The following is a 56,344-nucleotide window of genomic DNA, read 5'->3' as shown; positions in this document are numbered from 1 at the left end:
CTGGGGACGGCACTGGGGAGAACTCGCCTCGCCCTGTGCACGGCGTGTGCAGAACTTTCTGTTCTCCACAGCGACGCCCGGTTGTCCACCGCCGCCACCCACAGGCCCCGTGGACAAAATTCCCGCTCTGAGCAGGGCAAACGTGGTTATCCACGGTATCCACAGCCCCTACTACTACGTCCGACTAGAGAGAGAGCGGAATTCGTTTCGAAGCGGGTCCTGTGCACAACTCGCTCTCCGGTGCCCGACCGCCCCTCGTCACGACTTGACCCCGAGAGGCACCTACTGTCAGTGCGGTGCGTCAGACTGGTTCCCGGTGTCCTCCCCGACGCAGGGACCGTCGACACCGAGACAGACGACGAGGGCCAGGCAGAGCGAGAAGCGCCGGCAACAGCAGGAGGCGGCAACAGTGAAGATCCGGGTGGAACGCGACGTACTCGCGGAGGCAGTGGCCTGGGCGGCACGCAGCCTCCCGGCCCGTCCGCCGGCGCCTGTCCTCGCCGGCCTGCTCCTGAAGGCCGAGGAGGGCCAGCTGAGCCTGTCCGGCTTCGACTACGAGGTCTCCGCCCGGGTGGGCGTCGAGGCCGAGGTGGAGGAGGAGGGCACGGTCCTGGTCTCCGGCCGCCTGCTCGCGGACATCTGCCGCGCGCTCCCCAACCGGCCGGTGGAGATCTCCACGGACGGTGTCCGGGCGACGGTGGTCTGCGGCTCCTCGCGGTTCACCCTCCACACCCTGCCTGTGGAGGAGTACCCGGCCCTGCCGCAGATGCCGAACGCGACGGGCACGGTCCCCGGTGAGGTCTTCGCCTCCGCGGCCGCCCAGGTCGCCATCGCGGCCGGCCGCGACGACACGCTGCCGGTCCTCACCGGCGTCCGCATCGAGATCGAGGGCGACACGGTCACGCTGGCGTCCACCGACCGCTACCGCTTCGCGGTCCGCGAGTTCCTGTGGAAGCCGGAGAACCCGGACGCCTCTGCGGTCGCCCTGGTGCCCGCCAAGACGCTCCTGGACACCGCCAAGGCGCTCACCAGCGGCGACCAGGTCACCCTGGCACTGTCCGGCTCGGGCTCGGGCGAGGGCCTGATCGGCTTCGAGGGCGCCGGCCGCCGGACCACGACCCGCCTGCTGGAGGGCGACCTCCCGAAGTACCGCACGCTGTTCCCGACGGAGTTCAACAGCGTCGCCGTCATCGAGACCGCCCCCTTCGTGGAGGCCGTCAAGCGCGTGGCCCTGGTCGCCGAGCGGAACACCCCGGTGCGGCTCAGCTTCGAGCAGGGCGTGCTGATTCTGGAGGCCGGTTCCAGCGACGACGCACAGGCTGTGGAAAGGGTCGACGCCCAGCTCGAGGGCGACGACATCTCGATCGCCTTCAACCCGACCTTCCTGCTGGACGGCCTGAGCGCGATCGACTCCCCGGTCGCCCAGCTGTCCTTCACGACGTCCACCAAGCCCGCGCTGCTCAGCGGCAAGCCGGCGCTGGACGCCGAGGCGGACGAGGCCTACAAGTACCTGATCATGCCGGTGCGCCTCAGCGGCTGATCCCGCCCGGCGCCCGGCGAGCGGCCGGGATCCGTCGGTGGTTGTCCACAGGCTGAGGACAAAGCCGCAGGTGAGGGCGTACGAGTGAGCGCGTATGCCCACAGATGTGCGCGAGCGTCCGGGTTTAGGCTCGGACGCGGGTACCAGAGTGACCCGCGGTACGTATGTGCCGGCACGCCACGTCGCAGAACCTAAGGAACACAACTGATGGAGCTCGGTCTCGTCGGCCTCGGCAAGATGGGCGGCAACATGCGCGAGCGGATCCGCCGCGCCGGCCACACCGTCTACGGATACGACCGCAACCCGGACCTCGCCGATGTCCACAGCCTGGAAGAGCTTGTGGGCAAGCTCAGCGGACCGCGCGTGGTCTGGGTGATGGTCCCGGCGGGCGAGGCCACCCAGTCCACCGTCGACCGGCTCGCCGAGCTGCTGGAGCCGGGCGACGTCGTCGTGGACGGCGGCAACTCCCGCTGGACCGACGACGAGAAGCACGCCGAGGAGCTGGCGGCCAAGGGCATCGGCTTCGTGGACTGCGGTGTCTCCGGCGGCGTCTGGGGCCTGGAGAACGGCTACGCGCTGATGTACGGCGGCGACGCGGAGAACGTCGCCAAGGTGCAGCCGGTCTTCGACGCCCTGAAGCCGGAGGGCGACTTCGGCGCCGTGCACGCCGGCAAGGTCGGCGCGGGCCACTTCGCCAAGATGGTCCACAACGGCATCGAGTACGCGATGATGCAGGCCTACGCCGAGGGCTGGGAGCTGCTCGAGAAGGTCGACTCCGTGACCGACGTCCGGGAGGTCTTCCGCTCGTGGCAGGAGGGCACGGTCATCCGCTCCTGGCTGCTCGACCTCGCGGTCAACGCGCTCGACGAGGACGAGCACCTGGACGGGCTCCGGGGTTATGCACAGGACTCCGGTGAGGGACGCTGGACTGTGGAAGCCGCCATCGACCACGCGGTGCCGCTGCCGGCGATCACCGCGTCGCTGTTCGCGCGGTTCGCCTCCCGCCAGGAGGACTCGCCCCAGATGAAGATGATCGCGGCGCTGCGGAACCAGTTCGGCGGCCACGCGGTCGAGAAGAAGTAAGCACCACCGAAGGCCTGGGAGGTCGGCGAAACGACCATGCACGTCACGCATCTGTCGCTGGCCGACTTCCGCTCCTATCCCCGGGTGGAGGTCCCGCTCGACCCGGGGGTGACGGCCTTCGTCGGGCCGAACGGGCAGGGCAAGACCAATCTCGTCGAGGCGGTCGGCTATCTGGCCACCCTCGGCAGCCACCGGGTCTCCTCCGACGCGCCCCTGGTCCGCATGGGCGCCGAGCGTGCCGTCATCCGGGCGCAGGTGCGGCAGGGCGAGCGGCAGCAACTGGTCGAGCTCGAGCTGAACCCGGGGCGCGCCAACCGGGCCCGTATCAACCGGTCCACGCAGGTCAGACCGCGTGACGTGCTGGGGATCGTCCGGACGGTCCTGTTCGCCCCGGAGGATCTGGCGCTGGTGAAGGGCGATCCCGGGGAGCGGCGGCGGTTCCTCGACGAGCTGATCACGGCCCGTTCCCCGCGGATGGCCGGGGTGCGCTCCGACTACGACCGGGTGCTCAAGCAGCGCAACACGCTGCTGAAGTCGGCCGCGCTGGCCCGCCGGCACGGCGGCCGCGGCATGGACATGTCCACCCTGGACGTGTGGGACCAGCATCTCGCGCGCGCGGGCGCCGAGTTGCTCGCGCAGCGCCTGGATCTGATCGCCACGCTGCGGCCGCTGGCCGACAAGGCCTACGAGCAGCTCGCCCCCGGCGGCGGGCCGGTCGGGCTGGAGTACAAGCCGTCCGCGCCCGGTGACGCGCACACGCGCGAGGACCTGTTCGAGCAGGTGATGGCCGCGCTCGCCGAGGCGCGCAAGCAGGAGATCGAGCGCGGTGTCACCCTGGTCGGCCCGCACCGCGACGACCTGCTGCTCAAGCTCGGCCAGCTGCCCGCCAAGGGCTACGCCTCGCACGGCGAGTCCTGGTCCTACGCGCTGGCGCTGCGCCTGGCCTCGTACGACCTGCTCAGGGCGGAGGGCAACGAGCCGGTGCTGGTGCTCGACGACGTGTTCGCCGAGCTGGACTCCCGTCGCCGGGAGCGTCTCGCCGAGCTGGTCGCGCCCGGCGAGCAGGTCCTGGTGACCGCCGCGGTCGACGACGACGTACCGCATGTGCTGTCCGGGACGCGGTTCTCCGTGTCCGAGGGGGCGGTGGAGCGCGTATGAGCGAGCAGGAGCCGCAGAAGGGCCCCGAGCCGTCCGGTGTCGACCTCGCGCGCGTGGCGCTGCGCGCCGCGAAGGACGCCGCACGCGCGCGTGGGGACGCGGCGCAGCAGAAGAAGCAGGCGCGCAGGGGCGGCGGGCTGCGCTCCGGCGCGCGGGCCGACGGCCGTGACCCGATGGCGCTCGGCTCCGCGATCAACCGGCTGATCACCGAGCGCGGCTGGGAGGCCCCGGCCGCGGTGGGCGGGGTGATGGGGCGCTGGCCGCAGATCGTCGGCGAGGACGTGGCCAAGCACTGCGAGCCGGAGAAGTACGACGAGGACGAGCGCGTGCTGATCGTGCGCTGCGACTCGACGGCCTGGGCGACGAACCTCCGGCTGCTCGCCCCGACCCTGGTCGCGCGCCTCAACGAGGACCTCGGCCACGGCACGGTGCACCTCATCAAGGTCCTGGGACCGAGTGCTCCCGCCCGTCGGTACGGCCCTCTGCGCGCCCCCGGCAGCACCGGACCCGGCGACACTTACAGGTGACTTACATCACGTCTGCGCGGCCCGGGTAAGCGGGCGCGAACCGCTCGGCATGCCGCCGCGCGCGGTCGCGGATCCCGACCTGACTGCGAAGTAGCAAAGGGTTGACGGCCGGAAGCGCTGAGTGCCGCCGTGAGCCCCTTGGAGCCCCCATCCGTATATCGGGAGTCGGACAAGACCCGTCGAGGGCGGCACATGCGGACTCAGGTACCGGCAAACCCCCATCAGTGTCAGTGCTACCGGTAGACTGGAAGCAATCCCGCCCCCATCGTGGGGACCGTCCGGGAAAAGCTGAGCAACGCTGATCAAGGCTTACCAACGCAACATGCCGCAGCCGCTCCGGCAACCCGCCGACGAGCCTGGCTCGTGCTGTGCCAGAAAGGGCGCTTCGTGGCCGATTCCGGCAACCCCAACGAGAACATCCCGTCCACCGACGAAGGCGTGACCAGCGAGGCGATCACCTCCAACGGCGAGGTCACCGCCTCGTACGACGCCAGTGCCATCACCGTCCTCGAGGGTCTGGACGCGGTCCGCAAGCGACCCGGCATGTACATCGGCTCGACCGGTGAGCGAGGACTGCACCACCTCGTGTACGAGGTCGTCGACAACTCGGTCGACGAGGCGCTGGCCGGCCACGCGGACACCATCGACGTGACGATCCTCGCCGACGGCGGCGTCCGGGTCGTCGACAACGGCCGTGGTATCCCGGTGGGCATCGTCGCCTCCGAGGGCAAGCCGGCCCTCGAAGTCGTGCTGACCGTGCTGCACGCGGGCGGCAAGTTCGGCGGCGGGGGCTACGCCGTCTCCGGCGGTCTGCACGGCGTGGGTGTCTCCGTCGTGAACGCGCTGTCCTCGAAGGTCGCCGTCGAGGTCAAGACCGACGGCCACCGCTGGACGCAGGACTACAAGATGGGCGTCCCCACGGCGCCGCTCGCCCAGCACGAGGCCACCGAGGAGACGGGCACCTCGGTCACCTTCTGGGCCGACGCGGACATCTTCGAGACCACCGAGTACTCCTTCGAGACGCTCTCGCGGCGCTTCCAGGAGATGGCGTTCCTCAACAAGGGCCTCACCATCAGGCTCACCGACGAGCGCGAGTCCGCGAAGGCCACCTCCGGGGCGGACGAGGCGGGCGCCGACGAGACCGCCGAGGTCAAGACGGTCACGTACCACTACGAGGGCGGCATCGTCGACTTCGTGAAGTACCTCAACTCCCGCAAGGGGGAGGCGGTCCACCCCACCGTCATCGACCTGGAGGCCGAGGACCGGGACCGGGCGCTGTCCCTCGAGGTCGCCATGCAGTGGAATGGCGGCTACACGGAGGGCGTGTACTCGTTCGCCAACATCATCCACACCCACGAGGGCGGTACGCACGAAGAGGGCTTCCGGGCCGCGCTGACCTCGCTGATCAACAAGTACGCGCGCGACAAGAAGCTGCTGCGCGAGAAGGACGACAACCTCACCGGTGACGACATCCGCGAGGGTCTGACCGCGATCATCTCGGTCAAGCTGAGCGAGCCCCAGTTCGAGGGCCAGACGAAGACCAAGCTGGGCAACACCGAGGCCAAGACCTTCGTCCAGAAGGTCGTCTACGAGCACCTCGCCGACTGGCTGGACCGCAACCCCAACGAGGCCGCGGACATCATCCGCAAGGGCATCGCGGCGGCCACCGCGCGCGTGGCGGCCCGCAAGGCGCGCGACCTGACGCGCCGCAAGGGCCTGCTGGAGTCGGCGTCCCTGCCGGGCAAGCTCTCCGACTGCCAGTCGAACGACCCCACCAAGTGCGAGATCTTCATCGTCGAGGGTGACTCCGCCGGCGGTTCGGCCAAGTCCGGCCGCAACCCGCAGTACCAGGCGATCCTCCCGATCCGCGGCAAGATCCTCAACGTCGAGAAGGCGCGCATCGACCGCATCCTGCAGAACCAGGAGATCCAGGCGATGATCTCCGCGTTCGGCACGGGTGTGCACGAGGACTTCGACATCGAGAAGCTCCGCTATCACAAGATCATCCTGATGGCGGACGCCGACGTCGACGGCCAGCACATCAACACCCTGCTGCTGACCTTCCTGTTCCGCTTCATGCGGCCGCTGGTCGAGGCCGGGCACGTGTACCTGTCCCGTCCGCCGCTCTACAAGATCAAGTGGGGCAAGGACGACTTCGAGTACGCGTACTCCGACCGCGAGCGTGACGCCCTGATCGAGATGGGCCGCAACGCCGGCAAGCGGATCAGGGAGGACTCGGTCCAGCGCTTCAAGGGCCTCGGCGAGATGAACGCCGAGGAACTGCGCATCACGACCATGGACCAGGAGCACCGCGTCCTCGGCCAGGTCACGCTCGACGACGCCGCCCAGGCCGACGACCTGTTCTCGGTCCTCATGGGCGAGGACGTCGAGGCCCGCCGCGCGTTCATCCAGCGCAACGCCAAGGACGTCCGGTTCCTCGACATCTGAGTCGGTCTCAGCTGACCGCCACAGGAAGGATCTTCACCAGCAATGACCGACGAGAACACTCCCGTCACGCCTGACGAGGGACAGACGCTGCGTGTCGAGCCCGTGGGGCTCGAGACGGAGATGCAGCGCTCCTACCTCGACTACGCGATGTCCGTCATCGTCTCGCGTGCGCTGCCGGACGTCCGCGACGGCCTCAAGCCCGTCCACCGCCGCGTCCTGTACGCCATGTACGACGGCGGCTACCGCCCCGAGCGCGGCTTCTACAAGTGCGCCCGCGTCGTCGGCGACGTGATGGGCAACTACCACCCGCACGGCGACTCCTCCATCTACGACGCCCTGGTGCGCCTCGCCCAGCCCTGGTCGATGCGCATGCCGCTCGTCGACTCCAACGGCAACTTCGGCTCCCCGGGCAACGACCCGGCCGCGGCCATGCGGTACACCGAGTGCAAGATGGCGCCGCTGTCGATGGAGATGGTCCGCGACATCGACGAGGAGACCGTCGACTTCACGGACAACTACGACGGCCGCTCCCAGGAGCCGACCGTCCTGCCGGCCCGCTTCCCGAACCTGCTGATCAACGGCTCGGCCGGTATCGCGGTCGGCATGGCGACCAACATCCCGCCGCACAACCTGCGCGAGGTCGCCGCCGGTGCCCAGTGGTACCTGGAGAACCCGGAGGCCTCGCACGAGGAGCTCCTGGACGCGCTCATCGAGCGCATCAAGGGCCCGGACTTCCCGACCGGCGCGCTCGTCGTCGGCCGCCGCGGCATCGAGGAGGCGTACCGCACCGGCCGCGGCTCGATCACCATGCGCGCGGTCGTCGAGGTCGAGGAGATCCAGAACCGCCAGTGCCTGGTGGTGACGGAACTGCCGTACCAGGTCAACCCGGACAACCTCGCCCAGAAGATCGCCGACCTCGTCAAGGACGGCAAGATCGGCGGCATCGCGGACGTCCGCGACGAGACGTCCTCGCGCACGGGCCAGCGCCTGGTCATCGTGCTGAAGCGGGACGCGGTCGCCAAGGTCGTGCTGAACAACCTCTACAAGCACACCGACCTGCAGACGAACTTCGGCGCCAACATGCTGGCGCTGGTCGACGGCGTGCCGCGCACGCTGTCGCTGGACGCGTTCATCCGCCACTGGGTGGCGCACCAGATCGAGGTCATCGTCCGCCGTACGCGCTTCCGGCTGCGCAAGGCCGAGGAGCGGGCGCACATCCTGCGCGGCCTGCTGAAGGCCCTGGACGCCATCGACGAGGTCATCGCCCTGATCCGGCGCAGCGACACCGTCGAGATCGCGCGCGGGGGCCTGATGAGCCTCCTGGAGATCGACGAGATCCAGGCCAACGCCATCCTCGAGATGCAGCTGCGCCGGCTCGCCGCCCTGGAGCGCCAGAAGATCGTCCAGGAGCACGACGAACTCCAGGCGAAGATCACCGAGTACAACGAGATCCTGGCCTCCCCGGTCCGCCAGCGCGGCATCGTCAGCGCGGAACTGGCCGCGATCGTCGAGAAGTACGGCGACGACCGCAAGACCAAGCTGATCCCGTACGAGGGCGACATGTCCATCGAGGACCTGATCGCCGAGGAGGACATCGTCGTCACGGTCACCCGGGGCGGCTACATCAAGCGCACCAAGACCGACGACTACCGCGCCCAGAAGCGCGGCGGCAAGGGCGTGCGCGGCACGAAGCTGAAGGAAGACGACATCGTCGACCACTTCTTCGTGTCCACCACCCACCACTGGCTGCTGTTCTTCACCAACAAGGGCCGCGTCTACCGCGTCAAGGGCTACGAGCTGCCCGACGCCGGCCGGGACGCGCGCGGTCAGCACGTGGCGAACCTGCTGGCCTTCCAGCCCGACGAGGCGATCGCCGAGATCCTGGCCATCCGCGACTACGAGGCGGTCCCGTACCTCGTGCTCGCCACCAAGGCCGGACTTGTGAAGAAGACGCCTCTGAAGGATTACGATTCGCCCCGTTCCGGCGGTGTGATCGCGATCAACCTCCGTTCCATGCAGGACGGTTCGGACGACGAACTGATCGGTGCCGAACTCGTCTCGTCCGACGACGATCTGCTCCTGATCAGCAAGAAGGCACAGTCGATCAGGTTCACCGCCTCCGACGAGACGCTGCGTCCCATGGGCCGGGCCACCTCCGGTGTCAAGGGCATGAGCTTCCGCGAGGGCGACGAGCTGCTCTCGATGAATGTTGTTCGACCCGGTACGTTCGTGTTCACTGCCACAGACGGCGGGTACGCGAAGCGGACCGCTGTCGACGAGTACCGCGTCCAGGGTCGCGGCGGTCTCGGCATCAAGGCCGCCAAGATCGTGGAGGACCGCGGATCCCTCGTCGGCGCGCTGGTGGTCGAGGAGACCGACGAGATCCTCGCCATCACGCTGTCGGGCGGCGTGATTCGTACGCGGGTCAACGAGATCAGGGAAACCGGCCGTGACACCATGGGCGTCCAACTGATCAATCTGGGCAAGCGCGATGCCGTCGTGGGCATCGCTCGCAACGCCGAGGCGGGGCGGGAGGCGGAGGAGGTCGACGGCGACGTGGTCGTCGACGAGTCCGCCCAGAACGCCGGGACCACCGGTACGGACGAGGGTGAGGCGCCCTCGGCCGAGTAGCACGAGGAGTGAGTCAGCGTGAGCGGAGCCACGGGCGCCGGACCGGCCGGTACCTCCAAGGGTACGGAGACGGACGGCGGCGGCCGTGGCTCCGCCGCGCGTGCGGCCGATCCGCACACGACGAACCTGAAGGCGATCAAGTCCCCGGCCAAGGACTCGTCCTCGCCCGCCACGCAGGGATCCCAGGGGGGAACTGTGACGGACAGCAGAGGTCCGCAGACCCAGCACAAGCCGGGCGCGGGCCCGGCCGCCTCCGCCGCCCAGCCGCAGCCGGCCGCCCCCGACCAGGGCGCCGCGCAGCAGGCCTCCCCGCTGCCGGGAGAGCGCCAGACGCAGCAGCAGGCCGGGCCGTACCACCCGCCGCAGGCCTATGCGGCGCAGGGTGCGGGCGGCGCGGGGAGCACGGGGGGCGCCGCCGGTGCCGTACGGCGTCCGCGCACGGGCGCGCGGACCACGCCGCGGGTCCGCAAGGCGCGGCTGCGGGTGGCCAAGGCCGATCCGTGGTCGGTGATGAAGGTCAGCTTCCTGCTCTCGATCGCGCTCGGCATCTGCACGATCGTCGCGGCCGCCGTGCTGTGGATGGTCATGGACGCGATGGGCGTGTTCTCGACGGTCGGCGGCACGATCTCCGAGGCCACCGGCTCGAACGAGTCCAACGGCTTCGACCTGCAGGCCTTCCTGTCGCTGCCCAACGTCCTGATGTTCACGTCGATCATCGCGGTCATCGACGTCGTCCTGGCGACGGCCCTCGCGACGCTCGGCGCGTTCATCTACAACCTCTCCGCCGGCTTCGTGGGCGGTGTGGAGCTGACGCTCGCCGAGGACGAGTGACGCACCCGCGCAGCCCCTGGTGACGGCGTCCGGACAACCGATTTTGGGACTGCCCATGTCGTGCGCTAATCTTCAGGAGTCAGCGCGCGGGAGACACACCGCAGAGCGCGGCGGGGCTATAGCTCAGTTGGTTAGAGCGCATCCCTGATAAGGATGAGGCCACAGGTTCAAATCCTGTTAGCCCCACCAGTGAGAAGACCCCCAGTCGAATGCGACCGGGGGTCTTTGCCGTCTGGTGGAGCGGGTCGCTCATGCCGCGCATGCACAACGGCAGGGGTGTGAGCCACCGGCAAGCAGGAGCGGCGAAGGCTGCCTGATCATGGCACTGCGTCGGCCCACGCCCCTCTGGGAGGATCCAGGCATCACTCCCCGAAGGACGAAGGTGGTTGACCTCATGAGACCGACTCGCGTGATCCTCGCCGTGGCCGCAGGCGCTCTCGCCCCTGCGCTGTTACTCGCCACGCCGTCCATGGCCGCCTCCGTCGCCCCCGCGGTCACCGTCGCGACGGCCGGTTCGCCCTACGACGAGATGAGCGTGCACGACCTGCGGGTGGCGATAGCCCGCATCCTCGGCGACCCCGACAGCGGCAGGCGCGTGATCCGGGAGGCGAACGCGCTTCTCGACAGCGGCACCGTGGAGGAGATGCGCGCCTGGCTGGAGACGGGCTACCGCCTGGCCCAGGCCGAGGACGACCGGGTCGCGCTCACCAGGATTCTCGCCGACCCGGACAGCGGCAGGCGCGTCATCGCGGAAGTCAACCAGCTGCTCGACGACCGCGATCCCGAGCAGATGCGCGCCTGGCTGGAGACGGGCTACCGCCTGGCCCAGGCCGAGGACGACCGGGTCGCCATCGCCCGGCTCCTCGCCGACCCCACGATCAGCGACGCCCTGCGCGCAGCGGCCGGGGCCGCCCTCGACGACAACACCCCTGAGGCCCTGCGCCACTTCCTGGAGGTCGGCCGGTACCAGGTCGGCTAGCACGGCGCCGGTTGTGCTCATGACAGACTCTCCCGTCTGTCGTGTTCGAGGAGGTCCCTGGTCATGCGTCCCTTGGTCACCGTGACGGCCGGTGTCGCGGCTGTCGTCCTGCTCACCGGCTGTGGTGCCGGGGGCGCCGGGGATGCCGGGAAAGCGCCCGCTCCGGCGTCGACGAGCGGGGGATCGGCGACGCCGGGGTCCCCCGGGTCGTTCGACGTCGCTGCGGCGCTCAGGAATGCCGATCCGGCGCCGTACTCGGCCGAGATCACTGCGGAGACCTACACCGGCACGACGCTGACCGTCGTGATGTCCGGCCGCATGAACTTCAACGGGCCGGCCCCCACGGGCAAGCTGACCTTGCGCACCGCGGACGGTGTCCCGGAGGACCAGGCGTTCGGCTCGGAGACGATCCTGCTGGAGGACGCCACCTACACGCGCCTGCTCGACGGTGAGGGAGCGGACGGGGAGTGGCAGCGCGCGGGGCTCGACTCCCCGGGCTCGGGACTGGCCGACTACGGGGCCTACGCACAGATGCTCCTGGACCTCGGGCCGAAGGCCCGCAAAGGTCCGGAGAAGGTGGGCGGAGTCCCGGCGCAGCGCCTCTCCGGGACGCTCGGCCAGGAGCGGCTCCGGACGGTGGACCGTCGGCTGTACGACAGGATGCGCGCCACGGGCACCGAGGACTTCGCCTGTGACGTGTGGGTCGCCGAATCCGGCCGTGTCGTGCGCTTCGAGCAGTGGCTCGAAATGTCCGGCAGGCCGGCGCGCAACGTCGTGACGTTCGAGGACTTCGGGGAGCCGGTGCAGGTGAGCGCACCCGAGTAGCTTTCCGTCCCGCCCTTGGGGCGGGCCGGGGCGTCATCCGGGCATGAGAAAGCCCGGCGGCTCTGTCGAGCCGCCGGGCCTGTACGCATCTCGCCGGGTCGGGTGGGTCGGGAGTCTCAGCGCTGCAGGGGCGTGAGGTGATCCGCGTCGGCGTCGGCGTCCGGGTCGTCGTCACAGCGGTCGGTGCCCGGCGGGGTCGACGTGTCCGTGAGGGAGCGGTGGCGGCACCGCGGGGTCTTGCCGTGGGCTTCGGCGCGGATGCGCTGTTTCATCGTGGGGGGCAGGGCCCTGGCCTGGGTCCAGGGGGACACCGCCGGCGCCGTCCGCTGGTGCGGGATGCGCTCGCTGTTGCGCTTCGGCTCCGTCTGCGGTACCGCCGCGGCGGCGGTCGTGGTGACGAATCCGAGCGCCGTGCACAGCGCGAGGAAGGCGGTGACGATGGTGGTCCACAGCTTCATGACCTTGTTCCGGGCCATGGCCCCTCACTTTCGGGTCGGGCGATTTGCGTACTTTCCTCATGATGTGTATGGGGCGCGAGAAGTGGTGGACCGACGCCCGTGGCGCCGCGATGTTCAGATGAACACCACCCGTATGGGCGCAAGAGCGGTAAAAAGGGAGGGAGAGGGGGCCGCAGCGGACAAAGTGACCGTCCGTCGGGGTGTGATCACCCTCCGATCAGAGCGGCGGACTCCGCTTCTATCCCGGTGTCCGGGGCGGGAGTTGAGGGCCGACGCAGGTCACCGATCGGTATCGGTCGGTGTGTATAGTCGGGCGCCAGAGGTCCCCTACGTCAAGGAAAGACGAGGTCGCGCGGTGAAGAAGCTTCTCCTGGTCGCACTGGCCGCCATCGGCGGGCTCCTCGTGTACCGCCAGATCCAGGCGGATCGCGCCGAGCAGGATCTGTGGACGGAGGCGACCGACTCCGTGCCCACGGGTTCGTGAGTCACGACAACCCCTTTCGAGCACACCCCGGCCGCCTCGCGGTCGGGGTTTTGTGTGCCGAGGGACGGTCGTGAGCCCGGTCGGCGAGGCAGGATGGGCCACGGTTCACGGTTCCGCGGTCCGGTGACGGGGAGGGATGGCGCGTGAGGGGACGGTGTCGTACGGCGCGGGGGCCGCGCGTGGGGGCGTGGAGCGGCCGGTCGTCCACGGCCGTGCGCCTGGGCGCCGTCGCGGTGGTGCTGGCGACCACGGCCGCTGTGGGGCCGGGAGTGGCCGCCGCGGCTGAAGAGGTCTCCGTAACCCCGGTCCCCTATGCCTTCGCCGACGGTGCCCGCAGCATCGAGGGAGCCAGGAGCACCGCGGACGCCAAGCCCCTGGAGCCCGGCACGACGTACCGGAGTTCCCTGCCGGGCAGCGGCAAGGTCAGCTACAGCCTCCAGCTCGACTCCGTCTCCAACGCCTACGTCTCCGTCACCGCCGTCCCCTCCCCCGACAGCACGGTCTCCGTCATCGACGGGCTGGAGGTGTCCGTGCAGGACGCCGAGGGCAACTCCTGCTCCTTCGACAGCGTCCCTTTCGGCGCGGCCCGCAGCCCGCACCCGATCGCGGCCTGGGGCATGCGCGAGATCTCACCCGCCAAGCCGCTGTGCCGGAACGCCGGCGCGTACTACGTGACCGTCGAGCGCGCCGACCCCGAGGGCGAGGGCTCCTCACCGGACCCCTGGGACCTGGAGATCCTCGCCATGACCGAGCCGCGAACGGAGCAGGCCGCGGCCACCGGCGCGCCCGAGGCGTGGAACTCCGCCACGCCCCAGCCGCTCCAGGGCACGGCCGAGCGCCGCCGCGGCGGCGCGGGCTTCACCGGCGCGACCCCCCTCGACGAGGGCGTCTGGCGCGACGGCATCCGGCCCGGCCAGACCCTCTTCTACGCGGTGCCGGTCGACTGGGGCCAGCAGCTCGCCGTCACGGCCGACCTCGGCAGCATCGAGTCCGGCGCGACCGGCTACACCTCCGGCGCCCTCGACCTCGACCTCTACAACCCCGCACGCGGGCACGTCGCCGAGGTGAACGTCGGCTACGACGGCGACCAGAACTCCGGCAGCCTGCCGCCCCTGGCGCCGGTCGACCACGCCAACCGCAACGCCGCCGGCGGCCAGGTGAGCGCGATGCGCTTCGCCGGCTCCTACTACCTCGCCGCCCACCTCGCGGAGAGCGTCGCCGACACCTTCGGGGAAGGGCCCTTCAACCTGACCCTGCGCGTGCGGGTGAGCGGCGAGCCCGAGGGCGGGCCCGTGTACGCGGGGGAGTCCGTGCCGAGGGGCGCCTTCGAGGTCTCGGACCAGGAACGCGAGGCGGCCGCGGAGGGCGTGCCCGTGACCGGCGACGACACCGTGATGCGGGTGGTCGCCGTGGGCGGTATCGGCACCGGGAGCGCGCTGCTGGTGGGACTCGGGGTGTGGACCGTGCTGGCCCGGCGGCGGGGCGTGGCGTAGCGGAGCGCCGTCCGGGGAGCCGGGTGCCGCCCCCGTGGGACCGGTGCCGGGTACGGGCCGCCGGGAGGGCCGTCCCCGCGCGGGGTCAGATGCGCGTCAGCGCCCAGAACCCCACCGCGTAGCAGACCAGGGCCAGGAGCAGGACCGGGATCGCCACCTTGGCCGGAGGGCCCGGGCGGGACGGCCTGCGGGCCCGGTGCCGTGACGGCTTCTGGCGGGCCGGCGGGGTCTGCGGGGACTGAGCGGTGTACGAGGCGGTGGACGTGTCGGCCCGGTACCGCTCCTGCTCCGCGGGCGGCAGGGGCAGGCTCGGATACGCCGGGGGGAGCGGCTGGGACACCGGGGGCAGCGGGTGGGTGAGGTCGTAGGGGGAGACGGGGGACTGCTGGTACGGGGCCTGGCCCTGGGCCTGGGCTTGGTGCGGCTGTCCGGGAGCGGGGGAGGAGGTCACCGTGGCCTGGGGCGGCGGCAGATGGAAGCTGCCGGTGTCCGACATGGAGATCGGCTGCGCCGGGGCGGACGGGCTGGACGGGGGCTCCGAGTGGTCTGTGCTCCGGCGGGGGTCGGAACCCGCGGCCGCCGCACCGAGCGCGCTGCCGGTGCGGTCACCTGTGGCTTCGGCGCGCTGCCGGGAGCCCGTTCCCGTCGGAGCCGGACGCTCGTCCCGGGACGCCCCGTCCAGCGAGGGGGGCGCTTCTCTCGGCCCCAGTCCCCGAGCCCTCTCCAGGGGACCCTCCGGGGCGAACCCCTTGGGCAGCGGCCCGAGTTGGTCGAAGATCTCGATCAGTTCGTCGTCCGGGCCCGGCTCCGGGAGCAGCTCCGCCGCGGCGGCGAGCGCCTTCCGTGCCCCCGTGGCCGTGCGGAACCGGGCCTCCGGGTCGGGCTGCAGCAGCATGGCCACCACCTGCCACAGCGGCTCCGGGATGCCCTTGGGCGCACCCGGCGTCCCGTGCTCGGCGAAGTACTGGATCAGCGCCTTGCTGTCCGGCTTGGCGCCCTCCAGCAGATACAGCGCGACCAGTCCCACGGCGAACAGGTCGGCGGGGAAGTCCGGCTCGGCACCCATCAGCTGCTCGGGCGCGAGGTAACCGGGCGTGCCCACGACGAGGTTGGTCTCCGTCAGGCGCGGCTCGCCCAGCCGCATCGCGATGCCGAAGTCGGACAGCCGCAACCGCGGCCGGCCCGTGCCGGTGGCCTCCAGCAGGACGTTGGCCGGTTTCACGTCACGGTGGACGACGTGCTCCGCGTGCACGGCGGCCAGGCCCGCCAGCAGCTGGTCGAGCAGGGTGCAGACGAACGCCGGCGGCAGGGGGCCGTAGTCCCCGACGAGATGGACCAGCGATCCGCCCGCGACCAGGTCCATGGTGAACAGGACCTTGTCGTCGTCGGCGGCCCAGCTGGTGGGGGCGAGCACATGGGGATGATCGATCCGCAGGGCCTGCTCGCGGACGAAGCGCAGCAGCGAGTGCGCGTCGCTCTGCAGCAGGACCTTGGCGGCCACGTAACGGCGGCGGCGGTGGTCCCAGGCGCGCCAGACGGCACCGACCCCTCCCCGTCCGATCGGGTCGACCAGTTCGTACCGGCCGGCGAAGACCTCACCCATGGCTGTACGTCGCTCCTCCCCCTGCGGCTTTCCCCCTTGCTTCCCCCTCGGCGAGCACGGCGACTCCCCGACGGGCGAAACGGCTCCCGGGGCTCCCCCGAGCCCTCCAGGTTCCGTGAGTCCCCCGACTCCCCCGATGTCCCCGAATTCTCCGAGTCCCCGGCTCCCCCGATGAGCGATCCGTCCCCCCGCGTCGACCGGTCCCCCGTACGGCACACGCCCCCTCGTGCCCGTCCGTATCGCGACGCGACCCCCGTCACCTCACTCACAGCCCGCTGCCGGACCCCCTCGGCGGCCGGGCGGTGGGATCAGCTCTGGTGGGCCTGGTAGTGCGCCACCGCGTCCGAGGTGCGGCCGGCGCCGTAGACCCGGAGGAACTCCGCCAGCTCCGGATGGGTCGGGGCGAGGGTGTCCGCGGCCTCGATGATGTCGCCCGCGGCCGCCACCGAGCGCAGCAGCGACTGGATCTCGCGGACGACCCGCTTGACCGTGGGCGCTCCCGAACTGCTCGTCGTCTGCGTGGTGTTGCTGAGCACCGAGCCCCCCTGCGACCTCTTGATCTCGTCCATGCGCTCGGTGGCCTCGGCGGCGCTCACACTGCCGTCCACGACCTGCGCCGCCAGGTCCTGCAGCAGTTGCACGCGCTGCACCACAGCCGGATTGCCGATCTTCGCCCGCTGACCGCTCATCAGCTGTGACAGCATCGGCGCGGACAGCCCCAGCACCCCCGCGAGACGAGCCTGGTTGAGACCAAGATCGTCGATGAGCCTACGGAAGAGCGCCCCCAGCGGCTCCCCGTACCAGTTCCGCTGCAGCTCCCGCGCTCTGGCGGTGGCTTCCTGCTGTGCGGCGTCCATTGCGTCTCCCCATCGCTTCCCCTAGTACGGCGGTTCGCGGTAGCGAACCACGCCGAGCATCTTACGGAGAGTGGTCGGCGACGGGGACCCCCAATCCTGCTGCGGAATCACGGGGGTGACCCGGTACTCTGGTCTCCGACGCCCGCCGGGATGCGGTTTGCCCGGTCGGACGTCTTTGTGAGGGGCCTTAGCTCAGTTGGTAGAGCGCTGTCTTTGCATGGCAGATGTCAGGGGTTCGACTCCCCTAGGCTCCACTGTGGAGATGCCCTCCGACCTGCGGGAACGCGGTGGCGGAGGGCTTTTTCGCGCCCCGGGCCGGCCGAGGGCGCCGCTGTTTCACGTGAAACAGCACGGCGGGGCGGGAGAGCTCGAGGCACGCCTCAAGTCTCCCGCCCCGCCGCGCTGTTGAACGGCGGCCGTTCAGGAACGGTCGTCGCGCTTGGCGGCCTCCTCCTCGGCCTCCTTGGCCTCGACCTCGGGGTCGAGGGCCGCCTGGCCGGTGCCGTCCACGGAGGACAGCCGGCCCGACTCGGGGACCTCCGTCGCCGCGGGCGGCTCGACCAGCCAGTCCGGGTTGGCCTGCTTGTCCCACCACTTCCACGCGGCGAAGGCACCGCCCGCGACGGCGCCGATGATCACCAGCGTCTTCACGGCCTTGCCGGCCCGGGCCCGCCGCTCGTGCTTGCGGACCAGCTTCTGGATCTCCTTCGGCGAGACCTGACCGCGCAGCGCGGCCATCACGGCCGCACTCCGGGCGACGGCCTCGGCCGACATCGGCACGGCCGCTGCCCTCGCCTGCTCGATCCTGGGCTTGGAGTACTCCGCCGCCTGACGGGCGGCCTTGCGGGTGCGGACGGCTGCCTCGTGGGCGGCCTGGTCGACCTTCGGCGGTACATGGGCGCGGGCCTGCTCCAGATAAGGCTGCACATGGGCGCCGTACTGGACACGTGCCTGCCCGGCGGCCTGCGTCACCTTGGGCGCCAGCCGTACGCGCGCCTCGTGTGCGTAGTGCGCGGCCCTGTCCTTGGCCGTGTCGGCGTAGGGCGCCACCACTTCCGCGGCGTGCAGCACGCTGTCCTTCGCCGAACCGGTCGCGGCGCGCACGCTGTCGATGCGGGTCACGGGTTCCTCCTCCTCGGTGGCGTACGGTATTTCGACTTTCCACCCTTTTACGGATCATGCCTCCCGGGGCACCACCAGGCATGCGCGGAGGCGCATCCGGGTCACACAAGCCGGTCTCTCGCGCCGATCACGTGCCATAGCGGATGAATAGCGGGCAACGGGAGCTTGTCGTCGACAATGCGACCATGCCACGGATCGCCGTCGTATGCCCCCGGCGCGGGACGACTCGACCGGATTTCCGCAACGGCCCCGACCGCTTCGCCTCCGGTGAACGGAGGTCGGGCGACGCGGCGCCCCGTCCATGCGAGGATCAGGGAGTCACAGAAAGACAACGGAAGGCAGATCGTGGCTGAGCAGCTCTACGCCACCCTGAAGACCAACCACGGCGACATCGAAGTCCGGCTTCTGCCGAACCACGCCCCGAAGACGGTCAAGAACTTCGTCGAGCTCGCCCAGGGCGAGCGGGAGTGGACGCACCCCGAGACGGGCCAGAAGACCACGGACAGGCTCTACGACGGCACGGTCTTCCACCGGGTGATCAGCGGCTTCATGATCCAGGGCGGTGACCCGCTGGGCAACGGCACCGGCGGTCCCGGCTACCAGTTCGAGGACGAGTTCCACCCGGACCTGCGCTTCGACAAGCCCTACCTGCTGGCGATGGCCAACGCCGGCCCGGGCACCAACGGCTCGCAGTTCTTCATCACCGTCTCCCCGACGGCGTGGCTGAACCGCAAGCACACCATCTTCGGCGAGGTCACCGACGCGGCCAGCCAGAAGGTCGTGGACACCATCGCCACGACCCAGACGAACCCGCGCACCGACCGGCCGCTCAACGACGTGGTCATCGAGTCGGTCGTCGTCGAGACCCGCTGAGGCGAGCACCGAAGCCCCCACAGGGAACCATTCGCCCTGCTCATCCGTAGGGATGAGCAGGGCGGGCTTTTTTCTGACCACGACCGAGGGGATCCCATGGACGACCAGGCTGCGGGCACCCCGCGGGACGCCCACAGCGTCCCCATGTGCTACCGCCACCCGGACCGCGAGACCGGTGTCCGCTGCACCCGCTGCGAGCGTCCGATCTGCCCCGAGTGCATGGTCGACGCCTCGGTCGGTTTCCAGTGCCCCGAGTGCGTGCGCACCGGCTCCGGCACCGGCCACGCACCCTCGGCCGCCATGCCCCGCACCCTCGCCGGCGGCACCATCGCCTCCGACCCCCGCCTGCTCACCAAGATCCTCATCGGGATCAACCTGGCGGTGTTCATCGCCGTGCAGGCCCGCGAGTCGATCCTGAACGACATCGTCCTGCTCGGTGCCTGGCCGCCCGCGCCCTTCACTCCCACCCAGGGCGTGGCGGGAGGCGAGTGGTACCGCATGGTGACCTCGATGTTCACGCATCAGGAGGTCTGGCACATCGCGTTCAACATGCTCGGCCTGTGGTGGCTGGGCGGCCCCCTGGAAGCGGCACTGGGCCGCGTCCGCTACCTCACGCTCTACCTCGTCTCCGGACTCGCGGGCAGCGCGCTGGCCTATCTGCTGGCCTCCCCGAACACGGCCACGCTGGGCGCCTCCGGGGCGATCTTCGGCCTCTTCGGTGCCACGGCCGTGCTGATGCGCCGGCTCAACTACGACTTGCGGCCGATCATCGCGCTGCTGGCGATCAACCTGATCTTCACCTTCGCCCCGGGGTTCAACATCTCCTGGCAGGCCCACATCGGTGGTCTCGTCGCCGGTGTCGTCGTGGGATACGCCATGGTCCACGCCCCGCGGGAGCGCCGCGCCCTGATCCAGTACGGCACCTGCGCGCTGGTGCTCGCCGTGGTCGTCCTGCTGACCCTGTTGAGGACAGCGCAGCTCAGCTGACCAGGGCTTTGTCCACAGCGGGTGGCGGATCTTGTGCATAGTGTGCGGGAACACATGTGCCCCCTGTCACTGACCTATGTTCCCGCAGGTCAGGCAGGGGGCGAACAGGTTTTCGACCACTGGTACTTCCGTCATACCGGCGTCAACGTTCGACGAGTTATCCACAGATCGTCTTTCTTTTCCACCTGTGGATAACGGCTGTGGATAACTCAGCGAACAGTCCTGGGCAGAGCTGCGTTCACCGTCCGGTGACCGCTACTTCCACTGGGTCGAGACGCCGAATCCGGCGGCGATGAAGCCGAAGCCCACCACGATGTTCCAGTTGCCCAGGGTGTCGATGGGCAGCGTGCCGTCGGTGACGTAGAAGACGACGATCCAGGCCAGGCCGATGAGGAACATGGCCAGCATGACCGGCGCGACCCAGGCGCGGCTGTTCAGCTTGATCGCGGTCGTCTGCTTCGACGGCGGCGGCGTGTAGTCGGCCTTCTTGCGGATACGTGACTTCGGCACGAGGGTCTCTCCTGTCGATGCGCTGCGTGGCCGCGCAGGTAACTGGGTCGGTCTCGGGGCAGCGTAAGGGGACTCCGATTGCTCCCCCGGGCGTCCGTTAGCGTAGTGCTTCCGCCGCGCCGAAGGAGATAAGGGTACGTTGAGCAATTCTGCCGACTCCCCCGGGACGGGATCCACCCCTGGGCGCGCGCGCCGTTTCCGGCCCGTGCGGATCCTCACGGCGGCCGTCTTCGCTCTCGCGGGGCTGATCTTCTTCACCAGCTTCAACACCGCCAAGGGCACCAACATCCGCACGGACAGCTCGCTGCTGAAGCTGTCCGACCTCATCCACGAACGCAGCCGCGAGAACGGCGAGCTGGACGAGGCGAACGGGGCCCTGCGCGGTGACATAGAGGCGCTGGCCGAGCGCGACGACGGGTCCACCCGGGCCGAGGACGCCAAACTCGCGGCGCTGGAGAAGCGCGCGGGCACGCAGAAGCTCACGGGCGACTCGCTCACCGTCACGCTCAACGACGCCCCGCCGGACGCCACGGCCAAGCTGCCCGGCTATCCCGAGCCGCAGCCGGACTACCTGGTGATCCACCAGCAGGACCTGCAGGCCGTGGTGAACGCGCTGTGGCTGGGCGGCGCCAAGGGCATCAAGGTCATGGACCAGCGGCTGATCTCCACCAGCGCGGTGCGCTGCGTCGGCAACACCCTGATCCTCCAGGGCCGCGTCTACTCACCGCCGTACAAGATCACCGCCGTGGGCGACCCCGGAAAGCTGAGGAAGGCGCTCGCGGAGTCCCCGGCGATCCAGAACTACATGGTCTACGTCAACGTCTACGGGCTCGGCTGGAAGGTCGAGGAGAACGGCCCGGTGACTCTGCCCGGCTACTCGGGCACAGTGGATCTGCACTACGCGAAGCCCGTGGAGTAGCGGCCGGGCCGGGGGCGGGGTGTCGACAAGGGCCCGTACGCGACAGTTCCCCCGGACATTGAGGCGATCGCCCCTGTCCCCCGTACTTCCGGGTACACGCGCGCGGGGTCGTCCGGGCGCACCCGGACTCCACCCGGCCCGTGGAGGCCGGGAAACCGGAGGCGCCGCGCCGTTAGTCTGGTGGCTGTACGGCGTGGGTCTGGTGCCGTGGTACGACGGAAGGGACGGCATGTACGGCTGGATCTGGCGGCATCTGCCGGGGAACACATGGGTGAAGGCAGTGATCTCGCTCGTCCTGGTCGTGGCCGTGGTCTACGTCCTCTTCCAGTACGTCTTCCCGTGGGCGGAACCGCTGCTGCCCTTCAACGATGTGACGGTGGACAACCAGTGAGCGCGCGCATTCTCGTCGTCGACAACTACGACAGCTTCGTCTTCAACCTGGTCCAGTACCTGTACCAGCTGGGCGCCGAGTGCGAGGTCCTGCGCAACGACGAGGTCTCGACGGCGCATGCCCAGGACGGCTTCGACGGGGTCCTGCTCTCCCCGGGCCCGGGCACGCCGGAGCAGGCCGGCGTCTGCGTGGACATGGTCCGGCACTGCGCCGGCACGGGCGTGCCGGTCTTCGGCGTCTGCCTCGGCATGCAGTCGATGCAGGTGGCGTACGGCGGGGTGGTGGACCGGGCGCCCGAGCTGCTGCACGGCAAGACCTCGCTGGTCGAGCACGACGGCACCGGCGTCTTCGCGGGCCTGCCCTCGCCCTTCACGGCCACGCGCTACCACTCGCTGGCCGCCGAGCCGGCCACGGTCCCGGCCGAGCTGGAGGTCACGGCCCGCACGCACGACGGCATCGTGATGGGCCTCAGGCACCGCGAACTGCCCGTCGAGGGCGTGCAGTTCCACCCCGAGTCGGTGCTGACCGAACACGGGCACCGGATGCTGGCCAACTGGCTGGTGGAGTGCGGCGACCAGGGCGCGGTGGCGAGGTCGGCCGGGCTCGCCCCGGTGGTGGGCAGGGCCACGGCGTGACCGCCCTGCGCCCCGAGCGCGAGTCCGACACCTCGTACGGGCAGCAGTCGTACGGGGCGACGGGCGCGTTCGAGGACTGGTCGGGGGGAGGGGCGTACGAGGCCGCCGCGCGGCAGCCGTACGCGCCCGGGCCCGGCCCGCAGCCCCGGGCGCCGCAGCCGGAGCCGTACGCGACGTCGTACGAGCCCGCCGCGCAGGAGACGTACCAGCCGCCGCCCGTGATCGACGAGGAGACGGTGGCGCTGCGGATCCCGGATCCGCCGCCCGCGGCCGGTGCCGCCACGAGGGGCTCTGGCGCCTCCTCGGCCGCGCGGCGCGACGGACCCGCCCCGGGCGGCCGGGCGGCCCGCAGAAAGGCCGCCAAGGGCCGTCACGGACGGCACGGCGGGGCCGCGGAGGCGCCCTCGCGGCGCGAGGGGTCCCGGGCGCCGCTGTCGCGGGTCGAGGCGCGGCGGCAGGCGCGGGCCCGCAAGCCGGGCGCGGCGGTCGTGGCGAGCCGGGCCATAGGCGAGGTGTTCATCACCACCGGCGTGCTGATGCTGCTGTTCGTCACCTACCAGCTGTGGTGGACGAACGTCCGGGCGCACGCACAGGCGGGCAAGGAGGCCAGCAGCCTCCAGAACGACTGGGCGAACGGCAAGCGCAACCCCGGCGCCTTCGAGCCGGGGCAGGGATTCGCCATCCTGCACATCCCGAAGCTGGACGTCGTGGTGCCGATCGCGGAGGGCACCAGCAGCAAGGGCGTCCTCGACCGCGGCATGGTCGGGCACTACGCCGAGGGCGCGCTGAAGACCGCGATGCCCGGTGACAAGACCGGCAACTTCGGACTGGCGGGACACCGCAACACGCACGGGGAGCCGTTCCGGTACATCAACCGGCTCTCTCCCGGCGATCCGATCGTCGTGGAGACCCAGGACGAGTACTACGTCTACAAGATGGCGTCGATCCTGCCCGTGACGCCCCCGAGCAACACGAGCGTCCTGAACCCGATCCCCCCGGGGTCGGGATTCACCAAGCCCGGCCGCTACATCACGCTGACCACGTGCACGCCGGAGTTCACCAGCAAGTACCGGATGATCGTCTGGGGCAAGATGGTCGAGGAACGGCCGCGCAGCAAGGGAAAGCCGGATGCGCTCGTCAGTTAAGGGCAGATGACCAGTGGCAGCGACCACCGACACGGACCACGAGAAGCACACCGGCACGGCGTCCCGGCCGCCCGCGGCACGGCGCCGCCCCGGCCCGGTCGCGATGGCGGTCGGCTTCTTCGGGGAACTCCTCATCACCGCGGGCCTGGTCCTCGGTCTGTTCGTCGCCTACTCGCTGTGGTGGACGAACGTCGTGGCCGACCGGGCCGCCGGCAAGCAGGCCGACCGGGTGCGTGACGACTGGGCGCACGGGCGGGGCGGGCCGGGCGCGCTGGACACCAAGAGCGGCATCGGCTTCCTGCACGTGCCCGCGATGAGCGGCGACGAGGTCCTGGTCGAGAAGGGCACGTCGAACAAGATCCTCAACGACGGTGTCGCCGGCTACTACACCGACCCCGTCAAGGCGACCCTGCCGATGTCCGGCAAGACCGGCAACTTCTCCCTCGCCGCCCATCGCGACGGCCACGGCGCGAAGTTCCACGACATCGACAAGATCGAGAAGGGCGACCCGATCGTCTTCGAGACGAAGGACAAGTGGTACGTCTACAAGGTCTACGGCATCCTCCCCGAGACCTCGAAGTACAACGTCAAGGTCCTCTCCCCGGTCCCCGAGGAGTCCGGCCGGAAGAAGCCGGGCCACTACATCACGCTGACGACGTGCACGCCGCTGTACACGAGCACGTACCGGTACGTCGTCTGGGGCGAGCTGGAGCGGGTCGAGAAGGTCGACGCGGAGCGGACACCGCCGAAGGAACTGCGCTCCTAGAGGGCGGCGAACGCCAGGGCCCCGGCACCCCCGAGAGGGTGCCGGGGCCCTGGCGTGGGCGAGCCGGGGGTCAGTCCTCCTGGCGGCCGGTGATGCCGCCGAAGATGCCGCCGTTGTCGCCGCCGCCGTTGTTGTTGCCCCCGTTGTTGCCGCCGAAGCCGACGGTCTGGAGGGTGATCGGCGTGTTCGCCGGGTCGTCGACCTCCTTGTTGCCCTGGGGGTCCTGGCCGGTGACGAGGGCGTTGTCGCCCTGGTCGCTGCCGCCCGCGAACTGGATGTTGGTGAAGCCGGCCTGCGCGAGGGTCTGCTTGGCCTGACCCACGGTCTGCCCGACGACCTGGGGCACGCGGACCTTCTGCTTCTCCTTCTTCTTGCCGATCTGGATGTTGACCGACGAGTTCTTGTCGACGGAGGAGCCGGCCTGCGGCGTGGTCGCGATGACCTTGCCGACCTGGTTGTCGTCGTCCGTCTCCACCTCGGTGCAGTTGCCGACCAGGTTGCTGGCCTGCATCTGCTGCTTGGCCGCGTCACAGGACTGGCCGAGCACGTCCGGGACGGTGGACTTCTCCGCGGCCTTGGCGACGGTGAGGGTGATGGTGGAGCCCTTCTCCACCTCCTGGCCCAGGTCCGGGTCCTGCTCGAGCACGGTGCCGGGGTCCTCCGGGGACTCCTTCGCCTTCGTCTCGACCACGAACTCGTACTTGTCGCCCTCCAGCGTCGCCTTGGCGTCCTCCAGGCTGTCGCCGACGACGCTGGGCACGGCCACCTTGGGCGCGCCGGTCGAGACCACGAGGGAGATGGTGTCCCCCTTCTTGACGTCCGTGCCGGCCGTCGGGTCCTGCGAGCAGATGTTGCCCTTGGTCTGGTTCTCGCAGGGCTTGCTGGAGAAGGCCAGTTGCAGATCGGCGTTCTTGGCCAGCTTCTCCGCGGTGCTCTTCGTCTCACCGATGAAGTTCGGCGCCTTGAACGCCTCGTCGCCGGTGTCACCGTTGCCGCTGAACGCCCACCGTCCGATCAGGATCGCGCCGACCAGGACGAGGACGCCCGCGACCACGAGCAGGACCGTGGAGGTGTTGGACTTGCGCTGCTGTCCGCGGCGCCGGTCGGGACGGTCGTCGTAGCCGTAGCCGCCGTCGTCCGGGTTCATGGGCGGCAGCATCGACGTGGCGCCCGCGCCGGAGTCCGCGCGCAGGGCCGTCGTCGGCTGGTCGTCGGGGTAACCGCCGTACCCCACCGCGCCCATGGCGGCCGTGGCCGCGACCGGCTGGCCGTCCAGGCAGGCCTCGATGTCGGCGCGCATCTCGTCCGCCGACTGGTAGCGGTAGTCGGGGTCCTTGACGAGCGCCTTGAGGACGATCGCGTCCATCTCGGGCGTGATCTCGGGGTCGAAGACCGACGGGGCCTGCGCCTCTTCCCGCACGTGCTGGTACGCGACGGCGACCGGGGAGTCGCCCACGAAGGGCGGACGGACGGTCAGCAGCTCGTACAGCAGGCAGCCGGTGGAGTACAGGTCGGAGCGGGCGTCCACCTGCTCGCCCTTGGCCTGCTCCGGGGAGAGGTACTGGGCGGTGCCGATGACGGCCGCGGTCTGGGTCATCGTCATGCCGGAGTCGCCCATGGCGCGGGCGATGCCGAAGTCCATCACCTTGACCTGGCCGTTGCGCGTCAGCATGACGTTCGCGGGCTTGATGTCGCGGTGGACGATGCCGTTGCGGTGGGCGTACTCCAGGCCCTGGAGGATGCCGATGGTCATCTCCATGGCCCGCTCCGGCAGCAGCTTGCGGCCGGAGTGCAGGAGCTCACGGAGCGTGGAGCCGTCGACGTACTCCATCACGATGTACGGGATCGACACGTTGTCGATGTAGTCCTCGCCCGTGTCGTAGACCGCGACAATCGCGGGATGGTTGAGCGAGGCGGCCGACTGGGCCTCCCGGCGGAACCGGGCCTGGAAGGACGGGTCACGCGCGAGATCCGCGCGCAGCGTCTTCACCGCCACGGTGCGGCCGAGGCGGGTGTCATGCGCGAGGTAGACCTCCGCCATGCCACCACGCCCGAGCACCTGGCCCAGTTCGTACCGGCCGCCGAGGCGACGCGGCTCTTCCATAGCTACCTACCAGCCCTCTCCGTCGGTCCCGACCGGAAGCTTGTGCGGTCGGAGACTGCCGTCCGGGCCTACCGTACCCGGCTCGCTTTGTGTGACCTGGCCAAGCCCGTCAGCCGATACAGGACCGGTATCGCAACGTGCACCGATGTGAAGCAGACGTGAGCGGGGTCACTTCTTGCTGTCGATGACCGCCTCCATCACGCTCTTCGCGATCGGCGCCGCGAGGCCGCCGCCGGAGATGTCGTCACGGACGGCGTTGTCGTCCTCGATCACGACCGCGACGGCGACCGGGGCACTGCCGTCCTCCGCCTTGGCGTAGGAGATGAACCACGCGTACGGGTTCTCGCTGTTGTCCACGCCGTGCTGGGCGGTACCGGTCTTGCCGCCCACCGTGACGCCCGGGATCTTGGCCCTGGAGCCCGTGCCCTTGTCGACGACCGTCTCCATCATCGACTGCAGGATCTGCGCGTTCTTCGCCGACAGCGGCTGGCTCAGCTCCTCGGGGTCGGTCTTCTCGATCGGGTCGAGGCCGGGCGACTGGAGCTCGTCGACCATGTACGGCTTCATCAGCGTGCCGTCGTTGGCGACGGCCGACGCCACCATGGCCATCTGCAGCGGGGTCGCGGCGGTGTTGAACTGGCCGATCGAGGACAGCGCGGTCTGCGACGGGTTCATGTTGTCGGAGAAGACCGAGGCGTTGGTGCGGACGGGCGTGAAGTGCTCCTCGCCGAAGCCGAACTTCTTCGCCATGTCCAGCATCTTGTCGTTGCCGAGGTCCGAACCGATCTTGCCGAACACGGTGTTGCAGGAGTACTGGAGCGCCACCCGCAGAGTCGCGTTCTTGCAGGGGATGTTGCCCTCGTTGGGCAGCTTCGTGGTGGTGCCCTCCATGACCCACGGGTCCGGCGAGTCGGTCTTGGCGTCCGGGTCCGTGTACAGCCCGTCCTCCAGGGCCGCGGCCGCGGTGAGCACCTTGAAGGTGGAGCCCGGCGGGTAGGTCTCGCGCAGCGCCCGGTTCAGCATCGGGTCGTTGGGGTTGGTCTTCTTCTGCAGCTTCTGCCAGGCCTCGGTGTCCGTCGTCGTGGAGTTGCCCGCGAAGGACGACGGGTCGTAGGACGGGTAGGAGGCCAGGGCCAGGATCTTGCCCGTCGACGGCTCGATGGCGGCGACGGCGCCCTTGCCGCCCTGCTTCTTCAGGCCGTTGTACGCGGCCTTCTGCGCGGCGGCGCTCAGCGTCGTGACGACGTTGCCGCCCTCCTGCTTCTTGCCGGTGAGCATGTCGAGGGTGTTGCGGAAGAACAGCCGGTCGTCGTTGCCGGTGAGGATGCCGTCCTCGATGGACTCGAGCTGGGTGGCGCCGAAGGCCTGCGAGGCGTAGCCGGTGACCGGCGCCCACATCGCGCCGTCCTTGTAGGTCCGCTTGAACTTGAAGTCGCTGCCCGGCGTCTCGGCGGATCCGGTGATCGGCTTGCCGTCGACGATGATGTCGCCGCGCGGGGAGGCGTAGCGCTCGATGATGACGCGCCGGTTGTTCTTGTCGCTCTTCAGCTCGTCGGCCTGGACGTACTGGATCCAGTTGTCGCGGATCAGCAGGGCAAGGACGAGCAGACCGCAGAAGATCGCGATCCTGCGCAGGGGCTTGTTCACGGGCGGACCACCTGAGTCATCTCGGCATCGGGATTGCCTGCCGGGGTCGGGGCGGGACGGCGTGCGGTGTCGCTGATGCGCAGCAGAATGCCGATCAGGGCCCAGTTGGCGATCACGGACGATCCGCCGTAGGCCACGAAGGGCAGCGTCATACCGGTCAGCGGGATGAGGCCCATCACACCGCCGGCCACGACGAAGACCTGGAGGGCGAAGGCACCGGACAGGCCGATGGCCAGCAGCTTGCCGAACGGGTCGCGGGCCGCCAGCGCGGTCCGGACACCGCGTTCGACGATCAGGCCGTAGATCAGCAGGATCGCCATGACGCCGGCCAGCCCCAGCTCCTCGCCGAAGGTGGCGAGGATGAAGTCGGAGTTGGCGGCGAAGCCGATGAGGTCGGAGTTGCCCTGCCCGAGGCCGGTGCCGAGGGTGCCGCCGGAGCCGAACGCCCACAGGGCCTGCATGGCCTGCTCGGAGTGGACGATGCCGTCCTGGACGCCGGCGCGGGACAGCTCGAACTCGCGCATCGGATCCAGCCAGGCCTGCACACGGGTCTGGATGTGCGGCTCGAAGCTGGCCACGCCGACGGCGCCGACCGCGGACATCAGCAGACCGAAGACGATCCAGCTGGTCCGCTCGGTGGCGACGTACAGCATGATGACGAACATCCCGAAGAACAGCAGGGACGTACCGAGGTCGGTCTCGAAGACCAGGATGAGGATCGAGATCACCCAGACGACCAGGATCGGTCCCAGGTCGCGCCCGCGCGGCAGGTACAGGCCCATGAAGCGGCGGCTGGCCAGCGCCAGGGCGTCCCGCTTGACCATGAGGTAGCCGGCGAAGAACACGGCCAGGACGATCTTGGCGAACTCACCGGGCTGCAGCGTGCCGAGGCCGGGGATCTTGATCCAGATCTTGGCGCCGTAGATGTTCGCGCCGAGGCCGGGCACCAGCGGCAGGACCAGCAGGAACAGCGCGCCCGCCATGGAGATGTACGTGTAGCGCTGCAGGACGCGGTGGTCCTTGAGGAAGATCAGTACGCCCACCAGCAGGGCGACGCCCATCGCGGAGTACAGCAGCTGGCGCGGTGCCGCCTCGACGAAGTTGCTGCTCGCCTGCAGCCGCTTCGACTGGTCCAGCCGCCAGATGGCCACCAGCCCCACGCCGTTGAGCAGCGTCGCCAGCGGCAGCATCAGCGGGTCCGCGTACGGCGCGAACTTCCGTACGGCGAGATGCCCCACTCCGGCCAGCAGGCCCAGTCCCAGGCCGTAGCTCAGCAGACCGGCGGGCACCTCGTCGTTGATGGCCAGGCCGACGTTGAGGTACGCGAACACCGGGATGACGACGGCGAAGGCCAGCAGCGCCAGTTCGGTGTTGCGTCTGCTCGGCGCGCCGATCGCGCCGATCGTGGACGTGTGGTGCGTCGCCGAGTGCGACGTGTTCGTACCGCTCATCTTGTGACAGGGCCTCTCACGGCTTGCCTACTGCTTACCGCACAGCGAGACGACCTTCTGCTCTTCCTCCGAGAGGCTGGGGCCGGGGCTGGGAGTGGGTGCGGTCGTGGTCGGGGGCGTGGACTTCTCAGGCGCCGACGGGGAGCCGGACGGGTCCGACGGGTTCGGTGTCGGTGTGGCCTTGGACGTGAAGGAGGCGGGAGTGGTTCCCGTGGTGCCCCCGGCCTCACCTTCGCCGGTCTTGGCGTTGTTCTTGCTCTCGGCTTCGCGGCGCTGCGCCTGCTTCTTGCACGCGGAGGCCTGCACCGACAGTTCCTGGATCTTCGCCTGGGCGTTCTTCAGCCCGCCCTCGGCGATGGTCGCCTCGACCAGCTTCTGCTGGTAGGGCGGCAGGTACTTGAGTTCGATCTCGGGGTGGTCCTGCTCGACCTTCGACAGCGACACCCAGGCCAGGTCCTGGCTGATGCCCCGGTACAGCGCGACGTGCTCGTCCTCGACGCCGACGTAGTACTGCGTCTGCGTCCAGCGGTAGCCGCCGTACAGGGCGCCGCCGACCACGGCCAGCGCGAGGGCGCCGTAGAAGGACCTCTTCAGCCAGCGGCCCTTGCGGCGGGGCTTGTCGAAGTCGTCGTCGCCGTAGTCGAAGCCGGCGGCCGGGATGTAGCCGGTCGTGTCGCCGGAGCCGGGCGGGCCGAACTCGCCGCCTCCGCCCTGTCCGTGCCGGCGGCCGAGGCCCGCGGCGCGGCCGGCCGGGGTCTGCATGATGCCGTTGTCGTGCAGCTGGTGCTGGTTCTCGGCGACCGCGCCGACCACGACCGGCGTGTCGGACAGCTGCCCGGCGAGGGTGTCGCCGGTGTCCAGGTCGAGGACGTCGGCGACGATCACCGTGATGTTGTCGGGGCCGCCGCCGCGCAGGGCCAGCTCGATCAGGTTCTGGACGGTCTCCTGCGGGCCCTGGTAGCTGGCGAGGGTGTCCTCCAGCGTCTGGTGGGACACCACGCCGGACAGGCCGTCGGAGCAGATCAGGTAGCGGTCGCCGGCGCGGACCTCGCGGATCGACAGGTCCGGCTCGACGTGGTCGCCGGAGCCGAGCGCCCGCATCAGCAGCGAGCGCTGCGGGTGGGTCGTGGCCTCTTCCTCGGTGATGCGGCCCTCGTCGACCAGGCGCTGCACCCAGGTGTGGTCCTGTGTGATCTGCGTCAGGACGCCGTCGCGGAGCAGGTAGGCGCGCGAGTCGCCGACGTGCACCAGGCCGAGGCGCTGGCCCGTCCACAGCAGGGCGGTCAGGGTGGTGCCCATGCCCTCCAGCTGCGGGTCGTCCTCGACCATGGAGCGCAACTGGTCGTTGGCGCGCTGCACCGCGGTGCCGAGCGAGGTGAGGATGTCGGAGCCGGGGACGTCGTCGTCGAGCGCGACGATCGTGGAGATGGCCTCGGAGGAGGCGACCTCACCGGCCGCGGCGCCGCCCATGCCGTCGGCGATGGCGAGCAGGCGGGGGCCGGCGTAACCGGAGTCCTCGTTGCCCTCCCGGATCATGCCCTTGTGCGATCCGGCCGCGAAGCGCAGTGACAGACTCATGCGCACCTCGCCTGTCGGCTCCGGGTACAGCCGGTCGTGTCGAGCCACACTGCCCACCCTCCGGTCGGGAGCGCGCGGGGGGCCGGGATGAGGCCCGCCACTGCGTGCTCGCTCCGCTCGCGCCTATCCATGATGTAGCACTACTTCCGCAGCTCGATGACGGTCTTGCCGATGCGGATCGGCGCGCCCAGCGCAATCGGTGTGGGAGTCGTCAGCCGGTTCCGGTCCAGGTACGTGCCGTTGGTGGAGCCGAGGTCCTCGACGATCCACTGGCCGTCGCGGTCCGGGTAGATCCTGGCATGGCGGCTGGAGGCGTAGTCGTCGTCCAGCACGATCGTGGAGTCGTGCGCCCGGCCCAGGGTGATCGTCTGGCCCTGGAGCGCGACCGTGGTGCCGGTGAGGGTGCCCTCGGTCACGACCAGCTTGGTGGGGGCGTTACGGCCGCGGCGGCCGCCGCCGGACTGCTGGCGCTGCTGCGGCGGAGCCTGGCGTGCGGCGGCCTGCTGGCGGCCGGCTTCGCGACGTGCACCGCGCTGCGTGACCCGCGTGCCGAACAGGTCGCTCCGGATGACCTGCACGGCCACGATCACGAACAGCCACAGTACGGCCAGGAAACCCAGCCGCATGACCGTGAGGGTCAGCTCTGACATTGCCCCCGCTTCACCCTTCGGCTTGCCGGTAAATGATGGTGGTGCTGCCCACGACGATCCGCGAGCCGTCGCGGAGCGTAGCGCGGGTGGTGTGCTGCCCGTCCACCACGATGCCGTTGGTGGATCCGAGATCCTGGATCGTCGAGGGCGTTCCGGTCCGGATCTCGCAGTGCCGGCGGGAGACGCCGGGGTCGTCGATCCGCACGTCGGCGTCCGTGCTGCGGCCCAGCACCAGCGTCGGGCGGGAGATCTGGTGGCGGGTGCCGTTGATCTCGATCCAGTGGCGGGTCCGGCCGCCGGCGGCCGGCGGGCGCTGGGCGCCCGCGGCCGGGGGATAGCCGTAACCGCCGGGGCGGCCGCCGGGCGGCGGCGCGGCCGGCATGGGCGGGGCGCCGGCGGGCGCGGCGGCCGGCGGGTAGCCGTAGCCGCCGGGGCGTCCGCCCTGCGGGGCGGCGGGTGCGGCGGCGCCGCCTCCCGGGCCGCCCTGCTGGCTGGCGGAGGAGGCGAGCGTACGGCTGCGCACCCGGTACAGGCCGGTGTCGAGGTCCTCCGCCTTCTCCAGGTGCACCTTGATCGGGCCCATGAAGGTGTAGCGCTGCTGCTTGGCGTAGTCGCGCACCATGCCGGCGAGCTCGTCGCCGAGCTGGCCGGAGTACGGGCTGAGCCGCTCGAAGTCCGGCGTGCTCAGCTCGACGATGAAGTCGTTGGGCACGACCGTGCGGTCGCGGTTCCAGATGGTGGCGTTGTTGTCGCACTCGCGCTGGAGCGCACCCGCGATCTCCACGGGCTGGACCTCGGACTTGAACACCTTGGCGAAGGTGCCGTTGACCAGACCTTCGAGACGCTGCTCGAACTTCTTCAGGACTCCCATGGGGCACCTCCTCCGTCGCTGCCGTCCTGTGTACTGCCCTGCGGGCCGCTTGCCTGGTACTGCTTACTGATCGTATCCACGCGCCGCTCGATCGGCTGGTTCCCCCTGTCAGCACCGCCGACGGGTGTCGACGCATGACGAAGTTCCCTGTGGAGCGCCTCTTCGAACTCCGCCGGCAGTCCTGCCGCGCACAACCGCTTCAGGTACTCCCGCCAAGGATCGTAGAGGCGGCCGAAGACCAGTGTCCCGCACCCGGCTGTGGACCCGGACCCCCTCCTGGGGAGACGGGGGGTACCGGTACGAGGTTGATACGTGAACTGGCACGCGCTGATACGTGGCAGCGACACCTAAGGTCCGGCGGGGCTCCTGCCTGCGGGAAGAAGGGATGTGAACCCACCCCCTGCAGCGTGCTAATGTTCTGCGTGTCGGAAGGCGCCGGCCCCAGCGGGGCAGGAGCCCAGGACACACCCAATGCGCGGGTGGCGGAATAGGCAGACGCGCTGGATTCAGGTTCCAGTGCCCGAAAGGGCGTGGGGGTTCAACTCCCCCCTCGCGCACAGCGGGACGGGCGGCATCGTGAGAGCGATGCCGCCCGTCCTTTTTTGTCGTGGTGTGATGTGCGTCCGGGCCGTGGATCCGCTGCTGCGGCTCTCGGGGCGGGTCCCTCTGTGAGGAAGGTCTCAGCGCTCGTGGGGCGCCGGCCGGTGGGCGCGGCGGGAGCCGGTCCGGAGACCGCCGGCGGCGGAGCGCCGCCCCGGGCCGGCGGTCCCGGCTGTCAGTCGAAGAGGTCCAGGAGATCCGCCGCGGAGCCGTCGCCGGCGGGGCGGGCCCGCATCGGGCGGGGCTCCGGGCAGGCCGCCGTCGCGGCCCGCGCGCGGACGGCGTCGGGACCGCCGCACGCCTCGACCGCGAAGGCGCCGAAGACCCCGGCGAACGCGGCCGGATCGCGGAACTCCACGCCGAACGCCCGGCCGTCCCGCAGGGGCACCCACACCACCCGCTCGGTCCGCGGCCACTCCGGAACGGGCAGATCGTCCGCGGTCGACCGCCCCTCCAGCCACAGCCGCGCCACGTGCAGCAGGTTCACGTCCTCCATCGGCAGCCCCCGGCGCCGCACCCGCAGCTCAGCCGCCGTCAGCCGGACCCGCTGGTCCCTCCTCGGGTACCAGACGACCCCGATCCCGCACGGCACCCACAGCAGGACCCCGATCCCCACCCAGACCAGGGCCTCGCCCCAGGACCGGATCAGTCCGCCGTCCAGCAGGTACACGGCCCCGAAGACCAGGGCCCACTTCGCCGTCATCGGCCAGAATCCGCTGCCCTGCCGGTACAGGACCCGTCGTTTCCCCGTCGTCGCCATGCCCGCACGCTATCCGCCGCCGGGCAGCGCTCTGCCGAGCCGGTGGACGCCGGTGGTGCCGTCGGGGTCGGTGACGGCCGGGACGCCGGATCGGGCGCCGGACGCCCGCACGTTGATCACCGTCTGGCCGATCATGGTCATCCGCCATATGAAGCCCTTGGGATTCACGCAGGACGAGATGCGCTCGCTGCTGGCGGCCACCGGCCGTCTGGACTCCGGTGCGGGACTGCCGCCCGGGGAGCGGGAGGAGCTGCGGGGCCGGGTGCGGGGCTGCGAGGAGGGCGCGCAGCGGCGGGTGTCCGGCCTGTGCACCCGGCTGGTCCGGGCGGAGGAGTTCGCGCGGCGGCATCGCGTGAGCGTCTCCGGTAGGGACGCCGCACCGGACTTCCTTGCAATTCGGTTTACTTGACGTCCTCAGCGCATCGACTTCCCTTTGATGCGCCATTTCTGGGAGAGGGAGAAAAGCCGGTCGCGGTTGTCCGACTCGGGCACGATCCGGCCCAACTCCCCGTCCCTCCAGGGTGGGAGGAAACACCGCCCCGTGGAGGGATCAATCCGCATTCCGCGGGCGGCAGGGTGGGTGCGTCCCGTACGCATCGACCCGAGGACTCAACGCGCGTGCGTCATAGTCGAATAGCCCTCCTCCTGACGGTCAGCGCCGTCACCCCGCTGGTCCCCGTGCTGACCCCCGCCACCGCGTCCGCCGCGGAGCACACCCTCCGCCCCTACCTCCAGCAGAAACCGGCCTGGCACCGCTGCGACAAGGAACTGCCCGCCTCCCTCCAGTGCGCCACGATCAAAGTGCCGCTCGACTACGCCAGACCGGGCGGCAAGAAACTCGACCTCGCGATATCGCGGATGAGGACGAGCACCAAGAAGGAACGGCGCGGTGTGCTGCTGCTCAACCCGGGCGGCCCGGGCGGGCCGGGGGTCGACATGCCGCAGTACATGGCCGACGAACTGCCCAAGTCCGTGAAGAACGCGTACGACCTCGTCGGCTTCGATCCGCGGGGCATCGGCCTGAGCAGTCCCGTCGGCTGCGGCCTGACGTCCGCCGAGCGGAACTGGGAACGGCCCTACAAGGCCGCGACGTTCACCAAGGACGTGAAGTGGGCGCGGACCGTCGCCGAGAAGTGCGACAAGAAGCAGGGCGACAAGCTGCGCCACATCACCACCCGCAACACCGCCCGGGACATGGACGTCATCCGCGCCGTGCTCGGCGAGAAGAAGATCTCCTACCTCGGCTACTCCTACGGCACCTACCTCGGCGCCGTCTACACGCAGATGTTCCCCAAGCGCACCGACCGCTTCGTGCTGGACAGCGCCGTCGACCCGGCCCGCGTCTGGCGCGGGATGATCCAGGTCTGGGCCGAGGGCGCCGAACCCGCCTTCACCCGGTGGACCGAGTGGACCGCCGCACGGCACGCCACCTACAAGCTGGGCCGGACCCCCGAGGCGGTCCGCAAGAGCTTCTACGACCTGGTCGCCCGGGCCGACCGCAAGCCGATCGACCTCGACGGCACGCCGGTGACCGGTGACGACATCCGCTCCGGCCTGCGGGGCATGTTCTTCGGCACGCGTGAAGCCGCCGAAGCGGTCGCCGAGTTGAAGAAGGCCGCCGCCGGAGCCTCCACCGCCCCGTCCGCCGGCCGGGACAACCTCAGGACGCCCGAGCCCGTTCCGCCGTCCTTCGGCCGGACCGTGCCCGACGACAACGGCGACGCCGGCTTCTGGGCCGTCGTCTGCGCCGACACCCGCGCCTGGCCGCGCGACCCCGAGCAGTACCGCAAGGACGCGATCCGGGACAAGGCCAGGTACCCGCTGTACGGCGACTTCGCCTCCCACATCAAGCCGTGCGCCTTCTGGAAGAAGAGCGGCAGCGAGCCCGCCACCCGGATCGGCAACTCGGTGCGCGCGCTGATCCTGCAGAACGAGTGGGACTCCCAGACGCCGCTGACCAGCGGCCAGGGCCTGCGCCGCGCCATGAAGGGCTCGAAGATGGTCACCGTCGCCGGAGGCGTCGGACACGGCATCTACGGCACCAAGTCGTGCGCCGACAAGACGGCCACCGCCTACCTGACCACCGGCAGGCTCCCCGCGAAGGACGTCACCTGCAAGGCCGCTCCGGCCGCGGACGAGCGCGCCACCCCGAACCGGCTGCCGCTGCCGACGCCGCCGGGCCTCCCCGGGATGGCCGGCCGCTTCTGATCAGCGGAGTCGCGGGGAGGCGGGGGATCGGTCCGGACGGTCCCGGCCCCGGCCTCCCCGCGACCGGCGTCCTTCGCGGCGGCCGTACGCGGGTGGTCAGAGGTCCTCGTGGACGGCGAAGCGGACGGGTTCCGCGACGCCCGCCTGGCGCAGGTCCTCGACCGTGGCCTCCATGCTGCCCAGGCGCGAGCGCAGCGCCTCGGCCTCGGCGTTGCCCGGCTGGGCGCGCAGCGCGAGCCGCATCACCCGGTGGTGGTCGTGCGCGCCCGCGGGGCCGCTCCACGGCGGGTCGAAGCTCCACGGGACCGGCCCGGTCAGCTCGTTGGCTGCCATCCAGTCGTCGATCCGGGCGTCCACCCAGCCGTGGAGCTTCCAGAAGACCGGGTTCACGTGGGCGGAGTAGGTGTCGGCGAGCCAGTTGTAGGCGGAGTCGTCCCACTGCGGGTCGACGCTGAAGTCGTCGCCGCCGGGCCGGTAGGCGGGCAGTTCGGCCGACCAGCGCAGATGCATCTGGTTGTGGATGCCGTACTCGATACTCGCGCCCAGGCGGCGGAGCGACATCTGGCGCAGCCGTACCGGGTCGGTGAACTGGTCCTCCCAGGCCCGGATCCTGTCGAACGCGGCCTGCGTCTTGGCGTTGCCGATGGCGTCGGTGGTGCCGGCGTCGCCCGGGACCTCGAAGGGGGGCGGGACCGGGTAGTCGGTGTCGTCCGGTGCCGGGATCGTCGGCCAGCCCTCCACGCGGGGATGCTGCGGGTCGCCCAGCTCGGCGAGGATCTCGTCGACCGTGGCGATCATCTCCCGGTGCATGAACAGGAAGTCCTCGCCCGAGCCGTTGTCGAACTCGACGGCGCGCCGGCCGGTGACGGGGTCCGGCGCGGACAGGGACTGCCGCGGCGGCTCCCAGCCGTGGGCGCGGTAGACCTCCCGTTCCTGCGGTGTCAGGACCGCCCAGGAGTCACGTGCGGAGTGCCACAGCATGTGGTGCAGGCGCATGGTCCGGTCGGCCATGGCGTCGATCACGGGCTTGGGGAAGGTGTTCATCTCGCTCCACCTCTCTGGAGCAACGGCGGGGTGCGGGGTGCGTCGGGGTGAGACGTTCCGGGGACGCGTGCGCTGTGGACCGCCACGTGCGTCAAGTGCCGTGGAAGACAGGCGAGTTTCTGATTCCGCTCCTGTTTCCACTGTGACGCAGAAGACCTGCCGACGCATCCCTGGGACGCCGGGGCCTCAGTCCCGGAAGCCCGCCGGGTCCACCGCCCGGCGCCGCAGCGCGAGCGCGGCCGGGACGACCGCGGACACCACGGCGAGCAGGGCGCACGCGGCGACCGTGATCCCGAGTGCCTGCCACGGCAGGGCGAGGGGCGGCCGGACCGACAGCAGCGCGAGGGCCATCCACATCCCGGCCAGGTTGACGGCGGTGACCAGCAGGCCGAGCAGCGCCCCCGCCGCCACGACCGTCAGCGCCTCGGCACCGGTCAGCCGCAGCACCTGCCCCCGGGTGGCACCGGCCAGCCGCAGCGCGGCCAGGTCGCGGACCCGGCCGGACGCGGCCATGACCGTCGTGTTGGCCACGGAGATGCCCGTGTACAGGAGGGCGATGCCGAGGACGAGCAGCAGGCCGAGGCGGGTGGTGCGGTGGGTCTCGGGGTGGGTGGCCCGCAGCCACGCCTCCCGGGTGAGGACCCGGTGGTGGCCCGCCGCCCGGTGCAGCGCGGTGGCGACCGCCCGCGGGTCCGCGCCCGCGGCCAGGGCCACGTCGACGCGGTCGGCCGCGGCGCCCGGGGCGTTGCGCGGGGTGAGGTGGACGCCGTTGCCGCCGGTGCCGGTGGTCATGACCGCGGCGACCCGCAGGGTGCGCGGCGTCCCGTCCCCGAGCCAGACGCGGACCCGGTCGCCCACGCGGTGCCGCTGCCACTCCTCGTTGACGATGATCGAGTCGTCGTCGAGGTCGCTCACCCGGCCCGCGGCCAGCGGCAGGCGCGAGGTCGCGGCCAGGGCGCCGGGTGCGGCGGCGCGGGCCTCGGAACGGATCAGGGCCACGCCGTCCTCCAGGACGTGCACGGCCGTGGAGGACGAGGGCGAGACCACGGTGTCCGGGACCGCCCGCAGGCGGCGCAGGGTCCGCTCGTCGAAGCCCCTGCCGTCGGCCGGGGTCACCACGAAGGCGGCGGTGGTGCGGTCGCGCGCCTCGGCGGCCTTCGCCCGGTTCAGGGTGGCGGTGGCACCGAGCAGGGACCCGGCGAGGGCGACCGTGACCAGCACCGGGGCCGCGAGCGCGGCGGTACGGCGTACCCCGGCGGACGTGTTCTCGCGGATCAGCAGGGAGCAGACGCCCGGCAGGGGGGTGAGCAGCCTCACCAGGGGGCGCAGGACCAGCGGGGACAGCAGGGCGGCCGCGGTGATCAGCAGCATCGGGCGGCTGACGTAGGTCTTGCGGTGGAGCAGGTCGCCCGGGTCGCCGGTCAGGGACAGGGCCAGGGTCACGGCGGCGGTGAGCAGCAGGGCCGTGCCGCACAGCAGACGGCCCGGGGTGAGCACGCCGCTGTCGGCGGAGGCCTCGCGCAGGGCCTCGGCGGGGGCGGTGCGGCCGGCCCGCCAGGAGGCCGCGGCCGCCCCGCACAGGGCGACGGACAGGCCGGTCCAGAAGGCCGCGTGGTACGGCCAGGTGGCGTTGCCGAGGACGAACCAGGCCGGGGCGAGACCCTCGTCGGCCATCCGCCGCGCCAGCAGCGGGGCCCCGTACGAGCCGAGGACGCAGCCGGTGGCCGAGGCGAGGACGCCGACGGCCAGGGCCTCGGCGAGCACGCAGCGGCGGATCTGGCCCGGGCCGGCCCCGGCGGTGCGCAGCAGGGCGAACTCGCGGCGCCGCCGCTCGACCGCGAAGGCGAACGTCGAGGCCACGACGAAGACCGACACGAAGGCGGTGACGCCGCCGGCGGTGCCGAGCAGGGCGTTCATCGCGGTGAGCGCCTCGCGGTCCCGTGCGTACCCCGGGTCGGCGTGGCGGCGGGCGTCGCCGGTGAGGACCTCGGCGGTGCGGCCCACCGCCTCCCGCACGGCCGCCGGATCGGCGTCGACGCCCACCCGGTGGACGCCGGCGGGGGACCGGTCCACCGTCACCGGGCCCAGTCTGCGCAGCTCCGCCACGGTCGCGGCGGGTATCGCGCGCGGGTGGGCGAGCCGGGCCGTGCGGTCCCCGGCCGGGGTCGGTACGCGCAGGGTGTCGTGCGCCGTGACGATGACCCGGTCGGCGGGGCGGACGGCGGGCGTGGAGGAGAGGGACGAGGCCAGCACCAGGCCCGTCACCGTGAGCAGGGCCACGCCCAGCGCGAGGGCTACGAAGCTGCCGGTGAAGGCGGTCCAGCGGGTGCGCAGGGTGCGCAGGGCGACGCTCAGCACGGGAGGGTCTCCAGACGGGTCGTGCGGGTGGCGATGGTGTCGGCGTCCGCGCCGGTCAGCTCCCCGCCGAGGCGCCCGTCGACGAGGAAGACCACGCGGTCGGCGTACGCCGCGGCGACCGGGTCGTGCGTGACCATGACGACCGTCTGGCCCTCGCGGTCGACCATGCCGCGCAGCAGCCCGAGCACCTCCCGGCCGGTCCGGGTGTCCAGGGCGCCGGTCGGCTCGTCGCCGAAGAGCACGTCGGGGCGGGTGATCAACGCCCGGGCCAGGGCGACGCGTTGCTGCTGCCCGCCGGAGAGCCGCCCCGGCCGGTGCGCGGCGCGGTCGGCGAGACCGACCTGCTCCAGCGCCTGCCGCACCCGGGCCCTCGGCACCCGGCGTCCGGCCAGGCGCAGCGGCAGGGCCACGTTCTGCTCGGCGGTCAGCGAGGGCAGCAGGTTGAACGCCTGGAAGACGAACCCGACGCGCTCGCGGCGCAGCAGGGTCAGCCGCCGCTCGCTCAGCCCGGTCAGTTCGGTACCGCCCACGGTGACGGACCCGGAGGTGGGCCGGTCCAGGCCGGCGGCGCACTGCAGCAGTGTCGACTTGCCGGAGCCGGACGGGCCCATGACGGCGGTGAACGTCCCGGCGGGCAGGGCCAGCGAGACCCCGCCGAGTGCCGTCACCTCCCCATAGGTCCTGGTGACCGAGTCCAGCCGGACGGCGTCGTGTGTCATGGGCTCCCCCTGGTGTCGACGGCGTCTCCACGAAACCGGCCGGAGCCGGGTCGGCGCAGTGCGGCGGGGCCTACACCGGGGGTAGGGCCAGACATACCCCCGGCCTCCCCCCAGGCCCATGGCCGGGCCCGTGACGTGCTCCTACGGTGATGCCCATGCACCCTCGGAACGTGTGGCGGGCCCTGTCCCGCCCCGGCTACCTGCTGTCGGCCTGGCCCTGGCGGTCGGCCGCCTACCTGCTCACCGGCGCGGTGACCGGCGCCGTCGTGCTCGTGGCGGTCGCGGTGTCGGCGGCGGCCGGCGGGGTGCTCGCGCTCGCCCTGGTGGGCGTCCCGCTGCTGCTCGGCACCGCCCTGGCCGGCATCCCGGTGGCGGCGGTGGAGCGGCTGCGGCTGCGGCTGGTCGACCCGGAACCGGCGCCCGACCCGCACGAGCCGCCGCGCGAGCCGGGACTGCGGTCCTGGCTGTCGACGCGGCTGCGGGAGCGGGCCACGTGGCGGGAGCTCGGCCACGCCCTGCTGTTCGCGGTGCTGTTGTGGCCGGTCGACGCCCTCGTGTTCACGGCCGGGCTGCTGTGCCCGCTGTCCGTGACCGTGACGCCGCTGCTCCTGGCCGTCCTCGGCGAGGCGAAGGTGCTCAAGCTGTGGACCGTCGCCACCTGGCCGGCCGCCTTCGGCTGCGCCGCGCTCGGGCTGATCCTGCTGGCCCTGGGCGCCTATCTGCTGGGCGTCGCGGCCGGGGCGCGGGCCGGGCTGGCCCGGATGCTGGTCGCGCCGCGCGATGCCGGACTGGGGGCCCGGGTCGCCGAACTGGCCCGGTCGCGGGTGCGGTTGGTGGACGCCTTCGAGGCGGAGCGGCGGCGCATCGAGCGCGATCTGCACGACGGGGCGCAGCAGCGGCTGGTCGCCCTGACGATGACGCTCGGCCTGGCCCGGCTCGACACCCCGCCCGGCCCGCTCGCCGACCGGCTCGCCCAGGCCCACGAGGAGGCCGGGGCGGTCCTCGCGGAGCTGCGCGAACTCATCCACGGCATCCACCCCAAGGTCCTCGCCGACTACGGACTCGAAGCCGCCGTCGCCGACGCCGCCGACCGTTCGGCGGTGCCCGTGGACCTCGACCTGGAGCTGCCCGGGCGGCTCCCCCAGGCGGTCGAGGCGGCCGCCTACTTCGTGGTGTGCGAGGCGCTCGCCAACGTGGCCCGGCACAGCGGCGCGAGCCGCGCCGAGGTGAGCGGAGGCCACCGCGACGGACGGCTGCTGCTGCGGATACGCGACGACGGACGCGGCGGTGCCCGGGCCGGTGCCGGCAGCGGGCTCACCGGGCTCGCCGACCGGGTGTCGGTGCTCGATGGCAGACTCTCCCTGTCCAGCCCGCCCGGCGGACCGACCCTGCTGCGGGTGGAGATCCCCTGCGAGGCTGCGAGGTGAACGGAGTGCCCCTGGGCGCCGATCGGCCGCTGCGCGTGGTCCTGGCCGAGGACAGCGTGCTCCTGCGGGACGGACTCGTGGGGCTGCTCGCCCGCTGCGGCCACGAGGTCGTGGCGGCCGTGGGGGACGCCGGGGCCCTGGTCTCGGCCGTCGGGCGGTACGACCCCGACGTGGTCGTCACCGACGTGCGGATGCCGCCCGGCTTCCAGGACGAGGGACTGCACGCGGCCGTAGGGCTGCGCCGGGAGCGGCCCGCGCTGCCCGTGCTGGTCCTCAGCCAGTACGTGCAGCGCCGGTACGCCGCCGAGCTGCTGGACTCCGGGGACGGCACGGGCGTCGGCTACCTGCTGAAGGACCGGGTCGGCCAGGTCGAGGACTTCGTCGACGCGCTCGGCAGGGTGGCCGCCGGCGGCACGGTCGTCGACCCGGAGGTCGTACGGCAGTTGCTGCGCCGCCGCCGCGACCCGCTGGAGCGGCTCACCCCGCGTGAGCGCGAGGTGCTGGCGCTGATCGCCGAGGGGAGGTCCAACGGCGCGATCGCCCGCGCCCTGGTCGTCTCCGAGGCGGCCGTGGGCAAGCACGTCTCCGGCATCCTCGCCAAACTGGACCTGCCCCCGGCCGACGGCACCCACCGCCGGGTGCTCGCCGTGCTGGCGTACCTGCGGGCGTGACGCGGCCCCGACTCCGCCCGCCCGGGCCCGCGTTGTGAAAAAACCACCGAGTTGGTTTCATTGCGTGGCCAGGAGAGCCGTGCAGGGGAGCCACGGGTGACCAAACAGGACCGGGCCGTCCGGACCCGTCTCGCACTGATCCGGTCGGCGGCCGAGCAGTTCGAGGCCCGCGGGTACGTCCGGGCCAGCCTGGCGGAGATCAGCGCGGGAGCGGGCGTCAGCTCCGGCGCGCTGCACTTCCACTTCGCCAACAAGGCCGCCGTGGCCGAGGCCGTCGAGCGCGCGGCCGCCCGCGCGCTGCGCCGGGCGGCGCTGCCCGGCCGCGGCGGGGACCGGTGTGCGCTGCAGCGGCTGGTGGACGTCACGCACCGCATGGCCCGGCTGCTGTGCGCGGACACCGTGGTGCGGGCGGGGCTGCGGCTGAACACCGAGGCGGTCGCCGGGCGGGTCCGTGACCTGCGGCGGGAGTGGCGGGAGTGGGTGCACGAGCTGCTGGCCGAGGCGGAGCGGCGGGGCGAACTGGCCGCCGGGATGCCGCCGCACCGCACCGGCGCCGTCGTCCTGGCCGCCACCACCGGCATCGAGGTGCTGGCCCGCGAGGACCGCGGCCTGCTCGTCCGCCCCTCGCTCACCGACCTGTGGTGCCTGCTGCTGCCCTGCGTGGCCGCGCCGCACCTCGCCGGAGAGCTGCGGCCCGCGGGCACCGACCCGGACCACCCGGAGCTGACGGTGGAGCCGGCCGCGGATGCGGGAGGACGGGCGGAGCCGAGTCCGGCGGGATTCGCGCTGCGGTAGGGACGCGCCGGAGGCCCGCACCGTCTCGGGGGCCCCTCCTGGCCTGCTGACAGGATGTGAAGCAGTGGCCAAAACAAACCGGATGACACGTCTTCTCGTGCCGCGCATCGCACGATGGTCTCCCATCCCCTGGACCGAGGAGCGATGAGTCATGGCACAGCGGGCCTGCCCCTTCCTGTCGATCGACCCGTCCGGACGGGACCTCTACGCCGAGATAGCCCGCATACGCGCCCGCGGACCGGCCGTGGAGGTCGAACTCCCGGGCGGGGTGAGGGCGTGGTGGATCAACGGCCTGGAGCTGAACAAGCGGCTGCTGGCCGGTCCCGAGACGAGCAAGGACGCCTACCGGCACTGGCCGGCCTGGATCAACGGGGACGTCTCCCGCACCTGGCCGCTCGCCATCTGGGTCTCGGTGCGCAACATGGTCACCGCCTACGGCACCGACCACAGCCGGCTCCGCAGGCCGATGGCCGCCGCCTTCACCAAGCGCCGCGTCGACGCCCTGCTGCCCCGCGTCCGGCAGATCGTCGACGGGGCGCTGGACGCCCTGGAACGTGTCCCGCCGGGCGAAGTCGTCGATCTGCGGGGCGCGTTCGCGGCGCCGGTGCCGCACGAGGTGGTGTGCGAGCTGTTCGGTGTACCGCAGGGCGAGGACGGCCCGCGCCGGGACCTCTACCGCATCATCAACCGCTTCTTCGACACGGCGATCTCCCTGGAGGACGCCCAGGCCAACGCGGCCGACCTCTACGCCACGCTGACCGCGTTCCTGCGGTACAAGCGCGGGCACCCCGAAGACGACCTGACCACGGCCCTCATCGCCGCCCGGGAGCGGGACGAGCTCAGCGAACAGGAGCTGATGGACAACCTGATCCTGCTGCTCACGGCCGGGTTCGAGACGACCGTGAACCTCATCGACAACACCGTGCACAGCCTGCTCGCCCACCCGGACCAGCTCGGCCTGGTGCGCTCGGGGCGGGCCACCTGGGAGGACGCCCTGGAGGAGTCGCTGAGGCACGAGGCGCCGGGCGCCATGTCGGGCCTGCGCTACGCCGTCGAGGACATCGAGATCGAGCCGGGTCTGACGATCCCGAAGGGCGATCCGATCGTGGTCTCCTTCGCCGGCGCCGGACGCGACCCGGAGCGGCACGGCCCCGCCGCCGACCGGTTCGACCTCACCCGCGCCACCAGCCGCGACCACATCTCCTTCGGCCACGGTGTGCACCACTGCCTGGGCCGGCCACTGGCCATGGCCGAGGCGACGGTCGCCCTGACGTCGCTGTTCGAGCGCTTCCCGCGGCTGGCCCTGGCCGATCCCTCGTGTCCGCCGCGACGGCTGCGGTCGATCATCTCGACGGGCCACGAGGAATTGCCGGTGCTGCTGCACGGCCGGGACGAGGCGGGCCTGCGCCCTTGAGGGGCGGGGCGATCAGGAATCCGGCCGGCCTTGGAGATGCGCGCGGTACCAGCCGGCCGCGCGGGCGAACCCGGCCGCGAACCCCTCGCCGGGCGAGCAGTCGAGGTCCTTCCAGAAGGCGTCGTCCACGAACCAGTGGTCGACCGTCAGCATCCCGAGATGGTGGAGCGCGAGCGGCGAACCGGCGGCCCGCTCCAGCGCGGTGGCGACGTCCACGGCCGCACCGCCGCCCGGGTCGCCCACCAGCCCGTCCACCGCGGCGAGCAGCTCGGTGACGGGCACCGGGTCCGGATGAGCGACGTGGTGCGCACCGCCGCCGTGCGCCGGGGACAGCGCCGCCGCGACCACCGCACGGCCCAGGGTGTCCACGTCGATCATCGACTGGAGCGCCGCGCAGCCGGACAGGGTCGCCGACAACTCGCGCAGCAGCCACACCAGTCCGGGCACCACCCAGCGGTCGCCCTCGCCGTAGACGAGGTGCGGCCGCAGCACCAGGCCGCCCGCGTCGAGCACGTGCCGTTCGGCGGCGGCCCGGGTGCGGCTGGTGGCCGACGCGGGGGCGATCGGCACCTCCCCGGGGCGCACGCCGCGGAAGGGCCCGCGGCCGTACACGGCGGCCGTGCTCACGTACACGATCCGGCGCACCCCGGCGCGCACCGCCTCCTCCACCAGGGCCCGTGTGCCGTGGTCGTTGACGGCCTCGACGGCCTCGGCGTCGCCGCCGATCCTGGTGGCGCAGTGCACCAGGACGTCGACGCCGGCGCAGGTGCCGCGCAGGGAGGACGGGTCGGTGACGTCGCCGGGGACGGTCTCCGGACCGTCCGGCGCGCGGCGGGACAGCAGCTGCACGCGGGCGCCGGGCCGCAGACGGGCCGCCGCCGCCACCCGGCTGCCCACGAAGCCGCTGCCGCCCGTGACGAGGAAGGTGGCCGTCACGTCAGGCACCGCACCCGGGCCGTCCGGGGAGAGGTCAGCGTGGCGGTGAAGACCGGCTCGCCGTCCTGTACGCCCGACACCCGCACGCCCACCTCGTCCGGGTCCTCGCCGAGCAGCTCGGTCTCCAGCCGGCACGGGCTGTGCAGCTCCGCGTACCGGTCGAAGGCGACCGCCATGGCCCGGGGCAGAAAAGGGCGTTGACCCGAGGCGGCGGTCGCCGCCTGCCGGGCGGCCTCGAAGAGGACCATGCCGGGGACGTGGTCGTTGGGCCGGGGGAAGAGGACCGGGTGCCCGGTGTCCACGCGCAGGTTCCAGACGCCGGGGCGGTCGGCGGGGGCCAGGACGACGTCCTCCGGGCGGGAGCGCCCGGCCAGCCCGGGCGCGATCCCGGGCGGCAGCGGCACGGGCGTGCCCATCACGGCCAACTGCCGGCTGCGCAGGCGCCGGTAGGCGAGCGGGGAGGTGCAGCCGGTGCTGCCGGTGCCGCGGGCGACGAACCGGCCCGCGCGGCGGAACTCCATCGTGGTGCGCATGCCGGCCAGACCGCGGCCGCGGCGGCGTATCTCGGAGCACACGACGTCGATCTCGACCGGTTCGGCGGCCTCTGCGAGCAGCATGGCGGACGGGTCGGTGTGGACCGACAGGTCCCACATGACGAAGTGGGTGTCGGCCGGGGCGCCGAACTCGGCGTGCGCGAGCACCATCGAGGCCTGCCGCAACGTTTCGCCCACCATCATCGGGTCCTGGTGGCGGTCGTCCACGGGCCCGAAGAAGGGATGGGACGCCGGCCAGCGCGCGGTGAAACGGAAGCGGTTCTCGGTGATTCGCTTCCACCGGGTGGGGAAGACGTCTGTCTCGGTGGTGCGGTGGGCGAGTTCCTTGGTGACGGGGGTGTGGGGTGCGGGGTCTTCGGCGATGGCGGCCTGCGGTGCTGGCGTTCCGGTGCCGGCGGGCGGCGGCGCGGTTTCTCTTCTGACGCCCGGCTGTGGCGCATTCTCGACGGCCGCAACGTTTGTGTTTGCCGGACGGCCCCCTCGTCCGGTCTGATCGTCCGTGAGCGCGCTCGAAGGTCCTGACTGCGGCATGAGACCCCCCGGTTTCGGCCGCCTGGCTGAGGTCGACGTTTGACTAAGATACGGACGAGCCGGTTTTTTTCAAAGGGTGGACCCGGCGGCCGGCACAGGCTCTCGCGCCCTCGCTGCACAGCGATTTCACAGCGATCGACCGAGATCAGGAGGCACCCGATGGCGCGACAGGAGCGCGCGATCCGCACCAGGCGGACCATCCTGGAGGCGGCGGCCGCCGTCTTCGACGAACGCGGCTACACCTCGGCCACCATCGGGGAGATCCTGGACCGGGCCGGTGTCACCAAGGGCGCGCTGTACTTCCACTTCGGCTCCAAGGAGGAGCTCGCGGTCGGGGTGTTCGAGGAGCAGCTCGCGATCGCGCTCCCGCCGCAGTCCAGCAAGCTCCAGGAGCTCGTCGACTCCGGGCTGGTGCTGGCCCGCCGGCTGCGCTCCGAGCCGCTGGTGCGGGCCAGTGTCGGGCTCGCCCTCGACCAGGGGGCCATGGACCTGGACCGGACACCGGCCTTCCGGATGTGGATCGACCAGAACGTGGAGCTGCTGAGCGAGGCGAAGGCGCAGGGCGAGCTGCTGCCGCACGTGGACGTGGCGGAGACGGCCGAGCTGCTGGTCGGCAGCTTCTCCGGCGTGCAGCTGCTGTCCCAGCTGCGCTGCCAGCGGCAGGATCTGGAGCGCCGGGTCGTCGTGCTGTTCGAGCACTTCCTGCCGAGCATCGCGGTGCCCGCGCTGCTGGCCCGGCTGGAGATCTCCGAGGACCGGGCGGAGCGGGTGCTGGCGGGGGCGGATGCGGAGGCGGGGGCTGCGGCTCCGGGCGGGGGTCGGGCCGCCACTCCGGGCGGGGACCGGGTTGAGGGTCAGGCCGGGGGTCAGGCCGCGGGCCGGGGCGGGAGCCGGGTGCGGGTCGGGGCCGAGGGTCGGGCCGGTGACCGGGCCGTGGGCCCGGTGGTGGATGCGGTGGCGGACGCGGGAGCGGATCCGGTGGCGCATTCGGTGGCCGATCCGGTGCGGGACGAGGCGGTGCCGGCGTCGGCGACGGCGCCTTCGGGGGCGTAGCGGCCGTCGCCGGGAGGCCGTGGCCGTCCGGCAGGGCAGGGCGGGGGAGCCGTTCCGGATGGTGCACAGCCGCGGAGTGGTCGACAGCCACGGAGTTGTCCACAGCCATGGGGTTCGTCCACAGGGTCTGACGCGTTTCGGCCGCCGGTTGTACGGTCGGCACGAGTAGATGTTCGTGCGCGTGCGGGGGAGGCGGTCGGGATGAGCGGGACAGAGTCCGGGGGCGGGATGAGGGGCCGGTTGCCCCGGGTGCGGGGCTTCGCCGAGTGGCCCTCGGGGGGCTCGCCCAAGCAGGAGGGCAAGGCGCTGCGCCAGGGGACACCGCGCGGTGCGCATGCCGCGCTGGACCTGGACGCGTCCCGGCCCGACGCGGTGAGCGCGGTCGAGGAGTCGGGCCGCGGCCGGCTGCCCGAGCTGACCCCGCTGCGCGTCGGCCGCATGGCCGCCTCCCCGTTCGCGTTCCTGCGCGGCTCGGCGGGCCTCATGGCCCACGACCTGGCGCGCACGCCGAGGACCGGCATCAGGGCCCAGATCTGCGGCGACGCCCACGCGGCGAATTTCGGCCTCTACGGCGACCCGCGCGGCGGCCTGGTCATCGATCTGAACGACTTCGACGAAACGGTGCCCGGCCCCTGGGAGTGGGACCTCAAGCGCCTCGCGGCCTCCCTGGTGCTCGCGGGCCGGGAGGCGGGCGCGGACGAGGACCGGTGCCGTGAGGCCGCCCACGACGCGGTCGGCGCCTACCGCCGCACCATGCGGCTGCTGGCCAAGCTCCCGGTGCTGGACGCGTGGAACGCCATCGCGGACGAGGAGCTGGTCTCCCACACGGACGCCCATGACCTGCTCGGCACGCTGGAGCGCGTCTCCGAGAAGGCCCGTCACAACACCAGCGGGCGCTTCGCCGCCAAGTCCACCGAGGCCACCGAGGACGGCGGCCGGCGTTTCGTCGACGCCCCGCCGGTGCTGCGGCGCGTCCCCGACGAGGAGGCCGTGCTCGTCGCGGCGTCCCTGGAGGAGTACGTCGGCACCCTGCCGGAGGACCGCCTGCCCCTGCTCGCCCGGCACGCGGTGCACGACGTGGCGTTCCGTGTCGTCGGCACGGGCAGCGTCGGCACCCGGTCCTACGTGGTGCTGCTCCTGGACCACCGGGGCGAGTCGCTGGTCCTGCAGGTGAAGGAGGCACGGCCGTCGGCGCTGGTGCCGCATCTGCTCACGGCCGGTTTCGAGGCGCCGGCGACCGATCACGAGGGCCGTCGTGTCGTGCGGGGCCAGAAGCGGATGCAGGTCGTCAGCGACGTGCTGCTGGGCTGGACGACGGTCGACGGCCGCCCGTTCCAGGTCCGCCAGTTCCGCAACCGCAAGGGAAGCGTCGACCCGACCGCCCTGGCCGCCGACCAGCTCGACGACTACGGCCGTATGACCGGCGCGCTGCTGGCCCGGGCCCACTCCCACAGCGCCGACCCGCGGCTCATCGCCGGGTACTGCGGCAAGAACGAGGAACTGGACGAGGCGATGGCGGCGTTCGCGGTGGCGTACGCCGACCGGACCGAGGCGGACCACGCGGACCTGGTGGAGGCGGTGCGGGTGGGCAAGCTCGCCGCCGAGGTGTAGCCGGAGGGCGGTGTGCCGCGGTGGCGGCGGGTGCCCGCGCCGCCGGGAAACGGGACGGGTCCCGCCCCGTTTCCACCGGGTGGGACCCGTGGAAGTGGGGATGGGACCCGCCGGAAAGGGGCGTGACCCCTGGGGGACGGGGGCGCCGAACCGCCGTCCCGCGGTGGCCTAGTCTGGTCGGGTGACGACGCCCGAAGACGACGCGACCCGCCCCGAGGCCCCACTGGAGCGCGCCGTACGGGCAGCCGAGCAGGCGCTGATCGAGTACGAGATCGCGCTGGAGACCTTCCGCGTGGAGGTGGAGAACTTCTCCCGACTCCACGAGCAGAAGCTCGGCCCGCTCTACGCCCGCCTGGAGGAACTGGACGCCCGGATTTTGGAGGCCAGGGCCGCCCGCAGCGGCGACGCCGACGACCGGCGCCGTGCGGAGGAGGCCCGGGCCCGGCTCGCCCCGATCCCCGGCGTCGAGGAGCTGCTGCACGGCTGGATGGACGACAGCGGTCTGTTCCCCGAGGCCGTGGCCATGCTCACGGACCAGGCGGTCCGGCCCCCGCAGCGGGTCCGCCCCAGCGAGGAGGCCCGCAAGCTCTACCGGGACCTGGCCCGCAAGGCCCACCCCGACCTGGCGCAGGAGGAGGCGGAGCGGGTGCGGCGCGAGGAGTTCCTCACCCGCGTCAACGCCGCCTACGCCCGCGGTGACGCGGCGGAGCTGCGCGAGCTCGCCGAGGAGTGGGCCAAGGGGCCGGAGCTGCAGCGCGGTCCGAGCCGTGCCGAGGAGTTGTACGCCCGCCTGGAGTGGCTGGCCCAGCGCAAGGAGATGCTCTCCCTGCTCGCCAAGGAGCTCGAGGACAGCGCCATCGGCCACATGCTCCAGCTCGCCCCGGACGACCCGGACCGCCTCCTGGACGAGATCGGCCAGGGGCTGCTCACGCAGGTCACCGAGCGCGAGGCGGAGCTGGCCGCACTGCTCGGCCAGGGACAGGGCGGCAGCGGGGACTGAGCCGTGCCCCGGTCGTCCCTGCCCGGATGCCCCAGGGCGGTTCCGGTAGCGTCGGACGCATGAGTTTCGGAGCTGGTGTGCCCACGGTCGAGGTCGCGGACCTCAAGGACGGCGACTTCCTGCTGGACGTCCGGGAGGACGACGAGTGGAAGGCCGGTCACGCCGAAGGGGCGCTGCACATCCCGATCAGTGAGTTCGTCGCCCGGTACGGCGAACTGACCGAGGCCGCCCCGCAGGACGGCCGGATCAACGTGATCTGCCGTTCCGGCGGCCGTTCCGCCCAGGTCACCATGTACCTGGCCCAGCAGGGCATCGACGCGGTGAACGTCGACGGCGGCATGCAGATGTGGGAGGCGGCGGGCCGACCGGTCGTGACGGACGACGGAGAACCGGGCTTCGTCCTCTGAACACCCACGGGTCCACCGGCCCGGTGAGAACCCACGGGTCCACCGGCCCGGTGAGAACCCACGGGTCCACCGGCCCGACGGACCCGGCGATCCCGTAGAGCCTCAAGGATTCCCAGGACCTGCGAGCCGCCCACCCGGACGTGTTCACGCCAGGGGATGAGCCGCGAGCCGGGAGCCGCGAGCCGGGAGCCGCGAGCCGGGAGCCGCGAGCCGGGAGCCGCGAGCAAGCCCCCCGGCGCCTCCCCATGCCCCGCCGCCGGTCGCAGTGACCCCGCCCCGAGCGCCAGCGCGCAGGTCCCCACGGCGAGCAGGTCGCACAGCCGCTCCCACGCCCCCTCCGCGTCGATGACCTCCCGGGCGGCCTGCCGCGCCGAAGTCAGCCGCGGTTCACCGAGTCGCTCGCGTCTGAGGGCATCCAGATAGAACGGGTTCTAGAAAAGGGGAATGGGTGTACGGGCTGGGGCCTTAGGCTGTCCCTCCTGTGGACGACCGGCCGGGGCACCTGTGGACGACCTGCGGGGGTCCCCTGTGGACCAGGGGGACCGCCGTGCCCGAGAGGTCCGGGCACCGTACGGTCGGCTTCCGCGGTGTGGCGACGGCCACGGCCCGGACCGGAGGCCAGGGGCTGTGCGCGGGTGTGCGGCCTGAGTACGGTGCCGGTGCCGACGTCGTGCGAGGGCGCGCGGGCGGTGCGACGCCCCGCTGCCGGGCGGACGGAACGACGGACCGGGATCGGGAACGGGGCGGGATGGACGCGTACGACGAGGGCTCCGCAGCCCGGCGCGCGCCGGGCGGGCCTGACGACCCGGGCGGGCCCGGCGCTCCCGGCCTCCCGGGACCGCCCGCCGAGCCGTGGCCGCCGGTGGTGCCGGGCCCCCAGGGCGAACCCCGCACCGGCGTCGCCGCGCTCTCCCTCCCCTACCGGCTCGCCGTCGCGCTGGCGCTCGCGGTCGTCGGGGGCCTGGTCTGTGTGCATCTCGGGATGACGTTCCTGCACGTCGCACCGCCGAACACGGTCACCCGGGAGCACGGCGGGGCCGTGGACGACTGGATCTATCCGGAGTTCGAGCAGAACTGGAAGCTCTTCGCGCCGAACCCGCTGCAGCAGAACATCTCCATCCAGGTCCGCGCCTCGGTGCGCGGGACGGACGGCATGACGGTGACCACGGGCTGGTACGACCTGTCCGCCGAGGACGGCCGGGCCATCGACGGCAATCCGCTGCCCAGCCACACCCAGCAGAACGAACTGCGCCGCGCCTGGGACTTCTTCGTCGCGACCCACGACGGCGAGAACCGGCCGGTGGGCCTGCGCGGCACGCTCTCCGAGTCCTATCTGCGCCGGATCGCGGTGCTGCGCCTGGACCGCGACGACGCGGTGCGCGCCACGACCGGGGGCGGCGGTGTCCTGGAGCGGATACAGGTCCGCTCCCGCACCACCAACGTCCCCCCGCCCGCATGGAGCCGCGAGAAGGTCGGCACGACCCCGTCCTACCGTGAGCTGCCGTGGTGGAGGGTGCCGCGGGACGAGGCCGGGGGAGGGGTGCGGTGAACCGCTTCTCCCTGGCCGTCTCGCGCGCCATCGCCCGGGTCACCGAGGCCGCCCTCGGCCCGTACCAGACCGCAGTCATCCGCATCGGCTTCAGCGCCACCTGGCTGCTGTTCCTGCTGCGCGAACTCCCGCACCGCCACGAGCTGTACGGCCCCGACGGCCCCTGGAGCTGGGACCTCGCCGCACAGCTGATCACCACCAACCGCGCGTTCACCGTCCTGATGTGGACGGACGGCGGCCTCTGGTTCGAGAGCGTCTACGCGCTCGCCGTCCTCAGCAGCGTCCTGCTGCTGCTCGGCTGGCGCACCCGCACCATGTCGGTGCTGTTCATGGTCGGTGTGCTGTCGCTGCAGAACCGCAGCGTCTTCATGGGCGACGGCGGCGACAACGTGCTGCACCTGATGTCGATCTACCTGGTGTTCACGCGCTGCGCCCAGGTGTGGTCGCTGGACGCCCGGCGGGCCGGGCGGAACCGGGCGGCCCGTGCGCGGGGCGAGCGGGTCACCGACCGGACCGGCCCCGTCCTGTGGGGTGTGCTCGGGTTCGTGCTGGTCGCGGCGACCCTGGCCGGCCGGATGGACGGTGACGACCGGCTGATACCGGCCGTGCTGTGGACGGTGTGGCTGGCCCAGGGCCTGTGGTGGCTGGCCGGGCGCCGCGCGCGGACCGGCGAGCCGCGGATCGTGCTCGACGTCGTCGCGAACATCGTGCACAACGGCGCCCTGCTGGTGATCATGGCCGAGGCCTGCCTCATCTACGCGACGGCCGGCTGGTACAAGATCCAGGGCTCCCGCTGGCAGGACGGCACCGCGGTCTACTACCCGCTCCACCTGGAGTACTTCTCCCCCTGGCCCGGGCTCGCCGGCCTGCTGTCCGCCAGCGGCACCGTGGTGATGCTGGTGACCTACGGGACGGTCCTCGTGCAGGTCGCCTTCCCGTTCACGCTGCTCAACCGGCGGGTGAAGAACGTCCTGCTGGCACTGATGATCACCGAGCACGCCGTGATCGCGGTCGTCCTCGGCCTGCCGTTCTTCTCGCTGGCCATGATCGCGGCGGACGCGGTGTTCCTGCCGACGGCCTTCCTGCGCCGCCTGGGCGGCCGGACCGCACGCGCGCGGGACGGCCTGCTGCGCCGCGCCCGGCGCGCACCGATCCCCGGGCAGCGCACCCGGGAGAGTCCGCGGACCACGCACGTAGGCTTCGGTGCATGACCGACCCCGTCACCGTCTGGCACCGGCTCGCCGGTGACGCCGTCCTGCTCGACGGCTTCCACGCCCTGAAGCACGCGCTGCGTTTCGGCGCGGAGGTGCCGGTGGCGGTCACCGCGGACCGGCCGGCCGCGCTCGCCCTGGCCGACGAACTGGCCCCCGACGTGCGGGACGCGGTGGCCGGGCTCCTGACGGAGGTCCCGCAGGCGACGTACGCCTCGCTCGTGCTCCGCCCGCACCCCACCGCCGTGGCCGCGCTGGCGGTGCGCCCGTCCCGCGCGTCCCACCTCGCCCGGCTGGCCCACCTGCCCCGCACCGCCCCGGTCGTGGTGCTCGACAATCCCCGCAACCTCGGCAACGCCGGCGCGGTGATCCGCCTGGCCGCGGGGTTCGGGGCGACCGGCGTGGTGACGACCGGGACGCTCGACCCTTGGCACCCCACGGTCGTGCGCGGCGGTGCCGGTCTGCACTTCGCCACGGCCGTCGAACGCCTGGAACTCGCGGACCTGCCGCCGGGCCCGCTGTTCGCCCTGGACCCGGAGGGCGACGACCTGCGGGACACCGAACTCCCGGACGACGCCGTCCTCGCCTTCGGCTCCGAGCGCACGGGCCTGTCGGCCGGACTGCGCGCCCGGGCCGACCACCTGCTGTCGCTCCCGATGCGCCCGCAGGTCAGCAGCTACAACCTCGCGACCAGCGTGGCCATGACCCTGTACCACTGGAGCTGCGGAACGCCCCGTTGAGGGCGCGGGGCACCGCGCGGACAGCCACGGACGACCCGCGGCCGCACAGCGCCCCGCACCCGCTGGCTCCTCCTGGGCCTCCAGCCGCACAGCGACCCGCAGCCCTCCGGGGCTCCTAGGCCTCCCGCCGCACCTCGACCACCCGGAAACGGTTGGCGACGAACGCGCCGTCACACAGCGCCGCACTCGCCGCCGGATTGCCGCCCGAGCCGTGGAAGTCGGAGAACGCGGCGGTCTGGTTCACGTAGACCCCGCCCGTCAGGTTCAGCGACAGCTGGGCCGCCTCCTCCAGGCATGCCTCCTGCACGTCCCGCTCGACCTCCGGGTCGGTCGTGTACGCCCCGACGGTCATCGCGCCCTTCTCGCGGACGGTCCGCCGCAGCAGCTCCACCGCGTCGGCCGCCGAGTCCACGGCGACGGCGAAGGACACCGGCCCGAAGCACTCGCTCATGTACGCGGCCTCGGCGTCCGGCTTCGAACCGTCCAGCTTCACGATCACCGGCGTGCGCACGACCGCGCCGGGGAAGTCCGGGTTGGTGATCTCGCGGGAGGCCAGGGCGACCTCGCCCAGCCCCGCGGCGGCCTCCAGCCGGGCCTTCACGTCCGGGTTGACGATCGCCCCGAGCAGCGCGTTGGCCCGGGCGTCGTCGCCCAGCAGCCCGTCCACGGCCCGGGCGAGATCCGCGACGACCTCGTCGTACGACGTGGGGCCCTGGTCCGTGGCGATGCCCTCGCGCGGGATCAGCAGGTTCTGCGGGGTCGTGCACATCTGGCCGCTGTACAGCGACAGCGAGAACGCCAGGTTGGACAGCATGCCCTTGTAGTCGGAGGTGGAGTGCACGACGACCGTGTTGACGCCGGCCTTCTCCGTGTAGACCTGCGCCTGGCGGGCGTTGGCCTCCAGCCAGTCGCCGAACTCCGTCGAGCCCGTGTAGTCGATGATCCGGATCTCGGGGCGCAGCGCGAGCGTCTTGGCGATGCCCTCGCCGGGCCGTTCGGCGGCCAGCGCGACCAGGTTCGGGTCGAAGCCGGTCTCGGCGAGCACCTCGCGCGCGACCTGCACGGTGAGCGCGAGCGGCAGCACCGCGCGCGGGTGGGGCTTGACCAGGACCGCGTTGCCGGTGGCCAGGGAGGCGAACAGGCCCGGGTAGCCGTTCCACGTCGGGAAGGTGTTGCAGCCGATCATCAGGGCGACGCCGCGCGGGACCGGCGTGAACTGCTTGGTCATCGCCAGCGGGTCGCGCTTGCCCTGGGGCTTGGTCCACTCCGCCGTGTCGGGCGTGCGCACCTGCTCCACGTACGCGTACGCCACCGCCTCCAGGCCGCGGTCCTGCGCGTGCGGGCCGCCGGCCTGGAACGCCATCATGAACGCCTGGCCGGAGGTGTGCATGACCGCGTGCGCGAACTCGTGCGTCCGGTCGCTGATGCGCTTGAGGATCTCCAGGCAGACCACCGCGCGCTGCTCCGCGCCCGCGTCCCGCCAGGCCCGCTGCCCGGCCTTCATCGCGGGCAGCAGCACGTCGAGGTCCGCGTGCGGGTACGTCACGCCCAGGTCGATGCCGTACGGGGAGGTCTCACCGCCCACCCAGTCGTCCGTGCCCGGCTGTCCGAGGTCCATGCGGGTGCCGAGCAGCGCGTCGAAGGCGGCCTTGCCCGCCGCCGCGTCCAGGCTGCCGTGCTCCCCGTAGGCCTTCGGGTGCTCGGGGTGCGGGGACCAGTACGCGCGCGTGCGGATCGCTTCCAGCGCCTGGTCGAGGGTGGACCGGTGCCGGGCGATCAGCTCGTGCGCCGAGAGTGCGGCGGTCATGGGTGACCATCTCCTCGTCTCAAGAACTCCTCGTCGAGTTCATGACCTGGGCAGAAACCTGGGCAGGAACACTCGGACAGAGCTAGAGTAACCGAACGATCGGTCGGTTCAAGGGGGTCCGCCGCATCTGTGGAAAACCCCGTGCGGGAGGATCGCGCACATGACAGCACTCGACCTCAGCAGCCCCGTGGCCGTCGTCGGCACCGGCACCATGGGCCAGGGAATCGCCCAGGTCGCGCTGGTCGCGGGCCATCCGGTACGGCTGTACGACGCCCTGCCGGGGCGGGCCCGGCAGGCGGCCGACGCGATCGCGGCCCGGCTGGACCGGCTCGTCGAGAAGGAGCGGCTCTCCGCCGCCGACCGGGACGCCGCACGCGCCCGGC

51 protein-coding genes, 3 tRNA genes and 2 pseudogenes (1 of these 56 running past the window's edge) are annotated in these 56,344 nt (G+C 71.7%); 36 read left to right on the top strand and 20 right to left on the bottom strand.

All coding sequences use genetic code 11. The annotated features are described in order from the left end of the window. Positions 1 to 409 precede the first annotated feature (409 nt). The 10 genes from dnaN (at position 410) to ABZY20_RS15675 (ending at position 12,022) form a co-directional block, all read left to right on the top strand. Positions 410 to 1,540, top strand: coding sequence for a DNA polymerase III subunit beta (gene dnaN, locus ABZY20_RS15720; protein WP_356441910.1), 1,131 nt, complete (start codon positions 410 to 412; stop codon positions 1,538 to 1,540). Between the two features lie 207 nt (positions 1,541 to 1,747). Then, positions 1,748 to 2,623 (top strand): phosphogluconate dehydrogenase (NAD(+)-dependent, decarboxylating), encoded by an 876-nt coding sequence (gene gnd, locus ABZY20_RS15715; protein WP_356441908.1) that lies wholly within the window; start codon positions 1,748 to 1,750, stop codon positions 2,621 to 2,623. A gap of 36 nt (positions 2,624 to 2,659) precedes the next feature. Then, a complete protein-coding gene (recF, locus tag ABZY20_RS15710; RefSeq protein WP_356441906.1) occupies positions 2,660 to 3,781 on the top strand; it encodes a DNA replication/repair protein RecF in 1,122 nt (373 codons plus the stop codon). Further along, complete coding sequence (locus tag ABZY20_RS15705) at positions 3,778 to 4,308, top strand: DciA family protein (protein WP_356441904.1); 531 nt, start codon at positions 3,778 to 3,780, stop codon at positions 4,306 to 4,308. Before recF ends, ABZY20_RS15705 begins: the two co-directional genes overlap by 4 nt. 387 nt (positions 4,309 to 4,695) lie before the next feature. After that, a complete protein-coding gene (gene gyrB, locus ABZY20_RS15700) occupies positions 4,696 to 6,756 on the top strand; it encodes a DNA topoisomerase (ATP-hydrolyzing) subunit B (protein WP_356441902.1) in 2,061 nt (686 codons plus the stop codon). Between the two features lie 42 nt (positions 6,757 to 6,798). Beyond that, the gene (gyrA, locus tag ABZY20_RS15695; RefSeq protein ID WP_356441900.1) at positions 6,799 to 9,387 is read left to right on the top strand and encodes a DNA gyrase subunit A; all 2,589 of its coding nucleotides are present in this window, start codon (positions 6,799 to 6,801) and stop codon (positions 9,385 to 9,387) included. An 18-nt stretch (positions 9,388 to 9,405) separates the two neighbouring features. Further along, positions 9,406 to 10,218: a DUF3566 domain-containing protein gene (locus ABZY20_RS15690; protein ID WP_356441898.1), complete on the top strand. Its 813-nt coding sequence runs from the start codon at positions 9,406 to 9,408 to the stop codon at positions 10,216 to 10,218. 112 nt (positions 10,219 to 10,330) lie between these two features. After that, positions 10,331 to 10,407: transfer RNA gene (locus tag ABZY20_RS15685), tRNA-Ile, on the top strand. Between the two features lie 205 nt (positions 10,408 to 10,612). After that, positions 10,613 to 11,197, top strand: coding sequence for an ALF repeat-containing protein (locus ABZY20_RS15680; RefSeq protein WP_356441896.1), 585 nt, complete (start codon positions 10,613 to 10,615; stop codon positions 11,195 to 11,197). Between the two features lie 63 nt (positions 11,198 to 11,260). Further along, positions 11,261 to 12,022, top strand: coding sequence for a hypothetical protein (locus ABZY20_RS15675; RefSeq protein WP_356441895.1), 762 nt, complete (start codon positions 11,261 to 11,263; stop codon positions 12,020 to 12,022). 116 nt (positions 12,023 to 12,138) lie between these two features. Here ABZY20_RS15675 and ABZY20_RS15670 read toward each other — a convergent pair whose 3' ends face one another. Continuing rightward, positions 12,139 to 12,498 carry a DUF6344 domain-containing protein gene (locus tag ABZY20_RS15670; protein WP_356441893.1) on the bottom strand — a complete coding sequence of 120 codons (360 nt, stop codon included), beginning with the start codon at positions 12,496 to 12,498 and terminating at the stop codon, positions 12,139 to 12,141. Between the two features lie 337 nt (positions 12,499 to 12,835). Between ABZY20_RS15670 and ABZY20_RS15665 the strand changes: the two genes are divergently transcribed. Together ABZY20_RS15665 and ABZY20_RS15660 are read left to right on the top strand one after the other, a co-directional pair. Continuing rightward, the gene (locus tag ABZY20_RS15665; RefSeq protein WP_003999697.1) at positions 12,836 to 12,964 is read left to right on the top strand and encodes a DLW-39 family protein; all 129 of its coding nucleotides are present in this window, start codon (positions 12,836 to 12,838) and stop codon (positions 12,962 to 12,964) included. Positions 12,965 to 13,143: 179 nt separating this feature from the next. Beyond that, complete coding sequence (locus tag ABZY20_RS15660; protein WP_356441891.1) at positions 13,144 to 14,457, top strand: hypothetical protein; 1,314 nt, start codon at positions 13,144 to 13,146, stop codon at positions 14,455 to 14,457. An 85-nt stretch (positions 14,458 to 14,542) separates the two neighbouring features. Here ABZY20_RS15660 and ABZY20_RS15655 read toward each other — a convergent pair whose 3' ends face one another. Beyond that, positions 14,543 to 16,060, bottom strand: a complete 1,518-nt coding sequence (locus ABZY20_RS15655; protein ID WP_356441889.1) for a protein kinase — start codon at positions 16,058 to 16,060, stop codon at positions 14,543 to 14,545. A 308-nt stretch (positions 16,061 to 16,368) separates the two neighbouring features. Next, on the bottom strand, positions 16,369 to 16,917 hold the full coding sequence (locus ABZY20_RS15650; RefSeq protein ID WP_356441888.1) for a DNA-binding protein: 549 nt from the start codon (positions 16,915 to 16,917) through the stop codon (positions 16,369 to 16,371). 181 nt (positions 16,918 to 17,098) lie between these two features. On the opposite strand from ABZY20_RS15650, the gene ABZY20_RS15645 reads away from it, so the two are divergent. Beyond that, positions 17,099 to 17,171, top strand: a tRNA-Ala gene (locus ABZY20_RS15645). Positions 17,172 to 17,337: 166 nt separating this feature from the next. On the opposite strand, the gene ABZY20_RS15640 is transcribed toward ABZY20_RS15645, so the two are convergent. Next, entirely contained in the window at positions 17,338 to 18,039 is a 702-nt protein-coding gene (locus tag ABZY20_RS15640) for a DUF5324 family protein (protein ID WP_356441887.1), read from the bottom strand. A 345-nt stretch (positions 18,040 to 18,384) separates the two neighbouring features. On the opposite strand from ABZY20_RS15640, the gene ABZY20_RS15635 reads away from it, so the two are divergent. Then, entirely contained in the window at positions 18,385 to 18,912 is a 528-nt protein-coding gene (locus tag ABZY20_RS15635; protein WP_356441886.1) for a peptidylprolyl isomerase, read from the top strand. 96 nt (positions 18,913 to 19,008) lie between these two features. Further along, a complete protein-coding gene (locus ABZY20_RS15630) occupies positions 19,009 to 19,899 on the top strand; it encodes a rhomboid family intramembrane serine protease (RefSeq protein ID WP_356441885.1) in 891 nt (296 codons plus the stop codon). Positions 19,900 to 20,154: 255 nt separating this feature from the next. Here the strand turns inward: ABZY20_RS15630 and crgA are convergent, their stop codons facing one another. After that, positions 20,155 to 20,409, bottom strand: a complete 255-nt coding sequence (crgA, locus tag ABZY20_RS15625; RefSeq protein ID WP_356441883.1) for a cell division protein CrgA — start codon at positions 20,407 to 20,409, stop codon at positions 20,155 to 20,157. A 139-nt stretch (positions 20,410 to 20,548) separates the two neighbouring features. Here crgA and ABZY20_RS15620 point away from each other — a divergent pair, with 139 nt between their 5' ends. From ABZY20_RS15620 to ABZY20_RS15595, 6 genes and pseudogenes are all read left to right on the top strand, one after another. Continuing rightward, entirely contained in the window at positions 20,549 to 21,328 is a 780-nt protein-coding gene (locus tag ABZY20_RS15620; protein ID WP_356441881.1) for a DUF881 domain-containing protein, read from the top strand. Positions 21,329 to 21,349: 21 nt separating this feature from the next. Continuing rightward, positions 21,350 to 21,504 (top strand): annotated as a pseudogene (locus tag ABZY20_RS15615) (class E sortase); the annotation flags it as partial. A gap of 17 nt (positions 21,505 to 21,521) precedes the next feature. Then, positions 21,522 to 21,719 (top strand): hypothetical protein, encoded by a 198-nt coding sequence (locus ABZY20_RS15610; protein WP_033309918.1) that lies wholly within the window; start codon positions 21,522 to 21,524, stop codon positions 21,717 to 21,719. Next, positions 21,716 to 22,354, top strand: a complete 639-nt coding sequence (locus ABZY20_RS15605; RefSeq protein WP_356441880.1) for an aminodeoxychorismate/anthranilate synthase component II — start codon at positions 21,716 to 21,718, stop codon at positions 22,352 to 22,354. The genes ABZY20_RS15610 and ABZY20_RS15605 overlap by 4 nt, the downstream gene beginning before the upstream one ends. Beyond that, a complete protein-coding gene (locus ABZY20_RS15600; protein WP_356441878.1) occupies positions 22,351 to 23,499 on the top strand; it encodes a class E sortase in 1,149 nt (382 codons plus the stop codon). Before ABZY20_RS15605 ends, ABZY20_RS15600 begins: the two co-directional genes overlap by 4 nt. Positions 23,500 to 23,512: 13 nt before the next feature. After that, entirely contained in the window at positions 23,513 to 24,265 is a 753-nt protein-coding gene (locus tag ABZY20_RS15595) for a class E sortase (protein ID WP_356441877.1), read from the top strand. A gap of 70 nt (positions 24,266 to 24,335) precedes the next feature. Here ABZY20_RS15595 and pknB read toward each other — a convergent pair whose 3' ends face one another. The 6 genes from pknB to ABZY20_RS15565 all read right to left on the bottom strand — a co-directional run bounded on the left by pknB (position 24,336) and on the right by ABZY20_RS15565 (position 32,566). After that, a complete protein-coding gene (gene pknB, locus ABZY20_RS15590) occupies positions 24,336 to 26,369 on the bottom strand; it encodes a Stk1 family PASTA domain-containing Ser/Thr kinase (RefSeq protein WP_356441875.1) in 2,034 nt (677 codons plus the stop codon). Positions 26,370 to 26,537: 168 nt separating this feature from the next. After that, positions 26,538 to 28,016, bottom strand: coding sequence for a penicillin-binding protein 2 (locus tag ABZY20_RS15585; RefSeq protein WP_356441874.1), 1,479 nt, complete (start codon positions 28,014 to 28,016; stop codon positions 26,538 to 26,540). After that, on the bottom strand, positions 28,013 to 29,467 hold the full coding sequence (locus tag ABZY20_RS15580; protein ID WP_356441872.1) for an FtsW/RodA/SpoVE family cell cycle protein: 1,455 nt from the start codon (positions 29,465 to 29,467) through the stop codon (positions 28,013 to 28,015). The genes ABZY20_RS15585 and ABZY20_RS15580 overlap by 4 nt, the downstream gene beginning before the upstream one ends. 27 nt (positions 29,468 to 29,494) lie before the next feature. After that, complete coding sequence (locus tag ABZY20_RS15575) at positions 29,495 to 31,045, bottom strand: Stp1/IreP family PP2C-type Ser/Thr phosphatase (protein WP_356441870.1); 1,551 nt, start codon at positions 31,043 to 31,045, stop codon at positions 29,495 to 29,497. Positions 31,046 to 31,185: 140 nt separating this feature from the next. Then, entirely contained in the window at positions 31,186 to 31,695 is a 510-nt protein-coding gene (locus ABZY20_RS15570; RefSeq protein ID WP_356441868.1) for an FHA domain-containing protein, read from the bottom strand. Positions 31,696 to 31,705: 10 nt separating this feature from the next. After that, positions 31,706 to 32,566 (bottom strand): DUF3662 and FHA domain-containing protein, encoded by an 861-nt coding sequence (locus ABZY20_RS15565; protein ID WP_356441867.1) that lies wholly within the window; start codon positions 32,564 to 32,566, stop codon positions 31,706 to 31,708. A gap of 473 nt (positions 32,567 to 33,039) precedes the next feature. On the opposite strand from ABZY20_RS15565, the gene ABZY20_RS15560 reads away from it, so the two are divergent. Beyond that, positions 33,040 to 33,123: transfer RNA gene (locus ABZY20_RS15560), tRNA-Leu, on the top strand. 218 nt (positions 33,124 to 33,341) lie between these two features. Here the strand turns inward: ABZY20_RS15560 and ABZY20_RS15555 are convergent. Next, on the bottom strand, positions 33,342 to 33,926 hold the full coding sequence (locus ABZY20_RS15555; protein WP_356441865.1) for a hypothetical protein: 585 nt from the start codon (positions 33,924 to 33,926) through the stop codon (positions 33,342 to 33,344). 9 nt (positions 33,927 to 33,935) lie between these two features. Further along, positions 33,936 to 34,067, bottom strand: a complete 132-nt coding sequence (locus ABZY20_RS15550; RefSeq protein WP_356441863.1) for a hypothetical protein — start codon at positions 34,065 to 34,067, stop codon at positions 33,936 to 33,938. Positions 34,068 to 34,074: 7 nt separating this feature from the next. On the opposite strand from ABZY20_RS15550, the gene ABZY20_RS15545 reads away from it, so the two are divergent. Together ABZY20_RS15545 and ABZY20_RS15540 are read left to right on the top strand one after the other, a co-directional pair. Further along, on the top strand, positions 34,075 to 34,335 hold the full coding sequence (locus tag ABZY20_RS15545) for a hypothetical protein (RefSeq protein ID WP_356441861.1): 261 nt from the start codon (positions 34,075 to 34,077) through the stop codon (positions 34,333 to 34,335). Between the two features lie 209 nt (positions 34,336 to 34,544). Then, positions 34,545 to 36,134, top strand: a complete 1,590-nt coding sequence (locus tag ABZY20_RS15540) for an alpha/beta hydrolase (protein WP_356441859.1) — start codon at positions 34,545 to 34,547, stop codon at positions 36,132 to 36,134. A 96-nt stretch (positions 36,135 to 36,230) separates the two neighbouring features. Here ABZY20_RS15540 and ABZY20_RS15535 read toward each other — a convergent pair whose 3' ends face one another. From ABZY20_RS15535 to ABZY20_RS15525, 3 genes are all read right to left on the bottom strand, one after another. Next, positions 36,231 to 37,178, bottom strand: coding sequence for a hypothetical protein (locus ABZY20_RS15535; protein ID WP_356441857.1), 948 nt, complete (start codon positions 37,176 to 37,178; stop codon positions 36,231 to 36,233). Between the two features lie 186 nt (positions 37,179 to 37,364). Next, positions 37,365 to 39,536, bottom strand: a complete 2,172-nt coding sequence (locus ABZY20_RS15530) for an ABC transporter permease (RefSeq protein ID WP_356441855.1) — start codon at positions 39,534 to 39,536, stop codon at positions 37,365 to 37,367. Beyond that, a complete protein-coding gene (locus ABZY20_RS15525) occupies positions 39,530 to 40,255 on the bottom strand; it encodes an ABC transporter ATP-binding protein (RefSeq protein ID WP_356441853.1) in 726 nt (241 codons plus the stop codon). The genes ABZY20_RS15530 and ABZY20_RS15525 overlap by 7 nt, the downstream gene beginning before the upstream one ends. A gap of 155 nt (positions 40,256 to 40,410) precedes the next feature. Between ABZY20_RS15525 and ABZY20_RS15520 the strand changes: the two genes are divergently transcribed. The 4 genes from ABZY20_RS15520 (at position 40,411) to ABZY20_RS15505 (ending at position 44,562) form a co-directional block, all read left to right on the top strand. After that, complete coding sequence (locus ABZY20_RS15520) at positions 40,411 to 41,682, top strand: sensor domain-containing protein (RefSeq protein WP_356441851.1); 1,272 nt, start codon at positions 40,411 to 40,413, stop codon at positions 41,680 to 41,682. 11 nt (positions 41,683 to 41,693) lie between these two features. Further along, entirely contained in the window at positions 41,694 to 42,353 is a 660-nt protein-coding gene (locus ABZY20_RS15515; RefSeq protein WP_356442254.1) for a response regulator transcription factor, read from the top strand. 96 nt (positions 42,354 to 42,449) lie between these two features. After that, positions 42,450 to 43,148: a ScbR family autoregulator-binding transcription factor gene (locus ABZY20_RS15510; protein WP_356441850.1), complete on the top strand. Its 699-nt coding sequence runs from the start codon at positions 42,450 to 42,452 to the stop codon at positions 43,146 to 43,148. A gap of 151 nt (positions 43,149 to 43,299) precedes the next feature. Continuing rightward, entirely contained in the window at positions 43,300 to 44,562 is a 1,263-nt protein-coding gene (locus tag ABZY20_RS15505) for a cytochrome P450 (protein WP_356441848.1), read from the top strand. Between the two features lie 12 nt (positions 44,563 to 44,574). Here the strand turns inward: ABZY20_RS15505 and ABZY20_RS15500 are convergent, their stop codons facing one another. Continuing rightward, positions 44,575 to 45,498, bottom strand: a complete 924-nt coding sequence (locus tag ABZY20_RS15500) for an NAD-dependent epimerase/dehydratase family protein (RefSeq protein WP_356441846.1) — start codon at positions 45,496 to 45,498, stop codon at positions 44,575 to 44,577. Then, positions 45,495 to 46,415 (bottom strand): ScbA/BarX family gamma-butyrolactone biosynthesis protein, encoded by a 921-nt coding sequence (locus ABZY20_RS15495; protein ID WP_356442253.1) that lies wholly within the window; start codon positions 46,413 to 46,415, stop codon positions 45,495 to 45,497. Before ABZY20_RS15495 ends, ABZY20_RS15500 begins: the two co-directional genes overlap by 4 nt. Before the next feature lie 327 nt (positions 46,416 to 46,742). On the opposite strand from ABZY20_RS15495, the gene ABZY20_RS15490 reads away from it, so the two are divergent. From ABZY20_RS15490 to ABZY20_RS15475, 4 genes are all read left to right on the top strand, one after another. Next, positions 46,743 to 47,636: a ScbR family autoregulator-binding transcription factor gene (locus ABZY20_RS15490; protein WP_356441844.1), complete on the top strand. Its 894-nt coding sequence runs from the start codon at positions 46,743 to 46,745 to the stop codon at positions 47,634 to 47,636. A gap of 201 nt (positions 47,637 to 47,837) precedes the next feature. Beyond that, complete coding sequence (locus ABZY20_RS15485) at positions 47,838 to 49,247, top strand: DUF2252 domain-containing protein (protein ID WP_356441842.1); 1,410 nt, start codon at positions 47,838 to 47,840, stop codon at positions 49,245 to 49,247. Between the two features lie 181 nt (positions 49,248 to 49,428). Beyond that, positions 49,429 to 50,247 (top strand): hypothetical protein, encoded by an 819-nt coding sequence (locus ABZY20_RS15480; protein ID WP_356441840.1) that lies wholly within the window; start codon positions 49,429 to 49,431, stop codon positions 50,245 to 50,247. A 77-nt stretch (positions 50,248 to 50,324) separates the two neighbouring features. Continuing rightward, on the top strand, positions 50,325 to 50,654 hold the full coding sequence (locus tag ABZY20_RS15475; RefSeq protein ID WP_356442251.1) for a rhodanese-like domain-containing protein: 330 nt from the start codon (positions 50,325 to 50,327) through the stop codon (positions 50,652 to 50,654). Between the two features lie 269 nt (positions 50,655 to 50,923). On the opposite strand, the pseudogene ABZY20_RS15470 reads toward ABZY20_RS15475, so the two are convergent. Next, a pseudogene (locus ABZY20_RS15470) lies at positions 50,924 to 51,055 on the bottom strand (acyl-CoA dehydrogenase); the annotation flags it as partial. Positions 51,056 to 51,402: 347 nt separating this feature from the next. Here ABZY20_RS15470 and ABZY20_RS15465 point away from each other — a divergent pair. Genes ABZY20_RS15465 through ABZY20_RS15455 form a run of 3 tightly spaced genes read left to right on the top strand, consistent with a single transcriptional unit; the run spans position 51,403 to position 54,154 of the window. Further along, complete coding sequence (locus tag ABZY20_RS15465; RefSeq protein WP_356441838.1) at positions 51,403 to 52,203, top strand: DUF5819 family protein; 801 nt, start codon at positions 51,403 to 51,405, stop codon at positions 52,201 to 52,203. Continuing rightward, on the top strand, positions 52,200 to 53,414 hold the full coding sequence (locus ABZY20_RS15460; protein WP_356441836.1) for an HTTM domain-containing protein: 1,215 nt from the start codon (positions 52,200 to 52,202) through the stop codon (positions 53,412 to 53,414). Before ABZY20_RS15465 ends, ABZY20_RS15460 begins: the two co-directional genes overlap by 4 nt. Continuing rightward, the gene (locus ABZY20_RS15455) at positions 53,411 to 54,154 is read left to right on the top strand and encodes a TrmH family RNA methyltransferase (RefSeq protein WP_356441834.1); all 744 of its coding nucleotides are present in this window, start codon (positions 53,411 to 53,413) and stop codon (positions 54,152 to 54,154) included. The genes ABZY20_RS15460 and ABZY20_RS15455 overlap by 4 nt, the downstream gene beginning before the upstream one ends. 115 nt (positions 54,155 to 54,269) lie before the next feature. Here ABZY20_RS15455 and paaN read toward each other — a convergent pair whose 3' ends face one another. After that, positions 54,270 to 55,961 carry a phenylacetic acid degradation protein PaaN gene (gene paaN / locus ABZY20_RS15450; RefSeq protein ID WP_356441833.1) on the bottom strand — a complete coding sequence of 564 codons (1,692 nt, stop codon included), beginning with the start codon at positions 55,959 to 55,961 and terminating at the stop codon, positions 54,270 to 54,272. 160 nt (positions 55,962 to 56,121) lie between these two features. Here paaN and ABZY20_RS15445 point away from each other — a divergent pair, with 160 nt between their 5' ends. Further along, positions 56,122 to 56,344, top strand: the start of a protein-coding gene (locus tag ABZY20_RS15445) for a 3-hydroxyacyl-CoA dehydrogenase (RefSeq protein WP_356441831.1). The gene runs 1,295 nt beyond the window's last position; only the first 223 of its 1,518 coding nucleotides appear in the window; the start codon lies at positions 56,122 to 56,124; the stop codon falls past the right edge of the window.

It is taken from the genome of Streptomyces sp. NPDC006624 (genome assembly GCF_040611555.1).
GTDB lineage: Bacteria > Actinomycetota > Actinomycetes > Streptomycetales > Streptomycetaceae > Streptomyces.
Note: the sequence above shows the minus strand (reverse complement) of the source record. Positions and strands in the feature narration are given on the sequence as shown.

What these genes read in the sequence shown, in the direction of transcription:
- ABZY20_RS15535 (WP_356441857.1), bottom strand. Translation starts at nt 37,178, where the DNA reads ATGAACACCTTCCCCAAGCCCGTGATCGACGCCATGGCCGACCGGACC.
- gyrA (WP_356441900.1), top strand. Translation starts at nt 6,799, where the DNA reads ATGACCGACGAGAACACTCCCGTCACGCCTGACGAGGGACAGACGCTG.
- ABZY20_RS15565 (WP_356441867.1), bottom strand. Translation starts at nt 32,566, where the DNA reads ATGGGAGTCCTGAAGAAGTTCGAGCAGCGTCTCGAAGGTCTGGTCAAC.
- ABZY20_RS15705 (WP_356441904.1), top strand. Translation starts at nt 3,778, where the DNA reads ATGAGCGAGCAGGAGCCGCAGAAGGGCCCCGAGCCGTCCGGTGTCGAC.
- ABZY20_RS15505 (WP_356441848.1), top strand. Translation starts at nt 43,300, where the DNA reads ATGGCACAGCGGGCCTGCCCCTTCCTGTCGATCGACCCGTCCGGACGG.
- ABZY20_RS15525 (WP_356441853.1), bottom strand. Translation starts at nt 40,255, where the DNA reads ATGACACACGACGCCGTCCGGCTGGACTCGGTCACCAGGACCTATGGG.
- ABZY20_RS15465 (WP_356441838.1), top strand. Translation starts at nt 51,403, where the DNA reads ATGGACGCGTACGACGAGGGCTCCGCAGCCCGGCGCGCGCCGGGCGGG.
- ABZY20_RS15490 (WP_356441844.1), top strand. Translation starts at nt 46,743, where the DNA reads ATGGCGCGACAGGAGCGCGCGATCCGCACCAGGCGGACCATCCTGGAG.
- ABZY20_RS15520 (WP_356441851.1), top strand. Translation starts at nt 40,411, where the DNA reads ATGCACCCTCGGAACGTGTGGCGGGCCCTGTCCCGCCCCGGCTACCTG.
- ABZY20_RS15575 (WP_356441870.1), bottom strand. Translation starts at nt 31,045, where the DNA reads ATGAGTCTGTCACTGCGCTTCGCGGCCGGATCGCACAAGGGCATGATC.
- ABZY20_RS15670 (WP_356441893.1), bottom strand. Translation starts at nt 12,498, where the DNA reads ATGGCCCGGAACAAGGTCATGAAGCTGTGGACCACCATCGTCACCGCC.
- ABZY20_RS15485 (WP_356441842.1), top strand. Translation starts at nt 47,838, where the DNA reads ATGAGCGGGACAGAGTCCGGGGGCGGGATGAGGGGCCGGTTGCCCCGG.
- paaN (WP_356441833.1), bottom strand. Translation starts at nt 55,961, where the DNA reads ATGACCGCCGCACTCTCGGCGCACGAGCTGATCGCCCGGCACCGGTCC.
- recF (WP_356441906.1), top strand. Translation starts at nt 2,660, where the DNA reads ATGCACGTCACGCATCTGTCGCTGGCCGACTTCCGCTCCTATCCCCGG.
- ABZY20_RS15655 (WP_356441889.1), bottom strand. Translation starts at nt 16,060, where the DNA reads ATGGGTGAGGTCTTCGCCGGCCGGTACGAACTGGTCGACCCGATCGGA.
- ABZY20_RS15650 (WP_356441888.1), bottom strand. Translation starts at nt 16,917, where the DNA reads ATGGACGCCGCACAGCAGGAAGCCACCGCCAGAGCGCGGGAGCTGCAG.
- ABZY20_RS15680 (WP_356441896.1), top strand. Translation starts at nt 10,613, where the DNA reads ATGAGACCGACTCGCGTGATCCTCGCCGTGGCCGCAGGCGCTCTCGCC.
- ABZY20_RS15555 (WP_356441865.1), bottom strand. Translation starts at nt 33,926, where the DNA reads ATGGCGACGACGGGGAAACGACGGGTCCTGTACCGGCAGGGCAGCGGA.
- ABZY20_RS15455 (WP_356441834.1), top strand. Translation starts at nt 53,411, where the DNA reads ATGACCGACCCCGTCACCGTCTGGCACCGGCTCGCCGGTGACGCCGTC.
- ABZY20_RS15675 (WP_356441895.1), top strand. Translation starts at nt 11,261, where the DNA reads ATGCGTCCCTTGGTCACCGTGACGGCCGGTGTCGCGGCTGTCGTCCTG.
- pknB (WP_356441875.1), bottom strand. Translation starts at nt 26,369, where the DNA reads ATGGAAGAGCCGCGTCGCCTCGGCGGCCGGTACGAACTGGGCCAGGTG.
- ABZY20_RS15550 (WP_356441863.1), bottom strand. Translation starts at nt 34,067, where the DNA reads ATGACCATGATCGGCCAGACGGTGATCAACGTGCGGGCGTCCGGCGCC.
- ABZY20_RS15580 (WP_356441872.1), bottom strand. Translation starts at nt 29,467, where the DNA reads ATGAGCGGTACGAACACGTCGCACTCGGCGACGCACCACACGTCCACG.
- gnd (WP_356441908.1), top strand. Translation starts at nt 1,748, where the DNA reads ATGGAGCTCGGTCTCGTCGGCCTCGGCAAGATGGGCGGCAACATGCGC.
- ABZY20_RS15570 (WP_356441868.1), bottom strand. Translation starts at nt 31,695, where the DNA reads ATGTCAGAGCTGACCCTCACGGTCATGCGGCTGGGTTTCCTGGCCGTA.
- ABZY20_RS15630 (WP_356441885.1), top strand. Translation starts at nt 19,009, where the DNA reads ATGGACGACCAGGCTGCGGGCACCCCGCGGGACGCCCACAGCGTCCCC.
- ABZY20_RS15545 (WP_356441861.1), top strand. Translation starts at nt 34,075, where the DNA reads ATGAAGCCCTTGGGATTCACGCAGGACGAGATGCGCTCGCTGCTGGCG.